General features: G+C 70.0%; 52 protein-coding genes (1 of these 52 running past the window's edge). 36 read left to right on the top strand and 16 right to left on the bottom strand.

Going from position 1 to position 57,671, the window contains the following annotated elements; genetic code table 11:
- The 4 genes in view from aroB to ACFVM3_RS08720 are tightly spaced (at most 60 nt apart) and all read left to right on the top strand, a layout consistent with a single transcriptional unit that may run on beyond the window.
- A protein-coding gene (gene aroB / locus ACFVM3_RS08735) for a 3-dehydroquinate synthase (protein WP_378436928.1) crosses the window boundary here: on the top strand, positions 1-1,063 show its 3' portion. 47 nt of this gene lie to the left of the window's left edge; 1,063 of the gene's 1,110 nt are visible here — the last part of the coding sequence; its start codon lies off the left edge, out of view; the stop codon is at positions 1,061-1,063.
- Positions 1,060-1,491, top strand: a complete 432-nt coding sequence (gene aroQ / locus ACFVM3_RS08730; RefSeq protein ID WP_219153084.1) for a type II 3-dehydroquinate dehydratase — start codon at positions 1,060-1,062, stop codon at positions 1,489-1,491. Before aroB ends, aroQ begins: the two co-directional genes overlap by 4 nt.
- Positions 1,488-2,414 (top strand): GNAT family N-acetyltransferase, encoded by a 927-nt coding sequence (locus ACFVM3_RS08725; RefSeq protein ID WP_378436926.1) that lies wholly within the window; start codon positions 1,488-1,490, stop codon positions 2,412-2,414. The genes aroQ and ACFVM3_RS08725 overlap by 4 nt, the downstream gene beginning before the upstream one ends.
- 60 nt (positions 2,415-2,474) lie before the next feature.
- Positions 2,475-3,959 carry a beta-xylosidase gene (locus ACFVM3_RS08720; RefSeq protein ID WP_378437061.1) on the top strand — a complete coding sequence of 495 codons (1,485 nt, stop codon included), beginning with the start codon at positions 2,475-2,477 and terminating at the stop codon, positions 3,957-3,959.
- Here the strand turns inward: ACFVM3_RS08720 and ACFVM3_RS08715 are convergent.
- On the bottom strand, positions 3,914-4,351 hold the full coding sequence (locus ACFVM3_RS08715) for a B-4DMT family transporter (protein ID WP_378436924.1): 438 nt from the start codon (positions 4,349-4,351) through the stop codon (positions 3,914-3,916). The genes ACFVM3_RS08720 and ACFVM3_RS08715 overlap by 46 nt on opposite strands.
- Before the next feature lie 266 nt (positions 4,352-4,617).
- On the opposite strand from ACFVM3_RS08715, the gene ACFVM3_RS08710 reads away from it, so the two are divergent.
- The 3 genes from ACFVM3_RS08710 to nusB are packed head-to-tail and all read left to right on the top strand — an operon-like array spanning position 4,618 to position 6,775.
- Positions 4,618-5,709, top strand: a complete 1,092-nt coding sequence (locus ACFVM3_RS08710) for a Xaa-Pro peptidase family protein (protein WP_125675041.1) — start codon at positions 4,618-4,620, stop codon at positions 5,707-5,709.
- Between the two features lie 38 nt (positions 5,710-5,747).
- Positions 5,748-6,311, top strand: coding sequence for an elongation factor P (gene efp, locus ACFVM3_RS08705; protein ID WP_034311660.1), 564 nt, complete (start codon positions 5,748-5,750; stop codon positions 6,309-6,311).
- Positions 6,311-6,775: a transcription antitermination factor NusB gene (gene nusB / locus ACFVM3_RS08700; protein ID WP_378436922.1), complete on the top strand. Its 465-nt coding sequence runs from the start codon at positions 6,311-6,313 to the stop codon at positions 6,773-6,775. The genes efp and nusB overlap by 1 nt, the downstream gene beginning before the upstream one ends.
- A 109-nt stretch (positions 6,776-6,884) precedes the next feature.
- Here nusB and ACFVM3_RS08695 read toward each other — a convergent pair whose 3' ends face one another.
- A complete protein-coding gene (locus ACFVM3_RS08695) occupies positions 6,885-7,373 on the bottom strand; it encodes a transcriptional regulator (RefSeq protein WP_003096372.1) in 489 nt (162 codons plus the stop codon).
- A 262-nt stretch (positions 7,374-7,635) separates the two neighbouring features.
- Between ACFVM3_RS08695 and pyrR the strand changes: the two genes are divergently transcribed.
- The 13 genes from pyrR to ACFVM3_RS08630 all read left to right on the top strand — a co-directional run bounded on the left by pyrR (position 7,636) and on the right by ACFVM3_RS08630 (position 22,683).
- Positions 7,636-8,232 carry a bifunctional pyr operon transcriptional regulator/uracil phosphoribosyltransferase PyrR gene (gene pyrR, locus ACFVM3_RS08690; RefSeq protein WP_034311664.1) on the top strand — a complete coding sequence of 199 codons (597 nt, stop codon included), beginning with the start codon at positions 7,636-7,638 and terminating at the stop codon, positions 8,230-8,232.
- The gene (locus tag ACFVM3_RS08685; RefSeq protein ID WP_378436920.1) at positions 8,229-9,161 is read left to right on the top strand and encodes an aspartate carbamoyltransferase catalytic subunit; all 933 of its coding nucleotides are present in this window, start codon (positions 8,229-8,231) and stop codon (positions 9,159-9,161) included. Before pyrR ends, ACFVM3_RS08685 begins: the two co-directional genes overlap by 4 nt.
- Positions 9,158-10,450 (top strand): dihydroorotase, encoded by a 1,293-nt coding sequence (locus ACFVM3_RS08680; RefSeq protein WP_378436918.1) that lies wholly within the window; start codon positions 9,158-9,160, stop codon positions 10,448-10,450. The genes ACFVM3_RS08685 and ACFVM3_RS08680 overlap by 4 nt, the downstream gene beginning before the upstream one ends.
- Positions 10,447-10,956, top strand: coding sequence for a transporter (locus ACFVM3_RS08675; RefSeq protein ID WP_378436916.1), 510 nt, complete (start codon positions 10,447-10,449; stop codon positions 10,954-10,956). The genes ACFVM3_RS08680 and ACFVM3_RS08675 overlap by 4 nt, the downstream gene beginning before the upstream one ends.
- A complete protein-coding gene (carA, locus tag ACFVM3_RS08670; RefSeq protein ID WP_378436914.1) occupies positions 10,956-12,104 on the top strand; it encodes a glutamine-hydrolyzing carbamoyl-phosphate synthase small subunit in 1,149 nt (382 codons plus the stop codon). Before ACFVM3_RS08675 ends, carA begins: the two co-directional genes overlap by 1 nt.
- Positions 12,105-12,260: 156 nt before the next feature.
- The gene (carB, locus tag ACFVM3_RS08665; protein ID WP_378436912.1) at positions 12,261-15,575 is read left to right on the top strand and encodes a carbamoyl-phosphate synthase large subunit; all 3,315 of its coding nucleotides are present in this window, start codon (positions 12,261-12,263) and stop codon (positions 15,573-15,575) included.
- Positions 15,572-16,411, top strand: coding sequence for an orotidine-5'-phosphate decarboxylase (gene pyrF / locus ACFVM3_RS08660; protein ID WP_378436910.1), 840 nt, complete (start codon positions 15,572-15,574; stop codon positions 16,409-16,411). The genes carB and pyrF overlap by 4 nt, the downstream gene beginning before the upstream one ends.
- 107 nt (positions 16,412-16,518) lie before the next feature.
- On the top strand, positions 16,519-16,836 hold the full coding sequence (gene mihF, locus ACFVM3_RS08655) for an integration host factor, actinobacterial type (RefSeq protein ID WP_003096398.1): 318 nt from the start codon (positions 16,519-16,521) through the stop codon (positions 16,834-16,836).
- Positions 16,833-17,462, top strand: a complete 630-nt coding sequence (gene gmk, locus ACFVM3_RS08650; protein ID WP_378436908.1) for a guanylate kinase — start codon at positions 16,833-16,835, stop codon at positions 17,460-17,462. The genes mihF and gmk overlap by 4 nt, the downstream gene beginning before the upstream one ends.
- A gap of 23 nt (positions 17,463-17,485) precedes the next feature.
- Complete coding sequence (gene rpoZ / locus ACFVM3_RS08645; protein ID WP_005152353.1) at positions 17,486-17,755, top strand: DNA-directed RNA polymerase subunit omega; 270 nt, start codon at positions 17,486-17,488, stop codon at positions 17,753-17,755.
- On the top strand, positions 17,748-18,968 hold the full coding sequence (coaBC, locus tag ACFVM3_RS08640; protein WP_378436906.1) for a bifunctional phosphopantothenoylcysteine decarboxylase/phosphopantothenate--cysteine ligase CoaBC: 1,221 nt from the start codon (positions 17,748-17,750) through the stop codon (positions 18,966-18,968). Before rpoZ ends, coaBC begins: the two co-directional genes overlap by 8 nt.
- A gap of 96 nt (positions 18,969-19,064) precedes the next feature.
- A complete protein-coding gene (metK, locus tag ACFVM3_RS08635; RefSeq protein WP_378437059.1) occupies positions 19,065-20,267 on the top strand; it encodes a methionine adenosyltransferase in 1,203 nt (400 codons plus the stop codon).
- A 325-nt stretch (positions 20,268-20,592) separates the two neighbouring features.
- Positions 20,593-22,683, top strand: coding sequence for a primosomal protein N' (locus ACFVM3_RS08630; protein WP_378436904.1), 2,091 nt, complete (start codon positions 20,593-20,595; stop codon positions 22,681-22,683).
- Between the two features lie 63 nt (positions 22,684-22,746).
- Here the strand turns inward: ACFVM3_RS08630 and ACFVM3_RS08625 are convergent, their stop codons facing one another.
- Positions 22,747-24,126 carry a hypothetical protein gene (locus ACFVM3_RS08625; protein ID WP_378436902.1) on the bottom strand — a complete coding sequence of 460 codons (1,380 nt, stop codon included), beginning with the start codon at positions 24,124-24,126 and terminating at the stop codon, positions 22,747-22,749.
- A 97-nt stretch (positions 24,127-24,223) separates the two neighbouring features.
- Here ACFVM3_RS08625 and ggt point away from each other — a divergent pair, with 97 nt between their 5' ends.
- From ggt to ACFVM3_RS08605, 4 genes are all read left to right on the top strand, one after another.
- On the top strand, positions 24,224-26,035 hold the full coding sequence (ggt, locus tag ACFVM3_RS08620; RefSeq protein ID WP_378436900.1) for a gamma-glutamyltransferase: 1,812 nt from the start codon (positions 24,224-24,226) through the stop codon (positions 26,033-26,035).
- Between the two features lie 167 nt (positions 26,036-26,202).
- Positions 26,203-27,129 carry a methionyl-tRNA formyltransferase gene (fmt, locus tag ACFVM3_RS08615; RefSeq protein ID WP_378436898.1) on the top strand — a complete coding sequence of 309 codons (927 nt, stop codon included), beginning with the start codon at positions 26,203-26,205 and terminating at the stop codon, positions 27,127-27,129.
- On the top strand, positions 27,126-28,562 hold the full coding sequence (locus tag ACFVM3_RS08610; protein WP_378436896.1) for an RsmB/NOP family class I SAM-dependent RNA methyltransferase: 1,437 nt from the start codon (positions 27,126-27,128) through the stop codon (positions 28,560-28,562). Before fmt ends, ACFVM3_RS08610 begins: the two co-directional genes overlap by 4 nt.
- Entirely contained in the window at positions 28,559-29,065 is a 507-nt protein-coding gene (locus ACFVM3_RS08605) for a flavoprotein (protein WP_378436895.1), read from the top strand. Before ACFVM3_RS08610 ends, ACFVM3_RS08605 begins: the two co-directional genes overlap by 4 nt.
- On the opposite strand, the gene ACFVM3_RS08600 is transcribed toward ACFVM3_RS08605, so the two are convergent.
- The 3 genes from ACFVM3_RS08600 to ACFVM3_RS08590 all read right to left on the bottom strand — a co-directional run bounded on the left by ACFVM3_RS08600 (position 29,062) and on the right by ACFVM3_RS08590 (position 32,166).
- The gene (locus tag ACFVM3_RS08600) at positions 29,062-30,186 is read right to left on the bottom strand and encodes a serine hydrolase domain-containing protein (protein WP_378436893.1); all 1,125 of its coding nucleotides are present in this window, start codon (positions 30,184-30,186) and stop codon (positions 29,062-29,064) included. The genes ACFVM3_RS08605 and ACFVM3_RS08600 overlap by 4 nt on opposite strands.
- A gap of 88 nt (positions 30,187-30,274) precedes the next feature.
- Positions 30,275-30,934: a response regulator gene (locus tag ACFVM3_RS08595; RefSeq protein ID WP_378436891.1), complete on the bottom strand. Its 660-nt coding sequence runs from the start codon at positions 30,932-30,934 to the stop codon at positions 30,275-30,277.
- Entirely contained in the window at positions 30,931-32,166 is a 1,236-nt protein-coding gene (locus ACFVM3_RS08590) for a sensor histidine kinase (RefSeq protein WP_378436890.1), read from the bottom strand. The genes ACFVM3_RS08595 and ACFVM3_RS08590 overlap by 4 nt, the downstream gene beginning before the upstream one ends.
- A gap of 145 nt (positions 32,167-32,311) precedes the next feature.
- Here ACFVM3_RS08590 and rpe point away from each other — a divergent pair, with 145 nt between their 5' ends.
- The 5 genes from rpe to ACFVM3_RS08565 all read left to right on the top strand — a co-directional run bounded on the left by rpe (position 32,312) and on the right by ACFVM3_RS08565 (position 36,008).
- On the top strand, positions 32,312-32,980 hold the full coding sequence (gene rpe, locus ACFVM3_RS08585) for a ribulose-phosphate 3-epimerase (protein ID WP_378437057.1): 669 nt from the start codon (positions 32,312-32,314) through the stop codon (positions 32,978-32,980).
- Between the two features lie 112 nt (positions 32,981-33,092).
- A complete protein-coding gene (locus ACFVM3_RS08580; RefSeq protein ID WP_378436888.1) occupies positions 33,093-33,716 on the top strand; it encodes a riboflavin synthase in 624 nt (207 codons plus the stop codon).
- A 53-nt stretch (positions 33,717-33,769) separates the two neighbouring features.
- Positions 33,770-35,044 carry a bifunctional 3,4-dihydroxy-2-butanone-4-phosphate synthase/GTP cyclohydrolase II gene (locus ACFVM3_RS08575; protein WP_378437055.1) on the top strand — a complete coding sequence of 425 codons (1,275 nt, stop codon included), beginning with the start codon at positions 33,770-33,772 and terminating at the stop codon, positions 35,042-35,044.
- Positions 35,041-35,547: a 6,7-dimethyl-8-ribityllumazine synthase gene (gene ribH / locus ACFVM3_RS08570; RefSeq protein ID WP_378436886.1), complete on the top strand. Its 507-nt coding sequence runs from the start codon at positions 35,041-35,043 to the stop codon at positions 35,545-35,547. The genes ACFVM3_RS08575 and ribH overlap by 4 nt, the downstream gene beginning before the upstream one ends.
- A 17-nt stretch (positions 35,548-35,564) precedes the next feature.
- Complete coding sequence (locus ACFVM3_RS08565; protein WP_378436884.1) at positions 35,565-36,008, top strand: PH domain-containing protein; 444 nt, start codon at positions 35,565-35,567, stop codon at positions 36,006-36,008.
- 588 nt (positions 36,009-36,596) lie between these two features.
- Here ACFVM3_RS08565 and ACFVM3_RS08560 read toward each other — a convergent pair.
- Both ACFVM3_RS08560 and ACFVM3_RS08555 read right to left on the bottom strand, forming a co-directional pair.
- Positions 36,597-37,376 (bottom strand): exodeoxyribonuclease III, encoded by a 780-nt coding sequence (locus tag ACFVM3_RS08560; RefSeq protein ID WP_378436882.1) that lies wholly within the window; start codon positions 37,374-37,376, stop codon positions 36,597-36,599.
- Between the two features lie 96 nt (positions 37,377-37,472).
- A complete protein-coding gene (locus ACFVM3_RS08555; RefSeq protein ID WP_378436880.1) occupies positions 37,473-38,207 on the bottom strand; it encodes a S1 family peptidase in 735 nt (244 codons plus the stop codon).
- A 249-nt stretch (positions 38,208-38,456) separates the two neighbouring features.
- On the opposite strand from ACFVM3_RS08555, the gene uvrC reads away from it, so the two are divergent.
- The 4 genes from uvrC to whiA are packed head-to-tail and all read left to right on the top strand — an operon-like array spanning position 38,457 to position 43,291.
- Entirely contained in the window at positions 38,457-40,415 is a 1,959-nt protein-coding gene (uvrC, locus tag ACFVM3_RS08550) for an excinuclease ABC subunit UvrC (protein WP_378436879.1), read from the top strand.
- Between the two features lie 50 nt (positions 40,416-40,465).
- Entirely contained in the window at positions 40,466-41,323 is an 858-nt protein-coding gene (rapZ, locus tag ACFVM3_RS08545; protein WP_126731933.1) for an RNase adapter RapZ, read from the top strand.
- Positions 41,310-42,311, top strand: coding sequence for a uridine diphosphate-N-acetylglucosamine-binding protein YvcK (gene yvcK / locus ACFVM3_RS08540; RefSeq protein ID WP_378436877.1), 1,002 nt, complete (start codon positions 41,310-41,312; stop codon positions 42,309-42,311). Before rapZ ends, yvcK begins: the two co-directional genes overlap by 14 nt.
- On the top strand, positions 42,302-43,291 hold the full coding sequence (gene whiA / locus ACFVM3_RS08535; RefSeq protein WP_072027837.1) for a DNA-binding protein WhiA: 990 nt from the start codon (positions 42,302-42,304) through the stop codon (positions 43,289-43,291). The genes yvcK and whiA overlap by 10 nt, the downstream gene beginning before the upstream one ends.
- 61 nt (positions 43,292-43,352) lie before the next feature.
- Here whiA and ACFVM3_RS08530 read toward each other — a convergent pair whose 3' ends face one another.
- The 4 genes from ACFVM3_RS08530 to ACFVM3_RS08515 are packed head-to-tail and all read right to left on the bottom strand — an operon-like array spanning position 43,353 to position 49,143.
- The gene (locus ACFVM3_RS08530; RefSeq protein ID WP_378436875.1) at positions 43,353-44,306 is read right to left on the bottom strand and encodes a prenyltransferase/squalene oxidase repeat-containing protein; all 954 of its coding nucleotides are present in this window, start codon (positions 44,304-44,306) and stop codon (positions 43,353-43,355) included.
- Complete coding sequence (locus ACFVM3_RS08525) at positions 44,303-45,010, bottom strand: class I SAM-dependent methyltransferase (RefSeq protein ID WP_378436874.1); 708 nt, start codon at positions 45,008-45,010, stop codon at positions 44,303-44,305. The genes ACFVM3_RS08530 and ACFVM3_RS08525 overlap by 4 nt, the downstream gene beginning before the upstream one ends.
- Positions 45,004-46,218: a glycosyltransferase family 4 protein gene (locus tag ACFVM3_RS08520; RefSeq protein ID WP_378436872.1), complete on the bottom strand. Its 1,215-nt coding sequence runs from the start codon at positions 46,216-46,218 to the stop codon at positions 45,004-45,006. Before ACFVM3_RS08520 ends, ACFVM3_RS08525 begins: the two co-directional genes overlap by 7 nt.
- Positions 46,219-46,221: 3 nt before the next feature.
- The gene (locus ACFVM3_RS08515) at positions 46,222-49,143 is read right to left on the bottom strand and encodes an FHA domain-containing protein (RefSeq protein ID WP_378436870.1); all 2,922 of its coding nucleotides are present in this window, start codon (positions 49,141-49,143) and stop codon (positions 46,222-46,224) included.
- A 59-nt stretch (positions 49,144-49,202) separates the two neighbouring features.
- On the opposite strand from ACFVM3_RS08515, the gene ACFVM3_RS08510 reads away from it, so the two are divergent.
- Both ACFVM3_RS08510 and ACFVM3_RS08505 read left to right on the top strand, forming a co-directional pair.
- Positions 49,203-50,126 carry a hypothetical protein gene (locus ACFVM3_RS08510; RefSeq protein WP_378436868.1) on the top strand — a complete coding sequence of 308 codons (924 nt, stop codon included), beginning with the start codon at positions 49,203-49,205 and terminating at the stop codon, positions 50,124-50,126.
- Between the two features lie 85 nt (positions 50,127-50,211).
- A complete protein-coding gene (locus ACFVM3_RS08505) occupies positions 50,212-51,216 on the top strand; it encodes a glucosyl-3-phosphoglycerate synthase (RefSeq protein WP_378436866.1) in 1,005 nt (334 codons plus the stop codon).
- On the opposite strand, the gene ACFVM3_RS08500 is transcribed toward ACFVM3_RS08505, so the two are convergent.
- Positions 51,190-52,068 carry a sterol desaturase family protein gene (locus ACFVM3_RS08500; RefSeq protein WP_378436864.1) on the bottom strand — a complete coding sequence of 293 codons (879 nt, stop codon included), beginning with the start codon at positions 52,066-52,068 and terminating at the stop codon, positions 51,190-51,192. The genes ACFVM3_RS08505 and ACFVM3_RS08500 overlap by 27 nt on opposite strands.
- An 83-nt stretch (positions 52,069-52,151) precedes the next feature.
- Here ACFVM3_RS08500 and ACFVM3_RS08495 point away from each other — a divergent pair, with 83 nt between their 5' ends.
- Positions 52,152-52,763 carry a TetR/AcrR family transcriptional regulator gene (locus ACFVM3_RS08495; RefSeq protein WP_378436863.1) on the top strand — a complete coding sequence of 204 codons (612 nt, stop codon included), beginning with the start codon at positions 52,152-52,154 and terminating at the stop codon, positions 52,761-52,763.
- Between the two features lie 64 nt (positions 52,764-52,827).
- Here ACFVM3_RS08495 and ACFVM3_RS08490 read toward each other — a convergent pair whose 3' ends face one another.
- The 3 genes from ACFVM3_RS08490 to ACFVM3_RS08480 form a co-directional block, all read right to left on the bottom strand.
- On the bottom strand, positions 52,828-53,835 hold the full coding sequence (locus tag ACFVM3_RS08490) for a hypothetical protein (protein ID WP_378436861.1): 1,008 nt from the start codon (positions 53,833-53,835) through the stop codon (positions 52,828-52,830).
- Positions 53,826-54,404: an RICIN domain-containing protein gene (locus tag ACFVM3_RS08485; RefSeq protein WP_378436860.1), complete on the bottom strand. Its 579-nt coding sequence runs from the start codon at positions 54,402-54,404 to the stop codon at positions 53,826-53,828. Before ACFVM3_RS08485 ends, ACFVM3_RS08490 begins: the two co-directional genes overlap by 10 nt.
- A 237-nt stretch (positions 54,405-54,641) precedes the next feature.
- On the bottom strand, positions 54,642-57,146 hold the full coding sequence (locus tag ACFVM3_RS08480; RefSeq protein ID WP_378437053.1) for a PQQ-dependent sugar dehydrogenase: 2,505 nt from the start codon (positions 57,144-57,146) through the stop codon (positions 54,642-54,644).
- Positions 57,147-57,671: the final 525 nt, after the last annotated feature.

Genomic DNA, 57,671 nt, shown 5'->3' with positions numbered 1-57,671 from the left:
CGTCGTCATCGGCCGCGGCCTGCTCGGCGAGCTCACCGAGCAGCTCGCCGACGCCTCCAAGGTCGCGCTGATCCACCCGCCGACGCTGACGACCACCGCCGAGGCCATCCGCGACGAGCTGGCCCAGGCCGGGATCGACGCGCACCGGGTCGAGATCCCCGACGCCGAGGACGGCAAGGCGCTCACCGTCGCCAGCTTCTGCTGGGAGGTACTCGGCCGCATGGGCCTCGACCGCCAGGGCGTGGTCGTCGGGCTCGGCGGCGGGGCCGTCACCGACCTGGCCGGGTTCGTCGCCGCCACCTGGATGCGCGGCGTCCGCCTGGTCAACGTGCCCACCACGCTGCTGGGCATGGTCGACGCCTCCCTCGGCGGGAAGACCGGCATCAACACCGAGGCAGGCAAGAACCTCGTCGGCGTCTTCCACGAGCCGAGCGCGGTCCTCGTCGACCTCGCGACGCTGGAAACGTTGCCCCCCAACGAACTCGTCGCCGGAATGGCCGAAGTGGTCAAGGCTGGGTTCATCGCCGACCCGCGGATCGTCGAACTCGTCGAACAGGATCCCGCCGCTGCGCTGGACACCACCGGCGAGGTCCTCGGCGAGCTGGTCCGCCGCTCGATCCAGGTCAAGGCCGACGTCGTCGCCGCCGACCTGCGCGAGTCGGACCTGCGCGAGATCCTCAACTACGGCCACACGCTCGCCCACGCCATCGAGCGCCGCGAGCGCTACCGGTGGCGCCACGGCGCGGCGGTCAGCGTCGGCCTGGTGTTCGCCGCCGAACTCGCGCGTCTGGCGGGCCGTCTCGACGACGCGACCGCCGAGCGGCACTCGAAGGTGCTCAAGCTGCTGGGTCTGCCGACCACCTACGACCCGGACGCGCTCCCGCAGCTGCTGGAGACGATGAAGGGCGACAAGAAGACCCGTTCGGGCGTGCTGCGCTTCGTCGTCCTCGACGGGCTCGCCAAACCCGGCAGGCTGGAGGGCCCGGACCCGTCGCTGCTCGCCGCCGCGTACTCGGTGGTGGCCGGTGAGGCTCCGAAGCCCGGCGGGAGTGTGCTGCTGTGAAGGTGCTCGTCCTCAACGGCCCCAATCTCGGCAGGCTCGGCCTGCGCGAGCCAGGGATCTACGGTTCGGCCACGCACGCGGATCTGGTCTCCACCTGCGTCGAAACCGGCAAGGAACTGGGGATCGACGTCGAGGTCCGGCAGACCGATCACGAGGGCGAGATGGTCGGCTGGCTGCACGAGGCCGCCGACGCGGGGTGGCCGGTGGTGCTCAACGCCGCCGCGTGGACGCACTACTCGATCGCGGTCCGCGACGCCGCCGCCCAGCTCAAGGCGCCGCTGATCGAGCTGCACATCTCCAACGTGCACAAACGTGAGCAGTTCCGGCACCACAGCGTGCTGTCGGATATCGCCACCGCCGTGATCGCCGGGCTCGGGGTCGACGGGTACCCGCTCGCCCTGCGCTGGATGGCCGCGAACGCGGCATGAACAACCCTCCCACGCTCGAGACCGCGAGACTGCGGTTGCGCGCGCTGACGGAGGCCGACACCGAGGCGATCGTCAAGCTCTTCGCCGATCCGGAGATGAGCGCGCATTTCGCGGTGCCGCTCACCGAGCCGGACCGCGTCCGCGAAATGGTCGGCCGGAGGCTGTCCTACGACGGCCCGGCGGGCATGGGGCACTGGGCGATCGAACGCGACGGCGAGGTGATCGGCCTCGCGTATCTGCGGCCCTCGCAGGAGCTGCCCGGTGACGTGCCGGAGATCGGCTATTACCTTTCGCGCGCGCACGGCGGGCAGGGCCTGGCGACCGAGGCCGCGAAGGCCCTGCTGGAGCACGGGCTCGTCGGGCTCGGCCTGTCGTCGGTGTGGGCGCTGGTCGGCGAGTCCAATGTGGCCAGTCAGAACCTGGTGCGGCGCTTGGGTTTCCTCGACGTCGGCGGTGGCGACCACTACGGCAGCGGGCCGCATCGGGTGTTCGTCGCGCTGCCTTCGGACCACGGCCGTGCGCATCACATCGAGCTGTGGGTCCCCGATCTCGGCCGCGCGGAGGAGAGCTGGGGCTGGCTGCTCGGCGAACTCGGCTGGCGGGAGTTCCAGCGCTGGCCCGCCGGGGTCAGCTGGAAACACGGAGCGACCTATCTCGTCGTCGAGCGTTCTCCCGCGCTCAGCGGCGAAAAGCACGAGCGCACCGCCCCGGGCCTGAACCATCTCGCCCTGCACGTCGGGTCCCGCGAACGGGTGAACGAGCTGGCCGCGAAGGCCCTCGAACACGGCTGGTCGCCGATGTTCGCGGACAAGTATCCGTATGCGGGCGGTGATCACCACTACGCCGCCTACCTCGAAAACGCCGACGGCTTCGAAGTGGAATTGGTCGCCCTCCCGGGTACTGACGTCACTCGACAGGGTTAAGCCTCGCTACACTCGGCCATCATGCGCCTTTTTCGTGGGGGTCGGCGACCCGCCCGTGCCGTGGTGGCCCTCTTCGCGGCCGGCGCGGTCCTCGTGGCGTGCAGCGACGGCACGGTGCAGTCCCAGGCCGACGGCAAGGGCGGCGGGATCGGCGGAGCCCAGCAGGCGCCCAAGGAAAAGCCGCGCCCGATGAACGTCGAGCTCGTGACGAGCGATCCGCGGGCCAGTGGCGGTGTGGTGGCCGCGGGCGATCAGGACGCGGTCTACAACTACAGCCCGACCGTGATGCGGGACGGCGGCAAACTCAAGATGTGGTGGTGCAGCCAGTACGGCAGCGCCCAGCCGCCCGGCGACGACGTCCTCTACGCGCAGTCGCCCTCGCTCGACGGTCCCTTCACCGGACCGTCCGGCGGCGGCCCGGCGGCGGTGTTCTCGGGCGCGCCCGGCGGTTTCGACGGCATGCACACCTGCGATCCGTCGGTGATCAAGGTCGGCTCGACCTACTACATGTATTACACCGGCGCGGCGGGCGATCACGCGCTCGGGAACTCGATCGGCCTCGCGACCAGCCCCGACGGGCTCAGCTGGACGCGGGCGGCCGGCGGGAAACCGATCATCGGGCCGTCGCACGACGTGCACCGCGACAACGTCTACGGCGCTGGCCAGCCCTCGGCGGTGTACCTCGACGGCTGGTTCTACGTGCTCTTCACCGACACCACCGCGAAGGGTGCCGGATGGAACGGCGCCGGGCAGTTCCTGCTCCGCGCCAGAGACGCGGCGTTCACCCGGAACGTGGAAACGCTGGGGGAGCGGGGCTTCCTCGCCAAACCCAGCACGAACTCGCCGCGCACCCGTTCGCTGGTCGACGGATTCAGCACCGACCTGATGTGGGTCGGTTCGCTCGACGCCTTCGTGATCGCGCACGAGACCGACAAGGGCACCACGCTCACGTTCTGGACCAGGGACTTCACGGCGCAGCCGTACCGGCCGGCGCTCATCCCCGGCGCGTGGAAGGAAGGCCCGGGGCTGGTCCGGCGGCCTGACGGCCACGCGCCGCTGTCCTCGGGCGACGTCTGCGACCGGGTCCCGTTCGACGTCGTCCGCGCCACGATCATCGGCGGCGCGGCGGCGCCGACCGACCTCAAGCACTTCGGCCTGGACGTCCGCGGTTCGCGGGCGTGCGAGAACGAGGCCCGGATCAGGACCTCGTTCGAGGGCGTCGCGATGCCGTCGCCGCAGCGGACCATCGACCTGGTTGCCGACGGCGCCCTGGTGCGGATCGACCGGCGCTCGGTGGCGGCGGCGCTCGCGGGCGAGGTGCTGAACCAGCGGCTCAAGGCCGTCGACAACCTGCCGACGGCGGCGCGGTTGAGCGCCGGGGCGAGGGTGGTGCACGCGCCGGGCCGAGGGTTCGGCGTGGTGCTCGACGGCAAGCTCTTCGCGCTGCCGGACGGCGGGGCGGCGGCCCTGAACGACTCGGCCGTCGAGAAGATCGCCGATCAGGCCTGGGACGGCTTCCCGGTGGGTTTCTCGCTCGCGGGCTGATCGGCCTTGGTGATGCGGCCGCCGACGAACAGGCCGAGCCCGGCCGGGATGAGCACCAGCAGGGCCGAGAAGGCGGCGCCGCCGGTGAGCGCGCCGCCGAGCTCCGAAACGCCGGTCTGATCGACGAACACCGCGCGGCCGATCACGTACAGCACGCCCGAGACCGGACCGGCGATCAGCGCCGCGATGAACCAGTTCTTGCCGCGTTCGGGTTTGCCCTGCCAGGCGTCCGCGGCGCCCCAGCCCGCGGCCGCGCCGACCAGGACGGCGAGGGTGAGGGCGGTGACGAGGGTCTTGTCGGTGGGGTTGAAGACCTCGTACTTGGCCAGCACGGTGACGGCCGCGCCGTGCAGCAGCGCCATCACGAGTCCACGAGTCAGCCACGGTGCCATTGGGGGAGTTTAACTCGCCAGTAGCGACTGTCACGTCGCACGCCGATGGTGATGCTTCGGCCACCTGCCAACGGGACCGACGAGGGACCGGCGAACTGTCTTCCCGGAAGCGCGCCAGCGCGACGAGAAGACTTCACCGTCGCGCGCTTCTTTCGGGCCGAAGGCCCACGGAAACGGATTGCGGGGCGCCCTTCACGACCACGTGAGCCGCAAGCGGGTCCAGCGCCCTGCGAGACGTTTCCGTCAGCGCGCGACATAATAAACCAGTGCGTGAATACTTCTCTCGCCGCCGCGCGGCGCTGCGTTCCCTGCTGGCCGACTCCGGCGTGGACGCGCTGCTGGTCACGGACCTGCTCAACATCAGGTACCTGACCGGCTTCACCGGGTCCAACGCCGCTCTCCTCGTCCACGGGAGCGGCGACGACAAGACGATCTTCTGCACCGACGGGCGCTACACGGTCCAGTCGGCCACGGAGGTGCCCGACCTCGAACGAGTGCTGGACCGCGCGAGCGCGGCGAAGCTCGCCGACCTGGCGGCCGAGAAGCACTTCGGCAAGACCGGGTTCGAGAGCCAGCACGTCAGCGTCGAGCAGCACGAAGACCTCAAGGTCCGCTTCGACCGGGTCGAGCTGGTCCGGACGCCAGGCCTCGTCGAGCAGCTGCGGCTGGTCAAGGACGAGCAGGAGATCGAGGCGCTGCGCCAGGCGTGCGCGGCGGCCGACCGGGCGCTGGAGGACCTGGTGTCCGCCGGCGGGCTCCGGCCGGGCCGCACCGAGCTGGACGTCGCCCGCGACCTCGAGAACCGCATGCTCGGCCACGGATCGACCGGGCCGTCCTTCGACACGATCGTCGCGGCGGGCGCCAACTCCGCGATCCCGCACCACCGGCCCACCTCGGCCGTGCTCGCGACCGGCGACTTCGTCAAGATCGACTTCGGCGCCACGGTCGACGGCTACCACTCCGACATGACCCGCACGTTCGTCCTCGGCAAGCCCGCGGCCTGGCAGGAGGAGATCTACGAGCTGGTCCAGCGCGCGCAGGCGGCGGGCTGTGACGCCGTCCTCCCCGGCGCCGAAGTGTCCGAAGTGGACAAGGCGGCCCGTGGCGTGATCGTCGGCGCGGGGCGCGGCGAGGAGTTCGGCCACGGTCTCGGCCACGGCGTCGGGCTGCAGGTGCACGAGGCGCCCAGCCTGGCCGCGACCGGCGTCGGTACACTGTCCGCCGGTATGGCCGTCACCGTCGAACCTGGTGTGTATCTGCCCGGACGCGGAGGCGTGCGCATCGAGGACACGCTGGTCGTGCGGGAAGGTACGCCCGAACTCCTCACGCTGAGCACCAAGGAACTCGTGGTCGTCTGACGGCGGCCCGGAAGATCGACACAGGAGACTGCACACTCGTGGCCACCACCAACGACCTGAAGAACGGGCTCGTCCTCAACCTCGACGGCCAGCTCTGGACCGTCACCGCGTTCCAGCACGTCAAGCCGGGCAAGGGCGGCGCGTTCGTCCGCACGACGCTCAAGCACGTGCTGACCGGCAAGGTCGTCGACAAGACCTTCAACGCGGGCACGAAGGTCGATACGGCCACCGTCGACCGCCGCAACATGACCTACCTGTACAAGGAGGGTCAGGACTTCGTGTTCATGGACGCGGAGACCTACGACCAGATCACCGTGCTGAACGAGACCGTCGGCGACAACGCGAACTACCTCCTCGAGAACACCGAGGTCCAGGTCGCCGTGCACGAGGGTGTCCCGCTGTACATCGAGCTGCCGACCTCGGTCGAGCTCGTCGTCCAGCACACCGACCCCGGCCTGCAGGGCGACCGCTCCACCGGTGGCACGAAACCCGCCACCCTGGAGACCGGCGCCGAGATCCAGGTGCCGCTGTTCCTCACCACCGGCGAGAAGATCAAGGTCGACACCCGTGACGGCCGCTACCTGGGCCGCGTCTCCAGCTGATGGCAGGCTCAGACAAGTCCGGCAAGTCCCCGAACCGCGGCGGGCCGATCAGCCGTCGCCAGGCCCGTAAGCGGGCCGTCGAGATGATGTACGAAGCCGCCCAGCGCGGTGCCGACGCGGTGACGCTGCTGGCGGACCGGGTCGGTTCGGTCGAGGTCGACCCGATCGCGGACTACACGATCTCGCTGGTCGAGGGTGTCACCGGCCGCAAGACCCAGATCGACGAGCTGCTCTCCGAGCACGCTCAGGGCTGGACGCTGGACCGGATGCCGCCGGTGGACCTGGCGGTGCTCCGGATCGGCGTCTACGAACTGCTGTGGGCCGAGGACGTGCCGGACCCGGTCGCCATCGACGAGGCCGTCGGGCTGGCGAAGGAGCTGTCGACCGACGACTCGCCGCGCTTCGTGAACGGCGTGCTCGGCCGCATCGGCACCATCGCCGACCGCCTGCGCGCGGTCCTCTAGAAGACGTACTGCGACGGGCCGTGTCCTCTTCCGAGGGCACGGCCCGTTCTCGTGCTCGGTGGTGCCGGTTGGCGTTTCCGGTCCCCCCGGACCGAAAACGTCGCCATCTCTAGTCCTCTTTGGACGGTCGAGCCTCTGGCGGCAGCACACCCCAGTCGATCAGCTGCTCGGTGAGCTCGCCGGGGGTCATGTCGTAGATGATCGCCAGCGAACGCAGGTCCTCGGTGCGGATGGAGAGCACCTTGCCGTTGTAGTCGCCGCGCTGGCTCTGGATGGTGGCGGCGTAGCGGGCGAGCGGCCCGACCTTCTCCGCCGGGAGCTGCTGGAGACGCTCCAGGTTGATGACGATCTTCGTGGCGGGTTCCGCGCCCGACGGCACCCGGCCCTCCGGCAGCAGCTCGACCACCGGGACCCCGTAGAAATCGGCCAGCTCGGCGAGCTTCTGCACGGTGACGGCGCGGTCCCCGCGCTCGTACGAACCGACGACGACGGCCTTCCAGCGGCCTCCGGACTTCTGCTCGACCCCGTGCAGGGACAGGCCCTGCTGCTGGCGGATCCCGCGGAGCTTGGCCCCGAGCGCCTTGGCGTAATCGCCCATCTGGTGGTTCTCCGTTTCCTCACCCCCAACCGGTCGAGGGTGACCGATCCAGGGGACTCCTAGAGTCGAATACTCAGAGTAATGGTTACGCATAGTTGTCACCAGGTCAAGCGGGTGCTTTCGAGAGGCCTTCGTCACCTGGGGCGCGCCACTCGTAAGAATGAGCCCCCGCTCCTGCTAGTGTCGGTTCGATTTCCTCGCCAAGCAGGAAGTCGACGTCCTTTAAGGACCCGTCCAGAGAGGCGGGGAAGGAGGTCCGCCTTTGTCGTCACGCCCGCGTGGCGCGGCGGAACCGGCGGGAGAGCGCGAGCTGCTCTCGTCCGGCGATGTCGCGCGCACGATCGCCCGAATGGCCCACCAGGTCATCGAGAAGACCGCTCTCGGTGCCGGTGGCTCGACTCCGCCCGTGTTGCTGGGCATCCCCACCCGGGGGACTCCGCTCGCCCTGCGGCTCGCGGACAAGATCGCCGAGTTCTCCGGCATCCGTCCGCCGACCGGCGCGCTGGACATCACGCTCTACCGTGATGATCTCCGCCGCCGCCCGCCCCGCGCGCTCGAACATTCGCAGCTGCCGCCGACCGGTATCGACGACGCGGTGGTGATCCTGGTCGACGACGTGCTGTTCTCCGGCCGCACCATCCGCGCCGCCCTCGACGCCCTGCGCGACCACGGCCGCCCGCGCGCGGTCCAGCTGGCCGTGCTGGTCGACCGCGGCCACCGCGAACTGCCGATCCGCGCCGACTACGTGGGCAAGAACGTGCCCACCTCGCGCGCCGAGGGGATCGAGGTCCTCCTGTCCGAAGTGGACGGACGGGACTCGGTTCTGCTTCGCGCGCAACCAGAAGGAGACCGATCGTGAAGCACCTGCTCGCCACCGACGGGCTCGACCCGGCGCTCGCGACAGCCGTGCTGGACACCGCCGAAGAGCTCAAGCACACCTTGCTGGGCCGCGAGGTCCGCAAACTGCCGACCTTGCGCGGCCGCACCGTCATCACGCTGTTCTACGAGAACTCGACCCGCACGCGCGTCTCGTTCGAGATCGCGGGGAAATGGATGAGCGCCGACGTGATCAACGTCTCCGCGTCCAGTTCCTCGGTCAACAAGGGCGAATCCCTGCGGGACACCGCGCTGACGCTGGCCGCGGCCGGCGCCGACTGCGTGATCATCCGGCATCCCGCCTCCGGTGCGGCGCAGCGGCTTTCGGGCTGGCTCGCCGATGCGGGGACGGCGGTCGTCAACGCCGGGGACGGCACCCACGAGCATCCGACGCAGGCGCTGCTCGACGCGGCAACGCTGCGGGAGCGTCTCGGTTCCTTCGAGGGCCGCCGCATCGGGATCGTCGGCGACGTCCTGCACAGCCGGGTCGCGCGGTCGAACATCCACCTGCTCTCCTCGCTGGGCGCGGAGGTGGTGCTCGTCGCGCCGCCGACGCTGCTGCCGGCGGGTGTGGAGAGCCTGCCGGTCACCGTGTCGCACGAACTCGACGCCGAACTGCCCGCGCTCGACGCGGTCATGCTGCTGCGAGTCCAGGCGGAGCGGATGCACGGGGGCTTTTTCCCTTCGGCACGCGAGTACTCGATCGCGTACGGCCTCAACGAACGGCGGATGAAGCTCCTGCCCGAGCACGCCGTCGTCCTGCACCCCGGCCCGATGCTGCGCGGGATGGAGATCGCCTCGGCGGTCGCCGACTCCCCGGCCTCGGCCATCACCGAACAGGTCCGCAACGGCGTCCACGTGCGCATGGCGGTCCTTTACCACCTGCTCGCCAGCGAAGGAGCCGCCGCGTGACCACCGTCCTGATCAAGGGCGCCCGACCCTACGGCGAGGGCGACCCGGTCGACGTACTCGTCGAGGACGGCGTGATCACCGACATCGGTGCCCTTGACGTCCCCGACGAGGCCGAGGTGATCGAGGCGGGCGGCCAGGTGCTGCTCCCCGGTTTCGTCGACCTCCACACCCACCTGCGCGAACCCGGCCGCGAGGACACCGAGACCATCGCCACCGGTTCGGCCGCGGCCGCGCTCGGCGGCTACACGGCGGTGTTCGCCATGGCCAACACCGACCCGGTGGCCGACAACGCGGTGATCGTCGACCACGTGTGGCGGCGCGGCCAGGAGGCCGGGCTGGTCGACGTGCACCCCGTCGGCGCGGTCACCGTGGGGCTCAAGGGCGAGAAGCTCGCCGAACTGGGCACCATGGCGAAGTCCGAAGCCCGGGTGAAGGTGTTCTCCGACGACGGCCTCTGCGTCGCGGACCCGCTGCTCATGCGCCGCGCGCTGGAGTACTCGACGGCGCTCGGCGTGGTCATCGCCCAGCACGCCGAGGAGCCGCGGCTGACCGTCGGCGCGCAGGCGCACGAAGGCGAGCAGGCAGCGCGCCTGGGTTACACCGGCTGGCCCGCCTCTGCGGAGGAGTCGATCGTGGCCCGTGACTGCCTGCTGGCGCAGCACGCGAACGCGCGGCTGCACGTCTGCCACGTTTCGACCTCGGGCACCGCGGACATCCTCAAATGGGCCAAGGACCGCGGTACCAAGGTCTCGGCCGAGGTCACCCCGCACCATCTGCTGCTGACCGACGAGCGGCTCGCGACCTACGACCCGGTCAACAAGGTCAACCCGCCGCTGCGCACGGAGTCCGACGCCGCAAAGCTGCGTGCCGCGCTCGCCGAGGGCGTCATCGACTGCGTCGCCACGGATCACGCGCCGCACGCGGTCCAGGACAAGGACTGCGAGTGGAGCTCGGCCCGGCCGGGCATGCTCGGCCTGCAGACCGCGCTGTCGATCGTGGTCGAGACCATGGTCCGCACCGGCCTGCTGGACTGGCGCGGCGTCGCGCGGGTGATGAGTGAGCGGCCCGCCGAGATCGGCAATCTGACCGACCACGGCCGTCCGATCGAGGTCGGCGAACCGGCCAACCTGACGCTGGTGGACCCGGACACCGAATGGACCGTGCGGGGGGCCGAGTTCGCGAGTATCGCGGCGAACACCCCGTACGAAGGAATGCGGCTCCCCGGCGTGGTGACGGCGACGTTGCTGCGCGGGCGGATCACCGCACGGGAAGGGAAGATCACGCAATGAGCGACCGGATCCTGCTGACCCTGGCGGTCTTCGCCTTCTTCCTGTTCTGCGTCTACCTGATGTGGCGCGGCTGGCGGCGCAAGTCCCGCGCGCAGAGCGTCCAGGTGCCGCCGTTCCCGGAGATCCCCGCGGAGCCCGGCGGCATTGAACTGGAGTCAAGCGGGGTTTACATCAGCACCACCACGGCGGGGCACTGGCAGGACCGCGTCGTGACCCGCGGCGCCGGCCTGCGCACCGGCGCGGTGTGGCGCCTGCACGAAGACGGCATCGCCATCGAGCGCGGCGGCGCCCCGGACTTCTGGATCCCGCGCGCGTCCGTCACCGGCGTCCGCAAGGACAAGGGGATGGCCGGGAAGGTGATGGGCATCGACGCGCTGCTCGTCGTCACCTGGCTGGCCGGCGACGTCGAGCTGGACACCGGATTCCGCGGCGACGACGTCGACGACTATCCACAGTGGATCGAAGCTTTGCAAGACACCCGCAACGACATCAAGGGAGGTGCCTGATGAGCACCGCGAATGGTTCCAGGACCCCCGCAGCGCTGGTCCTTGAGGACGGCCGGGTTTTCCGCGGCTCCGCGTACGGCGCCCGTGGCCGCAGCCTGGGTGAGGCGGTGTTCTGCACCGGGATGACCGGCTACCAGGAGACGCTGACCGACCCCTCCTACCACCGGCAGATCGTGGTCCAGACCGCGCCGCAGATCGGCAACACCGGCTGGAACGACGAGGACGACGAGTCCTCGCGCATCTGGGTCTCGGGCTACGTCGTCCGCGACCCCGCGCGCACCCCGTCCAACTGGCGCTCCAAGCGCACGCTGGACGAGGAACTGGAGCGCCAGGGCGTCGTCGGGATCTCCGAGGTGGACACCCGCACGCTGACCCGGCACCTGCGCGAGCAGGGCGCCATGCGGTCCGGTGTCTTCTCGGGCGACGCGCTGGGCACCGACGAGGAGATGCTCGCCGAGGTGAAGGCCAGCCCGCAGATGAAGGGCGCCGACCTCGCCGGCGAGGTCACCACGAAGCAGGCGTACGTCGTCGAGGCGCGGGGCGAGCGGAAGTTCCGCGTGGCCGCGCTGGACCTGGGCATCAAGTCCAACACCCCGCGCATGATGGCCGCCCGCGGCATCGAGGTGCACGTGCTGCCGTCGTCGTCCACTGTGGACGAACTGCTCGCCGTCGAGCCGGACGGGGTGTTCCTGTCCAACGGCCCCGGCGACCCGGCGACCACCGCGCACGCCACGGAGCTGACGAAAGCGGTGCTGCAGCGGGAGATCCCGCTGTTCGGCATCTGCTTCGGCAACCAGATCCTCGGCCGCGCGCTGGGACTGGGCACCTACAAGATGCGCTACGGCCACCGGGGCATCAACATCCCGGTGATCGACGTGGCCACCAAACGTGTCGCGATCACCGCGCAGAACCACGGTTTCGCCCTCGAAGGCGAGCCGGGCCAGCGGTTCGAGACGCCGTTCGGCGCCGCGCAGATCTCGCACTACTGCCCGAACGACGACACCGTCGAAGGTGTCCGCGCGTTCGACGTCCCCGCGTTCTCGGTGCAGTACCACCCCGAGGCCGCCGCCGGCCCGCACGACGCGGCCCCCCTGTTCGATGAGTTCGTCGGCTTGATGGACAAGAGCGCGGGGCGGGGAAATGGCTGACCAGGTGAGCGGCCACGACGGCGCGCACTGGCCGAAGGCCTCGCGAACGTGGAGGCGGGCCGCCTTCGGCGCGGACCGCAACGGAATTCAAGAACTCACGGCCCGGCTACGCGTTCGTCGACCGCGCGCCATGATCAACACGGAGAAGGCCAAGTAATGCCGAAGAGGACAGACATCCAGCACGTGCTGGTGATCGGCTCCGGACCGATCGTGATCGGCCAGGCGGCGGAGTTCGACTACTCCGGCACCCAGGCCTGCCGCGTACTCCGCGAAGAGGGACTACGCGTCTCGCTGGTGAACTCGAACCCGGCGACCATCATGACCGACCCCGAGTTCGCCGACGCCACCTACATCGAGCCGGTCACCCCGGAATTCGTCGAGAAGGTCATCGCCGAGGAACGTCCCGACGCGATCCTCGCGACCCTCGGTGGGCAGACCGCGCTGAACTGCGCGGTGGCCCTGCACGAGCGCGGCGTGCTCGAGAAGTACGGCGTCGAGCTGATCGGCGCCGACGTCGAGGCCATCCAGCGCGGTGAGGACCGGCAGAAGTTCAAGGACATCGTCCGCACGATCGGCGGCGAGGTGCCGCGGTCGCGGGTCTGCCACGACATGGACGAGGTCCGCGCGACCGTCGCCGAGGTCGGCCTCCCGGTGGTCATCCGGCCGTCGTTCACCATGGGCGGGCTCGGCTCGGGGATGGCGCACACCGACGAGGAGCTGGAGCGGCTCGCCTCCACCGGGCTCACCGAGTCGCCGGTCACCGAGGTGCTCATCGAGGAGAGCGTCCTCGGCTGGAAGGAGTTCGAACTCGAGCTCATGCGCGACCGGCACGACAACGTGGTGGTCGTCTGCTCGATCGAGAACATCGACGCGATGGGCGTGCACACCGGCGACTCGGTCACCGTCGCGCCCGCGATGACCCTGACCGACCGCGAGTACCAGCACATGCGCGACGTCGGCATCGCCGTGCTGCGCGAGGTCGGCGTCGACACCGGCGGTTGCAACATCCAGTTCGCGATCAACCCCGAGGACGGCCGCATGGTCGTCATCGAGATGAACCCCCGCGTGTCGCGGTCGAGCGCGCTGGCGTCGAAGGCGACCGGCTTCCCGATCGCCAAGATCGCCGCGAAGCTCGCCATCGGCTACACCCTCGACGAGATCCGCAACGACATCACCGGCGAGACCCCGGCGGCCTTCGAGCCGACGCTGGACTACGTCGTGGTGAAGGTGCCGCGGTTCGCCTTCGAGAAGTTCCCCGGTGCGGACCCGACGCTCACCACGACGATGAAGAGCGTCGGCGAGGCGATGTCGTTCGGCCGCAGCTTCCCCGAGGCGCTCGGCAAGGCCCTGCGGTCCATCGACACCAAGGCCACCGGCTTCTGGACCCGCCCCGACCCCGAGGGGGTGACGCTGAACTCGATTTTAGAGACGCTGCGCACGCCGCACGACGGCCGGCTCTACGAGGTCGAGCGGGCGCTGCGGTTCGGCGCCACGGTCCAGCAGGTGCACGAGGCGTCGGGGATCGATCCCTGGTTCATCGACCAGATCGCCCTCATCGGCGAGGTCGGCGCCGAGGTCCGCGACGCCCAGGTGCTCGACGAGCCGCTGCTGCGGCGCGCCAAGCGGATCGGCCTCTCCGACCGCCAGATCGCCTCGCTGCGGCCGGAACTGGCCGGGGAGGACGGCGTCCGCGCGCTGCGCCGCCGTCTCGGGGTGCGGCCGGTGTACAAGACCGTCGACACCTGCGCGGCCGAGTTCGCGGCCAAGACGCCGTACCACTACTCGGCCTACGAGACCGACCCCGCGGCGCAATCGGAGATCACCGCGCAGACCGACAAGCCGAAGGTGCTGATCCTCGGCTCCGGTCCGAACCGCATCGGGCAGGGCATCGAGTTCGACTACTCGTGCGTGCACGCCGCGATCGCCCTGCGCGACGCCGGTTTCGAGGCCGTCATGGTCAACTGCAACCCCGAGACCGTCTCCACCGACTACGACACCTCGGACCGGCTCTACTTCGAGCCGCTGTCGTTCGAGGACGTCCTCGAAGTGGTCAACGCCGAGCAGGAGTCGGGCACCGTCGCCGGGGTCATCGTGCAGCTGGGCGGTCAGACCCCGCTCTCGCTCGCGAAGCGCCTCGCCGACGCCGGTGTCCCCGTCATCGGCACCTCCCCGGACGCGATCCACCTCGCCGAGGACCGCGGCGCGTTCGGCGAGGTCCTCACCGACGCCGGGCTGCCCGCGCCGAAGTACGGCACGGCGACCTCGTTCGAGGGCGCGAAGCGGATCGCCGACCAGATCGGCTACCCGGTCCTCGTGCGGCCGTCCTACGTGCTCGGCGGGCGCGGCATGGAGATCGTCTACGACGAGGAATCCCTCGCCGGCTACATCCACCGCGCCACCGAGGTCACCCCCGAGCACCCGGTACTGGTGGACCGGTTCCTCGACGACGCCATCGAAATCGACGTCGACGCCCTGTTCGACGGCGAAGAGCTCTTCCTCGGCGGCGTCATGGAGCACATCGAGGAGGCCGGGATCCACTCCGGCGACTCCTCGTGCGCGCTGCCGCCGATCACGCTGGGCCGGACCGACATCGAGACCGTGCGCCGTTCGACCGAGGCCATCGCGCGCGGCGTCGGCGTCCGCGGGCTCCTGAACGTCCAGTACGCGCTCAAGGACGACGTCCTGTACGTCCTGGAGGCCAACCCGCGCGCGTCGCGGACGGTGCCGTTCGTGTCGAAGGCGACGGCGGTGCCGCTGGCCAAGGCCGCCGCGCTGATCATGACCGGCTCGTCGATCAAGGATCTGCGCGAGTCCGGCGTCCTGCCCGCCGAGGGTGACGGCGGCCACATGCCCGCCGATTCGCCGGTCGCGGTCAAGGAGGCGGTCCTGCCGTTCCACCGCTTCCGCACCCCCGAGGGCCACGGCGTCGACTCGCTGCTCGGCCCGGAGATGAAGTCCACCGGCGAGGTCATGGGCGTGGACGTCTCCTTCGGCAAGGCGTTCGCCAAGTCGCAGGCCGGCGCCTACGGTTCGCTGCCGACGTCGGGCAAGGTGTTCGTCTCCGTCGCCAACCGCGACAAGCGTTCGCTGGTGTTCCCGGTGAAGCGGCTGGCGGACCTCGGATTCGAGATCCTCGCCACGTCCGGCACCGCGGAAGTGTTGCGGCGCAACGGGATCGCCTGCACCGTCGTGCGCAAGCACTACGAGGGTTCCGCCGAGGGCGAACAGAACGTCGTGGACGTCATCCTCAGCGGTGAGGTCCAGATGGTGATCAACACCCCGTACGGCAACAGCGGTCCGCGGATCGACGGCTACGAGATCCGCACCGCCGCGGTGTCGCGAGACATCCCCTGCATCACCACGGTGCAGGGCGCGGCGGCGGCCGTGCACGGGATAGAGGCCGTCATCAAGGGCGACATCGGCGTGCGGTCGCTGCAGAGCCTCCAGGCGGCGCTGAAGGCCAAGGCATGAGCGAGCGGTTCGGGGCGAGGCTGGCGCGGGCGGTCGCGGAGAAGGGACCGCTCTGCGCCGGGATCGACCCCCATCCCGGGCTGCTCCAGGCGTGGGGTCTCCCCGCGGACGCGAGCGGTTTGGAGAAGTTCGCCCTCACGGCCGCTGAGACGCTCGCGCCCGAGGTCGCGGTGATCAAGCCCCAGTCGGCCTTTTTCGAGGCCTACGGGCCTCCTGGGGTCGCCGTTCTGGCCAAGACGATGAAGGTGTGCCGGGAGGCGGGCGCGCTCGTCCTGCTGGACGTCAAACGCGGCGACATCGGTTCGACGATGGCGGCGTACACGGCGGCGTTCCTGCCCGCGGGCGCGGAACTCGAGGCGGACGCCATCACGGTGTCGCCGTACCTCGGGTTCGGTTCGCTGGCTCCCGCGATCGACGTAGCGCAGGCACAGGGCAAGGGGCTGATCGTGCTCGCGCGCACCTCCAACCCGGAGGCGCAGGGATTGCAGAACGCCTTGCTGCCCAACGGAAAGACCGTCGCGCAGGACATCGTCGACACGGCGGCCGCGTACAACGCGGGCGCCGGGCCCTTGGGTGACATCGGTGTCGTCGTCGGCGCCACCATCGCGCCGGGAGAGCTCGATCTGAGCAAGCTGAACGGTCCGATCCTGGCGCCCGGTTTCGGGGCCCAGGGGGCCACCGTGGCCGATCTCCGGGGCCTTTTCGGCCCAGGACTCCCTGGTGTGCTCCCGGCGTCCTCTCGTGACGTCCTCAAGCACGGACCGGACCCCGAAGCGTTGCGTGCGGCCGTTCGGCGGACACGGGATTCCCTCGGTCCCCTGGAAAAAGGCCAATAGCAGGCCCGGGAATCCGTCATGACCAGCCACCCCCGCATTGTGGGCCGAGGTAACGGGTGGGTACCGTCGCCACACCCACCCAGATTTGAGAACTACCGGAGGAAAACGTGGCACTTCCCCAGCTGACAGAGGAACAGCGCGCTGCGGCGCTGGAGAAGGCCGCCGCCGCCCGCCGCATCCGTGCTGAGCTGAAGGAGCGGCTGAAGCGGGGCGGTACCACTCTGGTCGACGTGTTGAAGCAGGCCGAGGAGAACGAAGTTCTCGGCAAGATGAAGGTCTCGGCTCTGCTCGAGGCTCTTCCGGGCGTCGGCAAGGTCCGTGCCCAGCAGACCATGGAACGACTGGAGATCGCACCCAGCCGTCGTCTTCGCGGCCTCGGCGACCGGCAGCGCAAGGCGCTGCTGGCCGAATTCAGCGGCGAGTGAGCGGCATCGGTCAGGACCACCCGGTGAACCCGGGCGCTGACCGCGGCGGTGAGCCGGTGGCGGGAGTCGAATCCCGGCACCGGCTCACGGTCGTCTCAGGGCCTTCGGGGGTCGGGAAGTCGAGCGTGGCCAAGGAGCTGCGCAAGCTGGATCCGGAGATCTATTTCAGCGTCTCGGTGACCACCAGGAAGCCGAGGCCGGGTGAGGTGGACGGCGAGCACTACCACTTCATCGACCGGGCCGAGTTCGACCGCATGGTCGCCGGCGGCGAACTGCTCGAACACGCCGAGTTCGCGGGCAACTGCTACGGCACCCCGCGCGGGCCCGTCGAGCGGGCCTTGAAATCGGGACTCAACGCGGTCTTGGAGATCGAACTCCAGGGCGCGCGGCAGGTCCGCAGGGCGATGCCGGAGGCCCGGCTGGTGATGCTGATGCCGCCGTCGTGGGAAGAACTGGTCGGCAGGCTGACCGGTCGCGGCACCGAGAACCAAGCCGCGGTGAAGGCCAGGCTGGCCGAGGCGGAACGCGAACTCGCCGCCGCCGGGGAGTTCGACGAGCGCGTCGTCAACGCCGACGTGCGAGAGGCCGCTGAGCAGTTGCTAAACTTGATAACCGGCGACAAATAACCCGTAGATTCGGAGCACCACGAGTGACGACTCAGGCCACGCTGCACGAAGAGCTCGAAGGCATCACCAACCCGCCCATCGACGACCTTCTCGAGAAGGTCAGCTCGAAGTACGCGCTGGTGATCTACTCGGCCAAGCGCGCTCGCCAGATCAACGACTACTACGCCCAGCTGGGCGAGGGCCTGCTGGAGTACGTCGGCCCTCTGGTCGAGCCGGGCCCGCGGGAGAAGCCGCTGTCCATCGCCCTGCGCGAGATCCACGGCGGCCTGCTCGAGCACACCGAGGGTGAGTAAACCCCGCGTTGTTCTGGGCGTAGGCGGCGGGATCGCCGCCTACAAGGCCTGTGAGGTCCTGCGCGGGCTGACCGAATCCGGTCACGACGTCCGCGTGGTCCCCACCGAAGCCGCGCTGAACTTCGTCGGCGCGGCCACCTTCGAGGCGCTGTCCGGGAACCCGGTGCACACCGGCGTGTTCACCGAAGTGCCCGAGGTGCAGCACGTCCGCGTCGGCAAGGAAGCCGATCTGGTGATCGTCGTGCCCGCCACGGCGAACCTGCTCGCCAAGGCCGCGCACGGCATCGCGGACGACCTGCTGACCAACACCCTGCTCACCGCCCGGTGCCCGGTCGCCTTCTTCCCGGCGATGCACACCGAGATGTGGGAGCACCCGGCCACCCGCGACAACGTGGCGCTGCTGCGCTCGCGCGGCCTGGTCGTCGCCGAACCCGCCGCGGGCAGGCTGACCGGCAAGGACACCGGCAAGGGACGGCTCGCCGACCCCGCCGAGATCGTCGACCTCGCCCGGCTCCTGCTCGCCGTGCCGAAGGCGCTCCCGCGCGACCTCGAAGGCGTGCGCGTGGCCATCTCGGCCGGCGGCACCCGTGAACCGCTGGACCCGGTCCGGTATCTGGGCAACCGTTCGTCGGGCAAGCAGGGCTACGCGCTGGCCAGGGTCGCCGCCCAGCGCGGCGCCGACGTCACGCTGGTCGCCGCGCACACCATCGCGCTGCCGGAGCCCGCGGGTGCGAAGGTCGTCCACGTGTCGACCGCCGAGGAGCTGCGCCAGGCGATGCACGCCGAGGCCGCCACCGCCGACGTCGTGGTGATGGCCGCGGCCGTCGCCGATTTCCGGCCGTCGAACCGGGCGGACCACAAGATCAAGAAGTCCGACGACTCGCCGGACCCGGTGGTCGAGCTCGCGCGCAACGCGGACATCCTGGCCGAACTGGTGCGAAACCGGACAAACGGCCAGGTGGTCGTGGGTTTCGCCGCCGAGACCGGGGACGACAAGGGCGGCGTCCTCGATCACGCCAGGGTCAAACTGAAGCGCAAGGGCGCGGACCTGCTGGTGGTGAACGCCGTCGGTGAGGGGAAGGCCTTCGGGACCGAGGACAACTCCGGCTGGCTGCTGGGGGCGGACGGCACCGAAATCCCGATCCCTCTCGGCGCCAAGGCTGAACTGGCGTCCACATTGTGGGATGCTGTTGTGACCTTGATGAAGCGTTGAGAGCCCCCCAAGCGATTGTCAGTAGGCTTGATTGCAAGCTGAGGGGTGCCTAACTTACTGGGCATCAGACGTCTAGGTGAGGGAGTGACGGCCACCGTGAGCGCGTCCACGAGCAGACTGTTCACGTCGGAATCGGTGACCGAAGGTCATCCCGACAAAATTTGCGATGCCATCAGCGACTCGATCCTGGACGGTCTGCTGGCTAAAGACCCGCGAAGCCGGGTCGCGGTCGAAACCCTCATCACCACCGGGCAGGTGCACGTCGCCGGCGAGGTGACCACCGAGGCCTACGCGGACATCCCGACCATCGTCCGCGACGTGATCCTGAAGATCGGCTACGACTCTTCGGCCAAGGGCTTCGACGGCAACTCCTGCGGCGTCAACGTCGCGATCGGCTCCCAGTCGCCCGACATCGCGCAGGGTGTCGACACGGCGTACGAGTCCCGCGTCGAGTCCGACGACGACGAGATCAATCGTCAGGGCGCGGGCGACCAGGGCCTGATGTTCGGTTACGCCTGCTCGGACACCCCCGAGCTGATGCCGCTGCCGATCGCGCTGGCGCACCGGCTCTCGCAGCGGCTGACCAGGGTCCGCAAGGACGGCGTGCTGCCGTACCTGCGCCCCGACGGCAAGACCCAGGTCACCATCGAGTACGCCGGCGACCAGCCGGTGCGGCTCGACACGGTGGTCGTGTCCACCCAGCACGCCGACGGCATCGACCTCGAGCAGATGCTCGGCGTCGACGTCCGCGAGCACGTGGTCGCCCCGGAGATCGCCGAGCTCGGGCTCGACACCTCCAACGTGCGGCTGCTGGTCAACCCGACCGGCCGCTTCGTCATCGGCGGCCCGATGGGTGACGCCGGCCTGACCGGCCGCAAGATCATCGTCGACACCTACGGCGGCATGGCCCGTCACGGTGGCGGCGCGTTCTCCGGCAAGGACCCCTCCAAGGTGGACCGCTCGGCCGCGTACGCGATGCGCTGGGTGGCGAAGAACGTCATCGCCGCCGGGCTCGCCTCGCGTGCCGAGGTGCAGGTGGCGTACGCGATCGGCAAGGCGGCCCCGGTGGGTCTCTTCGTCGAGACCTTCGGCACCGAGACGGTCGACCCGTCGAAGATCCAGGCCGCCATCCAGGAGGTCTTCGACCTGCGTCCGGCCGCGATCATCCGCGACCTCGACCTGCTTCGCCCGATCTACGCGCCGACGGCCGCGTACGGCCACTTCGGCCGTCCCGAGCTGGATCTCCCGTGGGAGAGCACGGCGCGGGCCGCGGACCTGAAGTCGGCCGCGGGCGCCTAGCCGCCTGGTTCCGTCCGTGAAGGCCTCCTTGAGGGCCCCAGAGCCAGAGTCCCTCAAGGAGGCCTTCTCTACGTCTGCGGCAGTACATGAAGGGGTCCTTCACAGCGCTAGGCGCAAGGAAGGGGGCCTTCATGTACTTGGGAAGGTGTGAAGGTCGAGTTTCTCCGGCTGAGCCGTGTGAAGGGGTCCTTCACGGAACTCCGCGGCGAGACGTGCCCAACTCGCGTGCAATGAAAGGTCCTTTCCTTGCGAAATTTGCTAGGAAAGGACCTTTCATTGCACGCGGTGACGGGCGGTGGCGACCGAGTCTGGTAGAGATCACCGGGTGAGCAGCAGTCCCGAACCGACCCCGCTGTGGGACCTTCCGGCGCCGAAAGCCGAGCCGTCGCGGAAGGCCAAACCGGCGCGCGCGAAGATGGCCAGCCGCCGCGGCGCGCAGAACCCCGCGCCCGAGAACCCGGTCGCGCGGATCGTCGTGGACATCCCGCTCACGCACCTCGACCGGACCTTCGACTACCGGATCCCCGAGAAGCTGCACGAAGCCGCCGTACCCGGCTGCCGGGTCCGTGTCCGGTTCGCGGGACAGCTCGTCGACGGGTACCTCGTCGAACGCGCCGACACCACGGAGTTCACCGGGAAGCTCGCGTACATCGACCGGGTGACCTCCAGCGAGCCGGTGCTGCCTCCGGCGCTGCTGACACTCTGCCGGTCCGTCGCGGACCGGTACGGCGGCACGCTCAGCGACGTCCTGCGGCTCGCGATCCCGTCCCGGCACGCGAAGGTCGAGGCCGAACCGCCCGCCGAACCCGCGCCGGTGCCGGAGCCGCCCGAAACCACCGCCTGGGAGAAGTACCAGAGCGGTCCGGCGTTCCTGGAGGCCGTCGCGGAACGGCGTCCGGCCAACGCCGTCTGGCAGGCGCTGCCGGGCGAGGACTGGCCTCGCCGCCTCGCCGAAGCGGCCGCCGTCGCGGCCGCGGCCGGACGCGGGGTCGTCATGGTCGTTCCCGACCACCGCGACCTGACGCGACTCCACGACGCGTGTGTTTCCTTGCTGGGCGCCGATTCCGTGGTCGCGCTGATCGCGGGGCTGGGGCCGGCCGAGCGCTATCGCCGGTGGCTCGCGGTGCTGCGCGGCGCGGTGCGCGTCGTCGTCGGCACGCGCGCGGCGATGTTCGCGCCGGTCGCCGATCCTGGCCTGTTCGTGGTGTGGGACGACGGCGACGACGTCCACCTCGACCAGCACGCGCCGTACCCTCACGTCCGCGACGTGCTGATGGATCGCGCGCACGCCGCGAAGGGCTCCATGCTCGTCGCCGGGTTCGCCCGGACCGCCGAGGCGCAGTTCCTGGTGGAATCGGGCTGGGCGCAGCCCCTCGTGGCGGCACGCCCCGAACTGCGGGCGGCCGCGCCGCGGGTCACGCCGGTCGGTGAGGACTTCGACGTCGCCCGGGACGAAGCGGCCAAGGCCGCGCGGCTCCCGTCGGTCGCCTTCGAGGCGGCGCGGCAGTCGTTGGCCGGCGGATTCCCGGTCCTGGTGCAGGTTCCGCGTCGCGGTTACGTCCCGGGGCTCGCTTGTGGCAACTGCCGGACGTCGGCGCATTGCCGTCGTTGCGCCGGCCCGTTGTCCTTGCCCGGCGGGCTGATCGACGGCTCGCCGAGGCCGCCCGCGTGCCGGTGGTGCGGTGTCCCCGAGACGAACTTCCATTGCGCCGCTTGCGGTTCCGTCCGGCTGCGGGCGGTCGTCGTCGGCTCGAAGCGGACCGCGGAGGAACTGGGCCGCGCGTTCTCCGGGTTCCCCGTGCGGACATCGGGTGCGTCGGAGGTTTTGGCGTCCGTGCCCGGAAAACCGGCGCTGGTGGTGTGCACGCCGGGAGCCGAGCCGGTCGCGGAAGGGGGCTACGGCGCGGCGCTGCTGCTCGACGGTTGGGCGCTGCTCGGACGGCAGGACCTGCGAGCGGGGGAGGAGACCCTGCGCCGCTGGATGGCGGCCGCGGCGCTGGTGCGGCCGGGGACCGAGGGCGGCCGGGTGTTCGTCGGCGCGGAAGCGGGCTTGTCGGTCGTGCAGGCTCTGGTGCGCTGGGATCCGGGCTGGCACGCGAGCATGGAACTGGCCGAGCGGCGCGAACTCGGGTTTCCGCCCGCGATGCGGATGGCGAGTATCGAGGGCACGCCGGACGCGGTCGCCGGACTGCTCGACGACCTCGCCCTCCCGGAGACCGGTGAGGTGCTGGGCCCGGTGCCGCTCGGCGAGGTCGACGAGGACGGCAACGCCGAACGCGAACGGGCACTGGTGCGCGTCGCGCGTCCGGACGGGAAGGCGCTCGCCGCCGCGATCCACGCGGCCGCCGCCCGCCGGGACGCGCGCAAGGCCTCGGAGCCCATCCGGATCCAGCTGGACCCCCTGGAGCTCATCTGACCCCCGCATTTCGTCCTCTGGATGCGGTGCAAGGACCGCATTCAGAGGACGAAATGCCTGGTGTCAGAGTGTCGTGCCGGGGGTGGCGAGGACGTCGGCGCGGGCCGAAGAGCCCGGAGCGGGCGTAGCGGGCTTCGTGGCCGAGCCGCCCAGAGCGGCGGTCAGCAGGGTGACGATCTGCGACGAGATCGCCGCCCGCCGCGCTTCGAAGTCGGCGTCGGTCAGCGCCGAAGGATCGGCGGGCGTGCCGAGGACGGGCGTGTGCAGATGCCCACCCGCGATCCCGTCCAGGCCGAGGCCGGTCCGAAGCCGGTTACTTCTGAACATGGACTCGTTGCTCAAATAGTTGCCGCCGCCACCGGAAGCGGCGATCTCACCGGGCTTGGGCGCGTCCGTCCGGCACACGGCGGTGCCCATCCCCGGCTTCGTGCTGTCCGGCCAGACGCAGAACGCCTGGTTGTACAGCACCTGGTACGCCCCGGCGGGCGCGGCGAGCATCCTTTCGTACGGCAGCGTGGTTTCGATGAACTGGACGTCCGGCTGCGGCCAGCCGTCGGCGGGCGGGACCGGGCCGCGGACCGGCTCGTCGAGGTTGTCCGGCGAGCCACCGCGCCACGCGCCGGCCCAGCGTTCGATGTCGAAGCGGCCGGGGCGGCCCTGGCTGATCGTCATGATCAGCTCCGGTCGGCGGAAGCGGTCCGTGAACGCCTGGCCGTAGGCCGCCTCGACGATGCCGGCGTCGAAGTAGCTCCACACCACCGGGAACGAAACGGCCTGCACCCGCGCGGGCCCGGCCGGGGTCTGGATCACCTTGCCGTCGAGGTGCAGCGCGGCCGCGCCCGACGGGTTCGCGATGCGGACGCCTGCGCCGTTGAGGGTGAAAGGGTCGAAGCCGCTCACCAGTACGCGTCGCAGCTTCTGGCCGGACGGGAAACGGGCGTCGTCGAGTCCACGGGCGCCGAAGTCGAACGTCTTCAGCAGCTCCGCGCGGGCGGGCGCGGACAGCGGGAAGCGCGGCGTCCACTGCCGCAGCGCCTTGCTCATCTGCAGACGCGCCCAGTACAGCGGCCGGTCGTCGGCCTTGTCGATGCTGCCGAGATCGGGACGGCGGCCCTGCGCGCGGTCGACGGCGGTCCGCCAGAGCCCGTCACCGGCGGTCTCGGCGAGCTTCCCGGCGCGCAAAGCGGTCTTCGTCGCGCACAGGCGGTCCGTGAAGTCGGAGACGAGCTTGTCGAATCCGGCGAGCCGGACGAGCTCCGGACCGACCGCCGGCCCACCCGAAGGCAGGGTCGCGGTGAGCCGCTTCTCCTCGACGGTGATCGCGGCGGAGGCGTCGAAGCAGGCACGCGCCTCTTCGGCCTGCGCGAGGCCGGGGACAGCGAGGACGGGGAGTGCGATGAGCAGCGGGAGGAGCGCGCTCCACCGCCTGCCGGGTGTCTTCATGGGCCGCATTCTTCTCACCGATGCCCGCCGGCACTACCGACGTTCGCAGGTCCGGCCGGGTCTTGTCCGAGGTGGACAGGCGGGGCAGACTCGCGCCATGGCCGCGCACAGAAGCACTCTGGGACGCATCACCGCAGTCACCGCGATCGCCGCACTGGTCGGCACCGCCGCGCCGGGCACCGCGGCCGCGGCACCACCGACACCCAAGTCGCCGACCGCCGTCGGCTATCTGGGCGCGGTGTCGAGTATCGACGCGGACGCGACCGCGATCGGCACGAAGATCCTGCGTGAGGGCGGCAACGCCGTCGACGCCGCCGTCGCGACGGCCGCCGCGCTCGGCGTCACCGACCCGTTCTCCGCCGGGTTCGGCGGTGGCGGCTTCTTCGTCTACTACGACGCGCGCACCGGCAAGGTGCACACCCTCGACGGCCGCGAGACCGCGCCGTCGACGGCGAACGAGAACCTCTTCGTCGAGAACGGGAAGGCGATCCCGTTCCCCGAAGCGGTGACCAGCGGGTTGGGCGTCGGCGTGCCCGGCACACCCGCCACCTGGGACGAAGCCCTCCGCAAATGGGGGACCAGGTCGCTGGCGAAGGCGGTCAAGCCCGCCGAAGAGCTCGCCCGCAAGGGCTTCACCGTCGACCAGACCTTCACCACCCAGATCGCGAACAACGCCGCCCGCTTCTCGGCGTTCCCGTCGACCAGATCGCTGTATCTGCCCGGCGGCGCGCCGCCCGCGGTCGGCTCGACGTTCAAGAACCCGGACCTCGCGGGCACGTACGCGCAGCTTGCGGCGAAGGGCACCGACGTGCTCTACCGCGGCCCGATCGGCGCGGACGTCGTCGACACCGTCCGGAAGCCGCCGGTGGACCCCGCCTCGACGCTTAAGGTGCGCCCCGGTGACATGACGGCGGCCGACCTCGCGAAGTACCGCGTCGTCGAGCGGAAGCCGACCAAGACGAAGTACCGCGGCCTCGACGTCTACGGCATGCCCGCGCCGTCGTCCGGTGGGCTGACCGTCGGCGAAGCGCTGAACATCCTCGAGAACACGAAGCTCTCCAAGCTGGAGAAGGCCGACTACCTGCACTACTTCCTGGAGTCGACGCGGTACGCCTTCGCCGACCGCAACCGGTGGATCGGTGACCCGGCCTTCGTCGACGTCCCGGCGAAGGAACTGATCAGCCAGAAGTTCGCCGACAGCCGCGCGTGCCTGATCGACCCCGCGAAGGCCGGGACGAGCCCGGTCGCGCCCGCCGACCCGCGCAAGCCCACGCCGTGCGTGGCGGGGACGAACCCCGCGCCGACGCCGTACGAGGGCGAGAACACCACGCACCTCACGGTCGCCGACCGGTGGGGCAACGTCGTCGCGTACACGCTGACCATCGAGCAGGAGGGCGGCAGCGGCATCGTCGTGCCGGGCCGCGGATTCCTGCTCAACAACGAACTGACCGACTTCTCCTTCACCCCGGTGACGCCGGGCGTGCCCGACCCGAACCTGCCGGGCCCGGCCAAGCGGCCGCGTTCGTCGATGGCGCCGACCATCGTGCTCGACCACGGCAAGCCGTTCCTCGCGGTCGGCTCGCCCGGTGGCGCGTCGATCATCACCACGGTGCTGCAGATCCTCACCGGCCGAATCGACCGCGGCCTGAAGCTCGTCGACGCGATCGCCGAACCGCGCGCCTCGCAGCGGAACTCGGCGGCCGCGCAGGTCGAGCAGGCGTTCCTGGACCAGACCGAGGTGCTCAAGGCGCTGAAGGCCAAGGGGCAGGGCTTCTCGACGGCGCCCGCGGAGATCGGGGCGGCGACCGGGGTCGAACGGCTGCGGGACGGCCGGTGGCTCGCCGCCGCCGAACCCACGCGCCGGGGTGGCGGCTCGGCGGCCGTCGTGCTGCCCTGGCCACCTCGGTAGCCCCGCATCTCAAGCGGTGAAGGGCGCTTTCCCCACATGACATGCGGGGAAAGCGTCCTTCAGCCCCCACGAGTGGAGCGAGCGCGCCGGGGTGGTGAGCTCCTTCTAGACTGAGCGGCGATGTTCGCCCAGTCAGAGGTACCCGTCCCCCCGGTGGAGGTGCGTTGATGCGCCTCGTCTTCGCCGGCACCCCCGAACCCGCCGTCCCGTCGCTGCGCGCGCTCCTCGCGTCCGAGCGGCACGAGGTCGTCGCCGTCGTGACCCGCCCGGACGCGCAGGCAGGCCGCGGCCGCCGCCTCGTCCGGTCCCCGATCGGCGCGCTGGCCGACGAGCACGGGATCGAGGTGCTGACCCCGCCGAAGGCGAGTGACCCCGCGTTCCTCGCCCGGCTCGCGGAGATCGCGCCCGACGCGTGCCCGGTGGTCGCGTACGGGGCGTTGCTGCCCCAGGCCGCGCTGGACATCCCGGCGCACGGCTGGGTCAACCTGCACTTCTCGCTGCTGCCCGCGTGGCGTGGCGCCGCGCCGGTCCAGGCCGCGATCCGCGCCGGGGACGAGATCACCGGCGCCTCGACCTTCCGCATCGTCAAGGAACTCGACGCGGGACCGGTCTTCGGCGTGGTCACCGAGCAGATCACCGGCACCGACACCGCCGGGGAGCTGCTCGCCAGGCTGGCGGAGTCCGGGGCGAAGCTGCTCGTGTCCACGATGGACGGAATCGCCGACGGAACGTTGCGCGCGGTGGAGCAGACCGGCGACGGAGTGACCTACGCGCCCAAGGTGACCGTCGAGGACGCGCGCGTGTCGTTCGCCGACCCGGCCACCGCGGTCGACCGGCAGATCCGCGCGGTCACGCCGGAACCCGGCGCGTGGGCGGAGTTCCGGGGCGAGCGGCTGAAGCTCGGCCCGGTGACGGTCGTCGACGAGCCGGGGCCCCCGCCCGGCGAACTGGTCGTGGAGCGCAAGCGGGTCCTGGTCGGCACGGCGTCGAAGCCGGTGCGGCTGGGCGAGGTGCAGGCGCAGGGGAAGAAGCGGATGGCGGCCACCGACTGGGCGCGCGGTACGAGGATCGAACAAGGAGAGCGCCTGCAGTGAACGAGCGTAGGGAACGCCGGCCGTCGAGGCCGGATCGCGGCCGTCCCGGCCAGCGTAAAGAGGGGCCGAGCCGCCCGCCGCAGATCGACCCGGCTCGTCAGGTCGCCTTCGACGTCCTGCGCGCGGTCCGTGAGGACGACGCGTACGCGAACCTGGTGCTGCCGCAACTGCTGCGCACCCGCCGGATCTCCGGTCGTGACGCGGCGCTGGCCACCGAACTGACCTACGGCACCTGCCGCGCGGTCGGCATGCTGGACGCCGTCATCGAGGCCTGCCTCGACCGGCCGCTGGCCAAGGTGGACGCCATCGTGCTGGACGGGCTGCGGCTCGGCGCGTACCAGCTGCTGCGCACCCGCATCCCCCAGCACGCCGCCGTCGGGTCCACTGTGGACCTCGTCCGCGCCGAAGTCGGTTCCTGGATCGCGGGTTTCGTGAACGCCGTGCTGCGCTCGGTGTCCGAAAAGGACGAAGAGACCTGGCTGAACGAGCTGGCGCCCGACGAGGCCGTCGATCCGATCGGGGCTTACGCCCTGCGGACGGCGCATCCGCGCTGGGTAGCCCGGTCGTTCGCGGAAGCCTTGGGGGACAAGGGGCCCGAGCTGAAGGCGGCCCTGGAGGCCGACGACGACCGCCCCGACGTCCACCTGGTCGCCCGGCCCGGCGAGATCAGCGCCGACGAACTGGCCGCGATCACCGGCGGCGACGTCGCGCCCTACTCGCCCTACGGTGTCCGGATGCCCGCGGGCTCCGGTGACCCCGGCGATATCGAGCCGATCAAGGAAAAGCTGGCCGCCGTGCAGGACGAGGGCAGCCAGCTGTGCGCCGTCGCCGTCACGAAGGTCCCGCTCACCGGCACTGACGAGCGCTGGCTGGACCTGTGCGCCGGCCCCGGCGGCAAGGCCGCGCTGCTCGGCGCGCTGGCGGCGATCAGCGGCGCGACCGTCGACGCCGTCGAGAAGGCGCCGCACCGCGCGAAGCTGATCGAGAACGCCGTCCAGGGCCTGCCGGTGACGGTCCACGTCGCCGACGGCCGTGAGACCGGCCTCACGCCGGGCTACGACCGCGTCCTGGTCGACGCGCCGTGCAGCGGTCTCGGCTCGCTGCGGCGCCGCCCGGAGGCGCGCTGGCGCCGTCAGCCCAGCGACATCTCGGACCTGACGAAACTGCAGGGCCAGCTGATCACCGCGGCGCTGGACCTCGTCCGGCCCGGCGGCGTCGTCACCTATGTCGTCTGTTCGCCGCACCTGGCCGAGACCGAAGGCGTCGTGGGGGAGACCGCGCGCCGCGCCGGTGCCGAGATCGTCGACGCGCGGGAGTTCTTTCCGGACGTCCCGCAGCTCGGCAACGGTCCGTACGTCCAGTTGTGGCCGCATCGCCACGGCACGGACGCGATGTTCTGCGCCGTCCTGCGGAAGCCGGACTCCGCCGGGTGAGCAGGGTCCTCGGCCTGGTCGCGAGCTCGTGCGGCGGACTGGACACCCGGTTCGCCGCGCAGCTCGCGAAACCGGCCGCGGACCGCGGCTGGGAACTCGCGATCACGCTGACCCCCACCGCGGCCCGCTGGCTCGAGGAGACCGGCGGGCTCGGTGACCTGGAGAAGTGCACCGAGCTGCCGGTCCGCAGTACCTCCCGGCTGCCGGGCGAACCCCGGCCGCATCCGGATCCCGAGGTGTTCCTCTTCGCCCCCGCGTCCGCGAACTCCGTGGCGAAACTGGCGCTGGGCATCGCCGACAACCAGGCGCTGACCCTGCTCGGCGACGTCCTCGGCACGCCGGGGATCACGATCGTGCTGGGCTACCAGATCCAGGACACGCGGATCCACCATCCGGCGTGGCGGCGCCATCTCGACACGCTCGCGTCGGCCGGGGTCACCACCGCGAGGCTCAGCCCGGAGGCCTCGTGGACCTCCGTGCTGGACCTGCTTCCGGCGGTCTAGCGGGCGCAGAACCCGGTGTCCAGCGCCTTGGTGAGGTCGTCCGCGACCTTGGGCGGCGCGGGGTTCAGGTTCACCACGACGTTCACCCGCCTGCCGTGCGGGACGGCGCCCGACAGGTTCGCGTAGCCGACGATGTTCCCGCCGTGCCCCCAGAACGTGCCGCCGCACGACAGCGGGACGGACGCGATGCCGAGACCGTACTCCGCGCCGGGGAGCCCGACGGGCGCCGGAACGGTGCGCTGCATCTCCGCCAGTTCCGCGCGCCGCAGGAGGCGGCCGTCGACGAGCGCGCCATAGAACCGGTTCAGGTCCGCGCCGGTCGAGATCAGCCCGCCGGAGGCCCCGGCGGCCGACGGATCGAATTCGGTGTAGTCGGTGAGGCCGGCGGGACCCGGCGCGTAGCCCCTGGCGTGCGGGTACGGCAGGCCTTCGTCGCCACGCGACGGCAGGGAGGTGTCGCGCAGGCCGAGCGGCTGGGAGATCCTGCTGCGGATTTCGGTGGCGACGGACCGACCGGTGAGCGTCTCGATCAGCATCCCGGCGATGATGTAGTTCGTGTTGGAGTACGACCAGTTCGTACCGGGCGCGAACAACGGCGGATGCGCGAGGCCGATCGCCACCAGCTCTTCGGGTTCGGCGCCGCGGTGCCGCCATTCCTCGAGGTCGAGGTCCCGGAGGTAGTTGTAGATCCCGCTGGTGTGCTGGAGCAGCTGCCGCACGGTGATCTTCGTGCCGTCGTTGCCGTTCCCCTTGACGAGCCCGGGCAGGTATCGGTCGATCGGCGTGTCCAGCCGGACCTTTCCTTCGGCGACCAGTTGCAGCACCACGACGGCGACGAACGTCTTGGTGATACTGGCCGCCCGGAACTTCGAGCCGTGCGGGAACGGCGCCCCGGTCTCGACGTTCCCGACGCCTTCGCGCTCCGACCACGTCCGCCCGGACGGGGTCGTCACCGTCGCCTGCGCGCCGGGGACTCCGTCCTGTACCAGCGTCTTCAGCGCTTTGTCGACGTCGTGCCGGTCTCCGGTCGCGGCGAGCGCCGGGGTGGCCGTCGTCGCGGCGAGCAGCGCGACCAGGGAACCGGCGGCGATGATCTTCTTGCCTGGCAAGGATTTTCGCATGGATGCCACGCTAGGGACGCCCGGCCGCGGTGGCCATGGGGCAGTCCCCATACCGGACCGGGGGTCTGCCCTACCTGCCCGTGAAGGCTCAGCGCAGGCTGTGCCCCGGTGCGACGATGCCGGTCTCGTAGGCGAACACCACCGCCTGGCTGCGGTTGGCCGCTCCCAGCTTCCCGAAGATGTTGCCCACATGGGTCTTGACGGTTTCGAGGCTGATCACCAGCTCGGCCGCTATGTCCACATTGGACATGCCGGTGGCGATGAGCCGCAGCACCTCGGTCTCCCGTTTCGTCAGCGAGGACGGCCGGGGAGCGAGGCCGGACGGCGCCGGTCGCGCGGTGACCATCCGGCGGATCGCGTCGGGGAAGAGCAGTGTCTCCCCGGCGGCGATGGTCCGGATGGCGTGCGCGAACTCTTCCTTGCGGGCCCGCTTCAGCAGGAATCCGCTCGCGCCGGCGAGCAGCGCGTCGTAGACGTAGTCGTCGTTGTCGAACGTCGTGATCACGAGGACCTTCGGCGGTTCGGGGATTTCGGCCAGTACCCGCCGGGTCGCCTCGATCCCGTCCACTCCTGGCATCCGCACGTCCATCAGGACCACGTCGGGACGCGTCCGCCGCACCAGATCGACCACTTCGCCGCCGTCACCGGCCTCTCCGGCAACGGTCAGATCGGGCTGGTTGTCCAGCAGCGAGCGCAAACCGGCGCGCAGCAAGGGTTCGTCGTCGACGATCAGGACCCGCAGTGTCATGAGCGCGACCGTAGCGGGATCGTGGTCACCAGCCGCCACAGCGGTTCCCCGTCGACGGCGGGCCCCGCGACGAGTTCGCCGCGCAGCGCTTCGACACGTTCGGTGAGCCCCGGCAGTCCGTTGCCGCCGCGGCCGGACGGGACCGCGTGCTCCACGAGCGGGTTCACGATCTCGATCCGCACCGCGTCGGCGAGTACCGCGACCCGCACGGTCACCGGGCCGGGGTGGGCGTGCCTCAGCGCGTTCGTCAGTCCTTCTTGGACGATCCGGTACGCCTCCCGCGACAGGGTCGCGGGAAGTTCCGCGGCGGGCCCGGTCAGCTCGTAGTCGATCACCGCGCCACCCGCGCGAGCCCGTTCGGCCAGTGTGCCGGCCTCGATCAGCCGTCGTTCGGGTTCGCGGGAGGAGCGGTCGTCCCGCAGCAGGCCCAGTACGTGGTCGAGGTCTTCGAGCGCCGCACGGGACGACTCCTCGATGGTGCCCAGTGCCCGGCGTACCAGGTTCGGTTCGGAATCGACCAGTTCGGCGGCCGCGGCGGCCTGGATGGTCGACGTCGTCAGCGTGTGGCCGATGGAGTCGTGCAGTTCGCGGGCCAGCCGGTTGCGCTGTTCGAAGTGGTTCGCCCGGACTTCGGCCGCGGCTACGCGTTCGGCGGCCGAGGGGCCCAGCAGCGTGACGGCGCTGTACTGGAACAGTTTGGTAAAGCCGGCGAGGACGTACGCGATCACGACGAGTGTGAAGAACCCGATCGGCAGGGTCCACGCTCCGGCGACGCCGGGTTGGATCGTCACCTCTTGACCGAAGATCGCGATGGGACTGCCGCCACCTCCCGCCCACACCAGGGTCAGGACGAACCCCAGGAACAGGAAGCAGCCGAGGCCGAACAGCACCCAGCCGAGCGCGGTGTGCGCGAGCAGCCAGGCGGCCGAGCGCCGGCGTTCCGCCCAGGCAACCTTCGTGTTCGGCGGGGGCTGCGCGATCCGGGTGCCCAGCATCTGGTTGGAGAACCAGATACCGACCCGCCGCATCGGCCCAGGCAAGCCGGCCAGCGCGACCAGCACGCCCATGGCGAGTACGCCGTAGACCGCCTTCGCCCGCACGTCGCCCGGGATGAGGACGGCGGGGACGAGCGCGATCGGGAACGGGATCGCGGTGATCGCCATGCCGAGGAAACCGAACGGCAGGCTGCGGTAACTGCCGATCCGGACCAGGGGCTTGAGTGGGTTGACCATGACCGGAACGCTATTCGGCGGCGCGTGCGCGCACCTCCCACTGCGGTGCCATTTCGCGTCATACTCCAGACCGGGTCGCCGGTCACAGCCGGTTAGCGGGCGTTAGCGGCGCCCTCTTACACTCGGGCGCGTGGCTCACCGACCTTTGATCGCACCCAGCATCCTCTCCGCGGACTTCGCCCGGCTCGGCGACGAGATCCGCGCCGTCGCGGGGGAGGGGGAGACCCGCGCGGACTGGGTCCACGTCGACGTCATGGACGCGCATTTCGTGCCGAACCTGACTCTGGGCCTGCCTGTGGTGAAGTCGCTGCTCAAGGCCACCGACGTGCCGATCGACTGCCACCTGATGATCGAGAACCCCGACAAGTGGGCCATCGGGTACGCCGAGGCGGGCGCCTACAACGTCACCGTGCACGTCGAGGCCGCGCACGACCCGATCGCGCTGGCGAAGAACCTGCGCGCCGCCGGGGCGAAGGCCGGTCTGTCGATCAAGCCGAACACGCCGATCGAGGACCACCTCGAGACCCTCAAGCACTACGACACGCTTCTGGTGATGTCGGTCGAGCCCGGGTTCGGCGGTCAGTCGTTCATCGAGGGCGTCCTCGACAAGGTGCGCACCGCGCGGCGCCTGGTCGACACCGGCCACCTCAAGCTCGTCGTCGAGATCGACGGCGGGATCAACGCCGACACCATCGAGCGGGCCGCCGAAGCCGGTGTGGACTGCTTCGTCGCCGGTTCCGCCGTCTACGGCGCCGAAGACCCTGGTAAGGCGGTCGCGGCGCTGCGCGAGCAGGCGGCCCGCGTCCGCAGCTGAGCCCGCCTCTTGATCCGCCGTCGGGTCAGGAGAAGGAATCGGTCCCGATGGGTGTTGGATGTGGGGAGCACCGTTTCCATCGACGGTGCGAGCCAGGAGGAGGGCAGCAGGAGTGTTCACCGGCATTGTCGAGGAACTCGGCGAGGTCACCGCGGTCGAGCAGGTCCCGAACGCCGCGAGACTGACCGTTCGGGGGCCGCTGGTGACCAGCGACGCCGGGCACGGCGACTCCATCGCGGTGAGTGGCGTGTGCCTCACCGTGGTCGCGGTGACGGGCGGTGAGTTTACCGTCGATGTCGTGCACGAGACCCTGCAACGCTCCAGCCTCGCGAAGGTGCACGTCGGTGACGTGGTCAACCTCGAACGCGCGACGCCGGCGGGCGGCAGGCTCGGCGGGCACATCATGCAGGGCCATGTCGACGGCACCGGCGTCTTCCTCAAACGCGACGAGCAGGGACTCACCACGTTCGCGCTGCCGAAGAAGCTGTCCCGGTATGTGGTCGAGAAGGGTTCGATCGCGGTCGACGGCGTCTCTCTCACGGTCGCTTCGGTGACCGACGAGGAGTTCTCCGTCGCCCTGATCCCGACCACTCTCGACCTCACCACGCTCGGCCGGAACACCCCGGGCGACCTGGTGAACCTCGAGGTCGACGTGGTCGCCAAATACGTCGAAAAGCTGGCCATGCCGCACCTGCGCGCGCAGGGGGACAATGGCGGTACGGAGGAGCGGGCGTGAGCGAGACGAGTGCGATTCCGGGGTCGGCCGAACTGACCCCCTGTGGAAGCGGGGTGGCCGTGAACGCCGATGCCATCGAGGCGGCCATCGCCGACATCAAGGCGGGCCGTCCGGTCGTCGTGGTGGACGACGAGGACCGCGAGAACGAGGGCGACCTGATCTTCGCGGCGGAGAAGGCCACGCCCGAACTGATGGCCTTCATGGTGCGCTATACCTCGGGTTACGTCTGCGTGGCGCTGACCGAGGCCGAGGCGGACCGCCTCGATCTGCCGCCGATGTACCACACGAACCAGGACCAGCGCGGCACCGCGTACAGCGTCACGGTCGACGCCGCCGAGGGCATCACCACCGGTATCTCCGCGGCCGACCGGTCGCATACCGTCCGGCTGCTCGCCGACCCCGTGTCCAAGGCGTCGGATTTCCGGCGGCCCGGCCACGTGGTCCCGCTGCGCGCCAAGCAGGGCGGCGTCCTGCGGCGCCCAGGGCACACCGAAGCCGCCGTCGACCTGGCCCGGCTCGCCGGGCTCTCGCCGTCCGGCGTGCTCTGCGAGATCGTTTCGCAGAAGGACGAGGGCGACATGGCCCGCCGCGACGAGCTAGAGGTCTTCGCCGCGGACCACGACCTCAAGATGATCACCATCGCCGACCTGATCGCGTACCGGCGGCGCACCGAGAAGCAGGTCGAGCGGGTGGCCGAGGCGCGTATCCCGCTGTCCGCCGGCACGTTCCGGGCGGTCGGCTACGACAGCCTGCTCGACGGGATCGAGCACATCGCGTTCGTCTACGGCGAGATCGGCGACGGCGAGGACATCCTGGTCCGCGTGCACTCCGAGTGCCTGACCGGTGACGTCTTCGGCTCGCTGCGCTGCGACTGCGGCCCGCAGCTGGAGGCCGCGCTGGAAGCGGTCGCCAAGGAAGGGCGGGGGATCGTGCTCTACATCCGCGGTCACGAAGGCCGCGGCATCGGGCTGCTGCACAAACTGCAGGCCTACCAGCTACAGGACGCCGGCGCGGACACCGTCGACGCGAACCTGCAGCTCGGCGTCCCCGCCGACGCGCGGGACTACGGCACCGGCGCGCAGATCCTGTGCGACCTCGGCGTCCGCTCGATGCGGCTGCTGACGAACAACCCGGCCAAACGCGTCGGGTTGGAGGGCTACGGCCTGCGGGTGAGCGGGCGGGTGTCGCTGCCGATCTCGCCGAACCCGGAGAACCTGCGCTACCTCAAGACCAAACGGGACCGGATGGGGCACGACCTGTCCCAGCTGGAGCATTTCGACCAGGTCGGCGCCGAGGTCGACCAGGGCAACGGAGGTGGCACGCGGTGAGCGGCGAGGGCCGTCCGGAGGTCGAACTCGACCTGTCCGACTGTAAGAACATCCGGCTCGGGATCGTGGCCACGCGTTGGCACACGAAGATCACGAGCGCGCTGCTGGAACGCGCCATCGAGGCGGCCAAGGCGGCCGACCTGGAGGAAGAGCCGACGGTCGTGCGCGTCGCGGGCGCCGTCGAGCTGCCCGTCGCGGCGCAGGCGCTGGCCCGCACGCACGACGCGGTCGTCGCGCTGGGCGTGGTCATCCGGGGCGGGACGCCGCATTTCGAGTACGTCTGCGACGCGGTCACCGCGGGCCTGACCAGGGTCGCGCTCGACGAGAGCACCCCGGTCGGCAACGGCGTCCTCACCTGCGACACCGAGCAGCAAGCCCTCGACCGGTCGGGGCTGCCCGGCTCCGTCGAGGACAAAGGCTACGAAGCGACGGTCGCCGCGCTGGACGCCGCGCACGCGCTGCGGAACCTGCGCCAGCCGTGGACCGAGCGGGGATTCGTGTGAGCGTCGAGGCGGATGTGATGACGGAGTCCGAGGTCGTGGTGGTGCGGCCCCGCCGTGCTCTGGTGATGTGCTCGGTGCTGGCGGTGATCATGCTGGCGACGTTCGTGGTCGTCGCGGTCCTGCTGCGCGGCTCGGACACCGGCGTGATCTTCCAGCCGTCCGACCAGGCGGCGATGATCGGCATCGGGGTCCTGCTCGCCGCGGGCACGATGCTGTTCGCGACCGCGCGCGTGAAGGCCGACGCCGACGGCATCGAGGTCCGGAACGTGCTGATGACCAAGAAGTTCGCGTGGAACGAGGTGCTCTCGGTGAGCTTCCCGGACGGGGCCTCGTGGGCGCGGCTGGAGCTGCCGGACGACGAGTACTACTCGGTCATGGCGGTGCAGGCGGTGGACAGGGAACGCGCGGTGGCCGCGGTACGGGCGTTGCGGAAGCTGCACAAGGCGGCCTGGGAAGGCTGACCGCGCTCTCTTGACTGCAATGAAGGGGCCTCTTTCATCGCGTTCGGGGCCCTCGCATACCGCGGGCGGCCAGGGACGCCGGAACGTGGTGGGTCGGGGTGGTCGTGAGTGGCGATTCTGGTTAGAGCCAGCCGTGTCTCAGCTACCTGCTGCCGATGTGCCGGTGGCGTTTTCGCGTGACTGGATGGACGACACACGTGTTGGGATGGACGACTCGCGTGTTCAGGCGGACGACTCGCGGTGGGACCGGGCCGCGCGTCGTGTCGTCCATCCAGTCACGCGTGTCGTCCGCCGGATCACGCGTGTCGTCCGGTCGATCACGGGAAATCGGCGGTGCTGGACCTCGTGAGTGGTGAGGACGGTTAGAACCCGAATCGCCACTCACGACCACCCCGACCCCAGGACCAGAGGCCGCCGTCAAGGTCACTAGTCCGTGAAGGCCTCCTTGAGGGACTCTGGGGCCCTCAACGAGCCTTCACGGACGTGGGTGACCGCAACGTCGCGGGCGGCTGCCATGAACGGTCCTTTCCTTGCGAAATTTGCCAGGAAAGGACCGTTCATGGCGTTCGGGGCGCACCCGCCCGCCGCTCAAAGCGAAAGGTCCACCACGATCGGCGCGTGGTCCGAGGGCCCCTTCCCCTTCCGTGCCTCACGGTCCACATAGGAATCCGTCACCGCGCCGGCCACGGCGGCGTCGGCGTACACGAGGTCGATCCGCATTCCCTTGTTGTTCGGGAAGTTCCCCGCCCGGTAGTCCCAGTACGTGAACGGGTGGTCGTACTTCAGCGGCCGCGGGAACACGTCCGACAGCCCGAGGTCGCGCAGTGCGGCGAGCGCCTTCCGCTCCGGCTCGGTCACGTGCGTCGATTCGGCGAACACGCCGATGTCCCACACGTCCGCGTCGGTCGGCGCGATGTTGAAGTCGCCGAGCACCGCGAACGGCAGCCCGCGCGCCTGCTCCTCCCGCACGGTCGCCTCCAGCGCCGAAAGCCAGGCGAGTTTGTAGCCGTAGTGCGGGTTCTCCAGGTCACGCCCATTCGGCACGTACACCGACCACAGCCGTAGCCCGCCGCAGGTGGCGCCGATGGCCCGCGCGTCGGCCTTGTCCTCGAAGGTCGGCTCGCCGGTCAAGCCCCGTGTCACGTCTTCCAGACCGACGCGCGACACGATCGCGACGCCGTTCCAGCGTCCGATGCCGTACGCGGCCGTCTCATAGCCCAGTTCCTTCACGGCGTCGAAGGGGAAGGCGTCGGTACCGCATTTGAGTTCCTGCAGGCACAGCACGTCCGGCTGTACCGAGCCGAGCCAGTCCAGCACCCTCGGCAGCCGGGGCCCGATCGAGTTCACGTTCCAGGTCGCGATCCGCATGCCCGCGAGCGTCCCACACCCCACCGACACGATGACGTGAAAGGGCCCCTGCCGCGGCGGGTCACGTCGCGACAGGGGCCCCGGCCGGGGTGGAGGTCAGACCCCGGTGGTCGAGCGGATCCAGGAGCGGGCCGAAGCGACGCTGCCGTAGTTGTTGGTGCCGCGGATGTTCGAGCCGCTCTGGTTCTGCACGGTCGATGCGACGCCGACCTGGACGCCGTTGTAGACCTGGGGGCCGCCCGAGTCGCCCTTCCACGCCGAACCGTTGATGCCGACGCTCTGGATGGCCGGGCCGCCGTAGGCGTCGCGCGAGCTGCCGGTGACGCGGACGTCGGCCACCTTCAGCGCCGAGGCGGGCGGGCCGGTCGGGGTCTCGCGGCCCCAGCCGTAGAGCTGGTTGGTGCTGCCGACGGGCGGATTCGAGCTGGTCAGGCTGATCGGCGTGACACCGGCGTCGGAGGCCAGGTGCAGCAACGAGATGTCGGCGCCGTTCGGCGAGGACACCTTGCGGTCGACGGCGATCTCGCGGCCGCCCTGGAGCTGGTTGCTGCCGACGCGGACCCGCATGCCGCTGCCGTCGGAGTCGAGGCAGTGCTTGGCGGTCAGGACCCAGCGCTGGGCGATGACGCTGCCGGAGCAGTTGAACCCGTCCCACTGGCGGCCAGGGGTGTTGACGTAGATCTGGGCGCCCCAGCTCACGGTGGGGGCGGTGCCGCCGCCCACGATGTTGGGCTGGACACCGGTGGGGGTGGCCGCCGAGGCGACGCCGGCGGTCATGGTGAGGGCTGCGGCGGCGAGGGTGGCGGCGCCCAGCGTACGAAGACGGCTCACGGTGCAGGAGTCCTTTCGAGCGTCATCTGACGAAGAACCGAGTGAAGTGGAACTGGGACGGAAAGTAATCAACCGATTCACTCGCCAGGAACCAACGAACGTCGGTTCCGGCGGAAGACCCGACTTAGGTCGGTATACGTAGTGAAATACGGACCGGATCGTGGGAACGGCCACTCGAAGGGTTGACGGGAGCGCGGCTAAGGACGGGGCCTCGTCGGACTGTCGGTGGTGCCCCATAGGCTTGGCGGCGTGGCTGACCCGACCACCTACCGTCCCTCGCCGGGGAGCATCCCGGACGCCCCTGGCGTGTACAAATTTCGTGACGCCACGAAGAGGGTCATCTACGTCGGCAAGGCGAAAAGCCTTCGCAGCAGGCTGAACTCGTACTTCGCGGACATCACGGGCCTGCATCCGCGCACCCGCCAGATGGTGACGACGGCGGCGAGCGTCGAGTGGACCGTGGTGAGCACCGAGGTCGAGGCGCTCCAGCTGGAGTACAACTGGATCAAGGAGTTCGACCCGCGGTTCAACGTCCGTTACCGTGACGACAAGAGCTATCCGGTCCTCGCCGTCACCATGAACGAGGAGTTCCCGCGCCTGCACGTCTATCGCGGCGCGCGCAAGAAGGGCGTGCGGTATTTCGGTCCGTACGCGCACGCCTGGGCCATCCGCGAAACGCTCGACCTGCTGCTCCGGGTCTTCCCAGCGCGCACCTGCTCGGCGGGCGTCTTCAAACGGCACGGCCAGATCGGCAGGCCCTGCCTTCTCGGCTACATCGGCAAATGTTCCGCGCCGTGCGTCGGCAAGGTCTCCGCCGACGAACACCGTGCGATCGTCGAAGACTTCTGTGACTTCCTCGCCGGCCGCACCGACGCGCTGATCCGCCGCCTGGAACAGGAAATGGCGGCCGCGTCCGAAGAGCTGGAGTTCGAGCGCGCGGCCCGGCTGCGCGACGACCTCGGCGCGTTGCGGCGCGCGATGGAGAAGCAGGCCGTGGTGCTCGGCGACGGCACGGACGCGGACGTCGTGGCCTTCGCCCACGACGATCTCGAAGCCGCCGTCCAGGTCTTCCACGTGCGCGGCGGCCGGGTCCGTGGCCAGCGCGGATGGGTGATCGACAAGGCCGAGGAGATGGGCGTCCAGGAACTCGTCGACCACTTCATCACCCAGTTCTACGGTGAACAGGCCGAACGCGCGGACGATCCCGACGGCGGCCCGCCGGTGCCGCGCGAGGTCCTCGTCCCCGAACTGCCCGCCGACGCGGAGGCGCTCGGGGAGTGGCTTTCCGGGCTGCGCGGGTCGAGGGTGAGCCTGCGGGTCCCGCAGCGCGGCGACAAACGCGCCCTCGCGGAGACCGTGACGCGCAACGCCGGAGAGGCGTTCACCCAGCACAAACTGCGCCGCGCGGGAGATCTCACCGCGCGCTCGGCCGCGCTGGCGGAACTGCAGGACTACCTGGCGCTGGAAACCGCGCCGCTGCGCATCGAATGCGTCGACATCAGCCATATCCAGGGCAGTGACGTGGTGGCGTCGCTCGTGGTGTTCGAGGACGGGATCCCGCGCAAGTCCGAGTACCGGCGCTTCGCGCTGCGCGAAGCCGCGGAGGAAGGGGACGTCGCGTCGATCGCCGAGGTCGTCCGCCGCCGTTTTTCCCGCTACCTCAAGGAAAATGCCGAGGGTGCCGAGGTCGATCCGGACCGTCCGGGCATCGACCCGGAGACCGGTAAACCGCGCAAGTTCGCCTACGCGCCGAACCTGCTCGTCGTCGACGGCGCGGGCCCGCAGGCCACCGCGGCCGCGGACGTCCTTTCCGAACTGGGCGTCACCGACGTCGCCGTGGTCGGCCTGGCGAAGCGGCTGGAGGAGGTGTGGCTCCCGGGCGATCCGGATCCGGTGATCCTGCCGCGCACCTCCGACGCGCTGTATCTGTTGCAGCGGTTGCGTGACGAGGCGCACCGCTTCGCCATCCGGTACCACCGGGAGAAGCGGTCCAAACGGATGCAGGTGTCCGCATTGGACGGTGTGCCCGGGCTGGGGCAGGCTCGCCGTACCGCGCTGATCAAGCATTTCGGCTCGGTGAAGAAACTCCGCGAAGCGCGGATAGAGGAGATCGAGGCGGTGCCCGGCTTCGGCAGGCGCACCGCCGAAGCGGTCGTCGCGGCACTCGCAGGGGAGCAGCCGCAGGCGGCGGGGGAGTCCAGTACGTGACCGGTGAAGGGACCATCGTGAGTGCGCAAGAAGAAGGCCGCGGTTCGGGGATGGAGGTCGCGGTCGTTTCCGGTCTGTCCGGAGCCGGCCGCAGCACGGCCGCGAAATGCCTGGAGGATCTGGGCTGGTTCGTGGTGGACAACCTGCCGCCCGAGCTGATCGCCACCATGGTCGAGCTCGGCGCGCAGGCGCGGGGCGCGATCACCAAGGTCGCCGTGGTGATGGACGTGCGCTCGCGCGCGTTCACCGACGACCTGGCGTCGGTGATCAAGGACCTCGACGCCCGCGGCTACAAGCCGCGCGTCCTGTTCCTGGAGGCCACGGACGCGGTGCTGGTGCGCCGGTTCGAGGCCGTCCGGCGCGGTCACCCGATGCAGGGCGACGGCAGGCTCGCCGACGGCATCACCGCCGAGCGCACGCTCCTGGAGCCGCTGCGGGAAGAGGCCGACCTCGTGCTCGACACGTCGTCGCTTTCGGTGCACGACCTGCGCGCCAAGATCGAGGACGCCTTCGGTTCCGAGTCGAGCACGCAGACCAGGGTCACCGTGCTGTCGTTCGGCTACAAGTACGGCCTGCCGATGGACGCCGACCTGGTGATGGACGTCCGGTTCCTGCCGAACCCGTTCTGGATCCCGGAACTGCGCGACCACACCGGCCTCGAAGGCGAGGTCCGCAACTACGTGCTCAGCCAGGAGGGCGCGGACGAGTTCCTCGACCGCTACCACCAGCTGCTGCGCCTGATCGGCGCGGGCTACAAGCGCGAGGGCAAGCGGTACCTGACGCTGGCCGTCGGCTGCACGGGCGGGAAGCACCGCAGTGTCGCCATTTCCGAGGAGCTCGCCCAGCGTCTGTCCAATGAGGACGGTATGGCCGTGAAGGTGGTGCACCGCGACCTTGGCCGCGAGTGAACCGCGCGCGGTCGCACTGGGGGGCGGGCACGGCCTGCACGCCACCCTCACCGCGTTGCGCCGGGTGACCTCGCAGGTCACCGCCGTGGTCACCGTCGCGGACGACGGGGGCTCGTCCGGCAGGCTGCGCCGGGAGCTCGGGCTGCTGCCACCGGGCGACCTGCGGCAGGCCTTCGCCGCGTTCGCCGCCGAAGACGGCGGGACGCTGTGGGCGGAGGTGTTCCAGCATCGCTTCGGCGGTGACGGCGCGCTCGCCGGGCACGCGGTCGGAAACCTGTTGCTGGCCGGGTTGTTCGAGGTGCTCGGGGATCCCGTCGCCGCGCTCGACGAGGCGAGCAGGCTCATGGGCATCTCCGGCCGTGTCCTGCCGATGTCACCCGAACCACTGGAGATCCAGGGTGAGGTTTCGGGGCTGGACGCCGAGAATCCCGAGGCGGTCCGGCGGATCCGCGGTCAGGTGGCGGTGGCGACGACCCCTGGGCAGGTGCACAGGATCAGCCTGCACCCGTCCGGTCAGGCCGATCGGCCGCCGCGTGGCTGCGCCGAGGCGATCGAGGCGGTGCTCGGCGCGGACGTGGTGTTCCTCGGTCCGGGGTCCTGGTTCACCAGTGTGCTGCCCCATCTGCTGGTGCCGGATCTGCACGACGCGTTGCTCCGAACGGACGCCACGAAGGTCGTGATCCTCAACCTGATCCCCCAACCGGGGGAGACGGCGGGGTTCTCGCCGGAAAAGCATTTGGACGTACTCTTCGAACACGCCCCGGAATTGCGGGTGGACGCGGTCATCGCGGACCGGGACTCGGTGCCCTCACCAGCCCGGTTGCGAGACGCGGCCGGGAGACTGGGCGCGCGGGCGTTGCTGGGGGCGGTGGCTGACCCGGTCGTGACGGGGCGGCATGATCCTGATGCGCTCGCGGGCTGTATGCGGGACGCTCTCGGTCTCACCGGGGGAGGAGCTGAAGGTATGGAGGGGCAGCGATGGCGATGACCGCCGCCGTGAAGGACGAGCTGAGCCGGCTGGAGATCACCAAGATCGGCCCGCGCCGCGCGGAGGTCGCGTCGATGCTGCGATTCGCGGGCGGGCTGCACATCGTGGCCGGCCGCGTCGTGGTGGAGGCCGAACTCGACACCGGTTCGGTGGCGAGGCGGCTGCGCAAGGAGATCCACGAACTGTACGGACACCAGTCCGACGTCCACGTCATCTCCTCCAGCGGACTGCGCAAGGGCACGCGGTACGTCGTCAGGGTGGTCAAGGACGGCGAGGGACTGGCCAGGCAGACCGGCCTGATCGACCAGCGCGGCCGTCCGGTGCGCGGGCTGCCCGCCGCCGTCGTGTCCGGCGGTGTCGCCGACGCGGAAGCCGCCTGGCGCGGCGCGTTCCTGGCGCACGGTTCGCTCACCGAGCCCGGGCGTTCGTCGTCGCTGGAGGTGACCTGCCCGGGCCCCGAGGCCGCGCTGGCGCTCGTCGGCGCCGCCCGTCGGATGGGTATCCAGGCCAAGTCGCGCGAGGTCCGCGGCGCGGACCGGGTCGTCGTGCGGGACGGTGACGCCATCGGCGCGCTGCTGACCCGGCTCGGTGCGCACACGAGCGTGCTCGCGTGGGAAGAGCGGCGTATGCGCCGTGAGGTGCGCGCCACCGCGAACCGGCTGGCGAACTTCGACGACGCGAACCTGCGGCGTTCGGCCCGCGCGGCCGTCGCGGCGGCGGCCAGGGTGGAGCGCGCGCTGGACATTCTCGGCGACTCCGCTCCGGAGCACCTGCTCGCCGCGGGCAAGCTGCGCCTGTCGAACCGGCAGGCCTCGCTCGAAGAGCTGGGCCAGCTGTCCGATCCGCAGATGACCAAGGACGCCGTCGCCGGCCGGATCCGCCGCCTGCTGGCGATGGCCGACAAGAAGGCGAAGGAACAAGGCATTCCGGACACCGAATCCGCTGTCACCCCGGACATGCTCGAAGAAGACGAGGCCTGACCGGCCCGCGTTTAGTCCTCTGAATGCGGTACTTGCGTGTGCAAGGACCGCATCCAGAGGACTAAACGCGGTGTTCGCCGAAGACGTCGCACGTCGCCGGCTCGCCCTCGAGGGCGGCGGTCGCCAGGAGGACGGCGCCCGAGGTCCACGTGGTGCGCTCGTCCGGCCAGAATTCCTCGTCCGCGTACTGATACCCGGTCCAGTACGAGCCGTCGTCGTGCCGGAGCCGCGCCACGCACGCGAGGAGTTCTTCCGCGCGGACCCGGTCTCCACGGGCGGCGAGAGTCAGTGCCAGCTCGGCGGTCTCCCCGCCGGTGACCCACGGTTCGTGATGCACACAGCGCACACCCAGCCCGGGTGCGACGAACCGATCCCAGCCCGCCGCCAGCCGCGCCGAGGCGTCGGCACCGGTCACTACGGAGGCCAGAACCGGGTAGTACCAGTCCATCGCGTGCGGTTTCGCCACAAAGAGCCGTGGGCCGCCGACCAGGGCAGCGCGCAGCCGGTGCGCCGCGTTCCGCCATTGTGGACGGTCCAGCCCCATCGTGGACGCGAGCGCCAGCGCCTGCGTCAGCGCGTGGTGGATGCTGCTGCATCCCGTGACCAGCCGGACTTCGGGGTCGTCGCGCCACGACAGGGCACCCGACGGTTGCTGCCGCCGCAGGACGGCGTCGACGGCCTTGTCCACGACGGGCCACATCCGCTCCAGCCAGGCGCCGTCCCCGGTCAGCAGGAAATGGTGCCGCGTCCCGACCGCGATGTAGGCGGTGAAGTTCGTGTCCATAGTGGACAAGTCGATTCCGCCGCCGCGGTACCGGGCAGCCCAGGATCCGTCGGGACGCTGGTTCCGGACGAGCCAGTCGTACGCCGCTTCGGCCTCGGTGCTGAACCCGGCGACGTCCAGTCCCATGGCTGCTTCGAGATGGTTCCACGGATCAAGGTGCCCGCCGGTTTCCCAAGGGATCCCGCCGTCGGGCCGCTGCACGGCCGCGATACCGGCGGCGGTGGCCTTCACGGTTTGCGCGCGTAGACGACGAGGCTCTTGCCGAGCACGGGATTCAGCGCCCACTCGGCGAACCGCACCGGCCGGGGGCTCCGCATGATGTCCCAGACCAGGAACCGGTGGTACAGCGCGCAGAGCCGGTGCTCCTCGTCGGGGCCGACCGCGCATTTCAGCCACCAGTACGGCGAATGCAGGGCGTGCGCGTGATGGCTGACTTCCGTCCGCAGCCCGGCTTCCCGGAGCTTGCCGAGCAGTTCGCGGCGGCGGTAGATCCGGATGTGCCCGCCTTCGACCTCGTGGTACGCGTCCGAGAGCAGCCAGCAGATCCGCTCCGGCCACCAGCGCGGCACGGTCGCCACCAGTCTGCCGCCAGGCGCCAGCACGCGGCTCGCCTCCGCGAGCACCGTCCGGTCGGCGTGGATGTGCTCCAGCGTCTCGGCCACGATCACCCGGGTGAACGAACCGCTGGGGAACGGAAGCTTGAGGGCGTCCGCACGGACGGCCAGCGCCGAAGCCGTGGCGGGTGCCTCGCCCGCCTCCGCCAGGTTGGCGAACATGTCCCGCACGTGTTTGAGCGCGATGTCGTCGAGGTCGGCGGCGATCACGTCAGCGCCGCGTTTGTACGCCTCGAAGGCGTGCCGACCGTCCCCGCAGCCGAGATCCAGCACCCGGTCCCCGGGGCCGACGGGGAACCGGTCGAAGTCGACGGTCAGCACCCCGCACGCTCCCGGCCGAGAACGCGCCGGTAGTACGCCGCGGTCTCCTCGGCGGTGCGTCGCCAGCTCAGCGCCCCGGCCGTTTCCAGGCCGCGGGCCGCGAGGTCGGCGCGCAGGTGTTCGTCGCCGAGGACCTTGGTGAGCGCCTCCGCGAGCGCCGGTCCGTCACCCGGCGGCACCAGGATCCCCGCTTCGCCGACGACCTCGGGAAGCGCCCCGCCCGTCGTCGCGACGACCGGCGTCCCACAGGCCATCGCCTCGGCGGCCGGGAGGGAGAACCCTTCGAACAGCGAAGGGATACAAGCGATTTCGGCGGAACAGAGCAGCCGCGCGAGTTCGTCGTCGGTCAGTCCGCCGACGAACCGGACACGGGCGTCGGGGCCGAGCTTCGCGAGTGCCCGCGCCGCCGGGCCGTCCGGTTTCGGTTTGCCGACGATCACCAGTTCGCCCTCGATCCGTTCCCACGCCGACAGGAGGTGTTCGAGTCCCTTCAACGGTTCGTCCGCGCTGGCGGTGGCCACGACGCGTCCGGGGACCCGCGCGATTTCGGGCCGCGGCCGGAAGACCCTGGTGTCGGCGGACAGCGGGACGACGTGGATCCGGTCCTCCGGGAGACCCATTTCCCGGCCGATGGCCGTGCGGGAAGCCTGGGACACCGTCAGCGCAGGTAGTCGCCGTGCGACGCGGTGCTGCATTTCCACGAACCCGTACCACCGCTCGACCTGTGCCGCTGCGCGCCCGGTGACGGTGGCGAGCTTCAACGCCCGGTCCACGGCGATCGGATGGTGGATGGTGGCGATCGTCGGCAGTCCACAGTGGAGCATGCCGTAGCCGAGCCCCTGGTTGTCGTGGACGATGTCGAATTCACCCCGGCGTTTCGCGAGAGCGCGGGTGGCACGCAGGGAGAACGCGAGTGGTTCGGGGAAGCCGCCGCGCCGCATGCCGAGGAACTCCACCCACGACGGCAGATCGCGGAGTTCCCGCGGCCGCGGTGTCCGGAAGGGATTCGGCTCGGCGAACAGATCGAGCCCCGGGATCTTCGTCAACCGCACGCCGTCATCGACCTCCGGGTACGGAGGCCCGGACAGCACCTCGACGTGATGCCCCAGCGCGGCGAGTTCGCGGCTCAGATGCCGGACGTACACGCCCTGACCGCCGCTGCGCGGGTTCCCGCGGTAGGTCAGGAGCGCGATCCGCAGGGCGCTCACCGCTCACTCCCGCGTACCCCAGTACTCGAGCTGCTCGCGGATCTTCCGCGTTTCGCCGTGTCGTTCGCCGCGGACCTCGACGGAATCGTCCAGCAGCAGGGTCCAGGTCGAGAGCGCCTCGGTGACCTGGCCCGCCTTGGCGAGGGCGAGCGCGAGGCCGAACCGGAGGTCGAGGACGTCGGGATGCCGGTCATTCAGCCGTCCCCTCGCTTCGCCGAGGAGCCGTCGATACTCCGAAACGACGGGGGGGGGCTCGATTTCGGCGCTCCAGAACGCGATGTTGTGCCGGACGTGGCTGACGATCTCGTCTTCGCCCAGCGCCTGTTTCGCGTGCGGCAGCAGTTCCCTGGAAAGACGGAGGGATTCCTCCCCACCGCCGGTCTTGCCCGTCGCCACCGCGAGTAGGTGCCGGGCGTGCAGCGTCTCGCGATGATCGGCTCCGAGAGCGTGGGTGGCGTCGCGGACGAGCGCTTCGAACGCGGCCCGCGACTCTTCGAAGCGGCCGAGTTCCATGAGGAGGTATCCGATGTTGTGGCGAATGCTCAAGACCTCTTCGTCGCCGTCGGACAGGGTGGTCGCGGCGATCGGCAGCAGTTCTTCGAACCGGGCGAGCGCCGCGGCCGCGTCCCCCGCCTTGCCGGTCCACGTCGCGTGCCGAGCCTTGCAGCGCAGCGTGATCCGGTCGGTCCCGCCGAGTTCCCGTTCCGCGCGGCTCGCCCAAGCCGCCCAGCGTTCCCGGTTTTCTACGGGGATGTGGGACGCCCTCCGCTCCAACGCGGCGAGGGCGTCCTCGCGGAGTCCGGCGAGCCAGAAGTGCTCGGCTTCGTTGGCCGCCGCGTAGCCCTGTTCCAGCGTCGGCTCGTCGTCTCCGGTCACCAGTGCCACCTCCGAGGTCGCCGCCGCCAGCCGGGCGTGGAGCCGGGTCGCCGTATCGGGGGAAAGTGCGGGCGCGTCGGAGATCAGCAGGACGGTTTCGTCGGCGAGGCCCGCTCGCGTCCGGCTGACCGAGTCACCGAGCCCGGCCAGGAAGTCGCGGACGTGCACCCGGCGAGCCGGGCCACCCGCCGCCGCGCTCGCCGCGGTGAGGATCGAGATCGGGATGGGTCCGCGAGTCGCGGCGAGGCCCAGCAACTCCAGTAGGACGGTGTGCCCTGGCTGCGGCGAGGCCACCGCGCCGGTGCCCTGCTCGACGTCGGCCTCCTCTTGCGCCACGCTGATGAAGGTGACCGTCGAATCGCCGAGCCGGAGCACATCACCATGCTTCAGCACGGCGTTCGGCATCCGCTGTCCGTCGACGAAGGTGCCGTTGGCGGAATCCAGGTCCGTCAGCCACGCGTTCGTGCCGTCCCAGCGGATCTTGCAGTGCAGCCGGGAGACCCGCGAGTCCCCGAGCCGGACCGCGGCGTTCCTGCTGCGGCCGAGCGTCGTGAGCCCGAAGGACAGGTCGTGGTGCGCGGGCGGCTGACCGGGGACGTCGATGATCAACGTGGCCGGGGTGATCCTCGGTGAAGTGGGTGAGCCGGTGTCATGGCCCCCCGGAACGAGGTCACCCGCGTGGACTTCCTCCGGTTCGCGGCTCAGGCCCGGTACGCCGTCCTGCCGATCGAGCCGGATCTCGAACGCCGACCGCAGGAGGCCCGGTTTCCTGGTCGCCACCACCGTTTTGACCCACTCCAGCGCCGGTTCCCGCGACAGGTCGAGGAGAACCGCGCGCAGCCGCCGCTGGGGTTCGTGGTCCAGGTCGTCGAGCCCGTCGATCGCGATCCGCACCGGTGCTCCGGTCCACTGTGGAGCGAGCGTCCGAAGTGGACCGAGCAGCGCCAGGTCGAAGGCGCTCGCACCGCTGCGGGCGGCGTCGTCGAGCCCGGCGCGGTGCGCCCGCTCGGCTTCGGCGAAACCGGGCACGGTGCGCCGCAGCTGGCGGGCGAGTTCCCGCGCGAGCCGCTCGGCCGTGTCGCCGCGGCTCGCGAACAGGACGCCGTGCAGGAAGTCGGGCGGTACATAGGAGCCGGCCACCGACGGCCGGGCGAGCGCGGCGAGTATGGTCGACTTCCCCGCGCCGGCTTCACCCGTGATAGCGACCAGCCGGGCGCCGGTGAGCAGGCGCCCGACGGTCTCGCCGAGTTTCGGATTCTGGCGGTAGTTCGTGGTCAGGCGTTCGATCCGGGGCGCGGCCGGGTTGCCCGCCAGCGGGGAACGCCGCCAAGCGGGGGAGGAGTTCAGCGCGAGCCACAGCCCTTGATCGGCCTCGGCCACCTCACGGGTGCCGTCGAAACCGAGGTGGATGGCGGTCTGCATCGGGCACAGGCCGGTGATCACCCGTTTGAGATCCGCGCAGCGGACGCGTTCGCCGAACTCCGCGTGCCCCGACCGCAGCACCGAGACCAGCGACCGGCTGAAACACCCGTCGGCGGCGACGCGGTCGTCCGAGGCGGTGAGCAGGTCGAAACGTTTGCCCGCTTCGCCGACGATCCTCAGCCAGCGTTGGCCCGCCTGCCGTGCCCCGATGCCGGCGTGGCAGGTGTCGAGCAGGATCACCAGACCGTCCAGCATCGAATAGCGGCCGAGCAGCTCTTTGATGCGCTGGGCGAACAGGAACGACCTGCGGCTGTCCACCGGCAGACCGGTGTCCTTGGTGAGGAAGTAGAAATCGTCGTCGGCGTATTCGCCGTGGCCGACGAGCGAGAGGAAGAGCGTCGCCTCGTCGTCCGACGCGCGCTCGAAGGCCTCCACGAGCGCGTCGTCCAGCTCGACCATGGTCGGGTCGACGAGCAGGCCGCGGCCGTCTTCGAGCGCGGGCACGCAGCCGCCGATCTCGGGGTCGAGCAGGGCCGTCGACACCTGATGTCCCGCGTCGGGGAGGAACGAGAGAAGGTTCAGTGAGTCGCATTGCGACGCGACCACCAACGACCTCCGCTCTCCCACGGAGATCACTTTGGCTCATCGGACGGTCACCGGCAAGGGCGGCCGCGATACTGTGCGCCATGGCTCGGATCGTTCTGGTGCACGGCATCGCCCAGGAACAGAAGTCCGCGGACACCCTCGAGGCCGAATGGCTGCCGAGTCTGGCCGGCGGTATCCGGCTCGCCGGTGACACCGCGCTGGCCGACGCCGTGTGGCGCGACGCCCGGCCCGGCGACGCGAGAATGGCCTTCTACGGTGACCTTTTCCGCAAGGAGGGCCAGCAAGGCGGTGCGGACGAACTCACCGCGGACGAGTGGGCGCTTGCCGAGACCCTGGCGGCGGAATGGCTCCGGAACGCGGCGTCGTCGGCGTCCCGCGAGACGGACCGTGACCGGGCGCGGGCCGAGCTGGCCCAGCTCGGCGGTCCGTCCGGGGAGCCCCAAGGGGTGCGTGCGGCCGCCCGCCCGGTGCTCAACGCGCTGGTGCGGCTGAAGCCGTTCGCGAGGCTTGGGGTCGCGTTCGCCGAACGCGTGGTGGTCAAGGCACTCAAACAGGTGACGTTGTACCTCACCGACGAGACGATCCGGGAACGCGTGCAGGAGCGTGTCGCCGAGCTCATCGGGCCGGAGACCGAGGTGATCGTCGGGCATTCGCTCGGTTCGGTCGTCGCCTACGAGGCCGCCCATCTGCACGGCCGTCCGCTGCCGCTGCTGCTCACCCTCGGCTCGCCACTGGGCTTGCGCACGGTGGTCTACGAACGGACCCGTCCGCAGCCGCCGTCCGTCCCGCCCGGCGTCGCGCGCTGGGTGAACCTGGCCGACCGCGACGATCTCGTCGCCGCCCGGCCGGATCTCAGCGGGATGTTCCCCGGCGCCGACGGGGTCCTGGACAGTGGCTACACCGTCGACAACGGGGCGAAACCGCACGAGGCGGCGTTCTACCTCGCCAAGCGACGGACCGGGGAGGCCCTCTCCCGGGCGTTAACCTGCGGCGGGCAGGCGTAACGCGGCGGTTTCCGTGGTGACGACCGATGGAAACAGCTTCCCTCGAACATCGCCGGTGAGGTGATCTTCGAGGGAAGGGGAAGCCATGCGGGTATCGGCGGAGGTCGACAGGTGGCTCGCGCGGCGTAGCAGCCGGGCGGGTGACTGGTGGGCGGCGGAGCTGGTCGCCGCCAAACGCGGGACCCGGGTTTCGGTGGTGATCCCGGCCCGCGACGAGGAGGCGACGGTGGGCGCGATCGTCGGCACCATCCGGCGCGAACTCGTCGAACGGTTCCCCCTGGTGGACGAGATCCTGGTGGTGGACAGCCATTCCACCGACGCCACCGCCGAGGTCGCCCGTGCGGCAGGAGCGGACGTCGTCGCGCAGGACGCGGTGTTCCCGGAGCTGGAAAGCCTGGCGGGCAAGGGAGAAGCGCTCTGGAAGGGCGTCGCCGAAACGACCGGCGACCTTGTCGTCTTCGTCGACGGCGATCTCCGCGACTTCACGTCCGGATACGTGACCGGTCTGCTGGGACTGCTGTTGACCGACCCGGGGATCGCCTACGTCAAAGGCTTCTACCACCGTCCGCTCGCCGGGACGGCGGGCGTCGAACCCGACGGCGGCGGCCGCGTCACCGAACTCGTCGCCCGTCCGCTGCTCAATATGTACTGGCCGGAACTGGCCGGTTTCGTCCAGCCGCTCGCCGGTGAGTACGCGGGACGGCGCGAAGTACTCGAAGGGATCCCGTTCGTCACGCACTACGGCGTCGAGGTCGGCCATCTGATCGACCTGCTCGAAGCGCACGGGCTCGACGCGCTCGCGCAGGTCGACCTCGGCCACCGGACCCACCGCCACCAGGGCACGCAGGCACTCGGCCGGATGTCCGCGCAGATCATGCTGACCCTGATGGACCGGCTGGAACGCGGCGGCCGGGTGATCTCCGCGGCGCCCCCGTCGACGTCGCTGGCCCAGTTCCGGCGCGGTGCGGGGGAGTCCGTCGAGCGGGAACTCGTGCTCACCGACGTGGCCCTCACGCAGCGGCCGCCGCTGGAGAGCCTCCCGCCGGAGATCCGGTCGGAGAACTCACCCTGCTTGCGAAGGAGCGCTTAGCGCCTCTTTGGGTTGCCAGCCCGGCGGGCCGAACACATAGCCGAGCTTGTCCCGCCACGACCCGGCCGCGCGGACGTCGCGCAGGATCGAGCCGTATTCGTGGAAGCCGACCTTGAGCAGGTTGTAGGAGTCGACGTTCTTGGTCAGCCCGTAGGTCGGGCGTTTGCCCTCCGGCACGAAACTGCCGAACATCCGGTCCCAGATGATCAGGATGCCGCCGTAGTTGGCGTCCAGATACTCCTGATCGCTGCCGTGGTGCACACGATGGTGTGATGGCGTGTTGAACACGTATTCGAACCAGCGCGGCAGCTTCCGGATCTTCTCGGTGTGCACGAAGAACTGGTACACGAGGTCGATCGAAAGGCCGGTGAGGATCATCCACGGCGGGATGCCCGCCAGTGCGAGGATCGACCAGAACGGCAGCTGGAAGTACGGGGTCCATTTCTGCCGCAACGCCGTCGAGAAGTTGTAGTGCTCGCTCGAATGGTGCACCTGGTGGCCCGCCCACATGATCCGGACGCGGTGGCTCGCCCGGTGGTAGGCGTAGAAGACGATCTCCTGGCCCAGCAGCATCAGGACCCACGTCCACCAGTCGTGCGGGCTGAACTTCACCGGCGCCAGTTCGTAGAGCGCGGCGAACACGAACAGCATGGCGATGCGGAAGACACCATTGATCACCACCGCCACCGCGCCCATGGACATGCTCGTGCGGGTGTCCTTGACGCTGTAGCCGATGACGTTGTCGTCGTGGCCCAGCACGTGCAGCGCGAGGATCTCGATCGCGACGAACAGCAGGAACACCGGTGTCGCCAGCAGCACCGGGTCACTCAGATGGGCAAGAAAATCCGCCACGGCACCTCTCCTCGTCCGCCCCCGTTATCTGACCATCAGGTAACTTACCCAAGGGTCACTTACCTCAGGGTAAGATAACCGCCGTGACAGAAGCAAGGGCCGTCGGCACGAAGGGGGTGCCCCGCGAAGAGCGGGAGACCCAGATCGTGCGCGCCGGGACGGAGGAGTTCGGCAAGAACGGGTACGCCGGGGCGTCGATGGTGGAGATCGCCCGCCGGGTCGGGGTCACGAAACCCTTGCTGTACCAGTACTTCGGTTCGAAGGACGGGCTGTACCTCGCCTGCCTGCACCGCGCGGGGGACAGGCTGACCGAAGGCGTCGCCGAGACGATGGCGGCGGAGGCCGAGCCGCCGGAACGGATGCCGGTCGCGGTGCTCTCGGCCATTTTCGAGACATTCGACAACGACCGGTACGCGTGGAAGCTGCTCCGCGACCCGACGGTGCCCTCGACGGGGGAGATCGCCGGCGTCGCGATCGACTACCGCTACCGGCTCGACGGATTCGCGCTGGTCGGCGCCGCCCAGCTGATGCGCTCACGGGGCCTGGACGACGATCGCGACATCGAGGCGATCGCGCAGGTGTGGACCGGCGTGGTCGATTCGCTGATCAGCTGGTGGATCGACCAGCCGGACCAGGACGCCGCGGCGATGACCGAGCGGTGCGGGCGGATCATGCGCAACCTGTTCGGCTGGTGAGCCGGGCAGGGCAAGGGGAACCGTGTCGGGTGTCGTGAACGGCCCGCATGGCGAGGGCCGAGCATCAGTACGGCACGCACCGCCAGTACGAAGGCCGGGGCAAGCCCATCGGAGTGGCGACGATCGCGCCGTCCGCCGTCACGTCCGCGTTCATGCCGAAGGGCTGGGGATCGGTAGTGAACTGCGGCCTGGTCCCGGCGAGCGTGACCTCGTGCACACCGTTCCGCCAGACCTCCGCCGTACTCCCCGTATCCTTGCCCGCGATGCCGATGACCAGCCCTCCCGGGTTGGCGGCTCGTGCGGTCGCGTGGGGAATGGTCGAGACCACGTTGCCGACGGCGTCCCACACCACGGCCACTCGTTCCTCGTTCGCGCCGGTGCCGTAACCGGCCGTCATACCTTCGTTGAACTGTCCCGCGGCGATCCCGGTGAGACCGGCCGGGACCTGAAGCCTGCCACGGGTGCCGTCGGCGTGGTAGATCTCTCCCGTTCCGGAGACCACTCGTCCCGTCCCGTCGATCCCGATCGGGAAACCGTCTCCGAGGATTTCGTATCCCGTTCCGCCCGCACGCCAGTAGACGATCTTCGTGGCGTCGCCGACTTCCACAAAACCGGCGATGTCCCCGCGATCGTTGAGCCAGGTGGCGTAGGTGTCCCCGGTCGCCGGTTTCGGCAGCCAGCGGTAGAACGTCTTGTACACATAGGGTTCCGGTTTCCCGGAAGGGTCTAATCGCACGCCCGTGACGGTGCCGTTCGAGTTGATGTCGCGGGGCCGGTTCTGGCCACCGTTCCGGAACCGCAGCATGATCCGGGGTCGTTCGTCGTGCCAGATGATGCCGAAGTCGGGATCGGGATAGGCGCTGCCGTTCGCGACGATCCACTCGGTGCCGGCGGAACCACCGACATAGGCGAAGTCGATCCCCGGCGGCATCGGCAGGTGGGTCTGCCGCCAGTGGCACGCGGCGGCGCCCTGGACGGGCGCCGCCTGTGCCGTCTGCACGCCCGTCGCCGCCACGACGAGCGTGGCGACGAGGACGATGAACCTCCGGGTGCGGGTCGGTATCAGAACCACCACTGGTTCTTGGCGCCCGCTACGAACTCCCACAGCTGCACGACTCCGCCGTCACGGCCCGCGGTGCCGAGGTCGGCGTCGAGGTAGCGGCCGCTGCGGACGTTCTGCAGTCGCAGGTAGCCCTCGGGGTTCTCGGTGACGGTGAACCACTGGTTCGAACCACCGGCCATGTAGTCCCAGAGCTGGACCTTGGTGCCGTTGCGGTTGATGGTGCCGAGGTCCGCGTCCAGGTACCGGCCGCTGTAAGCGTTCTGGAAGCGGAAGTGGCCCTCGGGGATCTGAGTCACGTACCAGGCCTGGTTGGCCGGGATGGTGTTGTCCGGGTTGACGATGCAGGTCCACAGCTGGACCTTGGTGCCGTTCCCGTTGATGGTGCCCAGATCGGCGTCCAGGCACCGGGTCTCGTCGGAGGCCGGGCCGATCAGGTACGCGTCCTGCTGGGCGGCGATGCCCACGCCGTGGATCTTGGCGGGCCGCAACTTCAGCTGACCGAGATCGACGTGCTCGTCCGCCTGGGCGGCGGGCGCGCCGAACAGCGCCGAGAATCCGGCGATAACGGCCACGGACACGACAAAACGCTTGAGATTACGCATTTTCTCCCCAGTTCGCCGCAGGCGTCTCCACTGGGCCCCGACCCGGACGACCTGCTGACCATGATCCTGCCGGTTCGGCTCGCACTACGTCAACGTGGTTGTTCTCAACAAGAACGCCACCCTGCCGGGAAATCCCGGACGGGTGGCGTTTCTTTCAGCTCACACTGGATACGGTCGGGGCGCCCGGCGCCGCTCCGGACACCCCGACCGTGCTCAGGACGCGGCGCTGGATTTGCCGCGTAGTTTGACGTTGGCCGTCGAGGCGTTCTTGATCGCCGTCTCGATCTGCGCCATCGTCGAGGACGAAGACAAGCCCGGAACCGTCGCCGACTTCAGCGCGTAGAGCGTGAAGGTGTAGGGATGGCTTGAGCCGCCGGGACAGGGGCCGAAGTACTTCTGCGAGTTCGCCCCGCTGCCCATGGCTTTCTGCTTGGCGCCGTTCTGGTTCGGGACGGTGTAGCCCGCTCCGAGGCCTTCGGGCAGTGCGGCCGCGGACGCCGGGATGTCCCAGATCGCCCAGTGCAGTTTGTTGCCGTTGTTGGCCACGTCGGCGAAGACGATCGCGTAGCCCTTGGCACCGGTGGTCCCGGCGCCCCACGCCAGCGGCGGAGAGGTGTCCTGGCCCGCCGTGCCGTCACCGGCGCAGGTGAACTTGTCCGGGATCGACGCGTTGTCGGCGAACGCGGAACTGGTCAGCTTGAACGCTCCCGGCTGCGATGAACCGGGAAACTTCAGCCGGACCACGACGTTGTCGATCCCGCTCGGGGTGCCGCCGTTCTTGTCCGCGTTGGTCGAGGTGACCCACAGGCCGCCGTCCGGTGTCTTGGTGACAGAGCGGAGCCTGCCCCAGCGGCCGGAGAACAGGGACTGCACGGAGCCGACGCCGTTGCCCGCCGCGTTGATCTGGGTGGCGAAGAGTTGCTCGCTGGTCACGGCCGCGACGTAGATCCAGTCGTTGACGATCTCGATCCCGCTCGGCCCGCCGGAACTGGTCGGCCAGGTCTTCTTCGGCGCGACCGTGCCACCGCAGGTGCCACTGGTGCCCTCGCACTGGGGCCAGCCGAAGTTGCCGCCCTTCTGGATCAGGTTGAGCTCGTCGAGTTTGCCGTCGCCGAACTCCGAAGCCCACAGCTGGCCGCGGGAGTCCCACGCCAGGCCCTGCGGGTTGCGGTGCCCGAAGCTCCAGACGTAGCGGGCGTTGCCGCCGGTGGAGAAGAACGGGTTGTCGCTCGGAGCCGATCCGTCGGGGTTGACCCGCAGGATCTTCCCGTTGAGCGATCCCTTGTTCTGCGCGGTGTCCTTGTTCTGCCCGTCGCCGACGGTGGCGTAAAGCTTGCCGTCCGGGCCGAAACGCAGCCTTCCGCCGTTGTGGTAGCGGTTCTTGGCGATCCCGGTGAGCACCGGGGTCGAAGCCGAGGACAGTTTTCCGTTGTCGTAGGTCATCTTCACGATCCGGTTGTCGCCGGATGCCGTGTGGTACAGGTAGATCGCGTGATCGGTGGCGTAGTTCGGCGAGATCGCGATGCCGAGCAGGCCGCCTTCGCCGTTGGTGCCGACCGCACCGGGCACCTTGCCGACCGTGGTCTTCTCACCCGACGGCGTGATCCGCAGGATCTCGAACCGGTCCCGTTCGGTCGCCAGCGCCGTGCCGTCCGGCAGGAAGCCGACCGACCAGGCGAGGTCCGCCTTCGTGATGACCTTGTCGTACTCGGGGATCCCGCCGCCTGCCGCGCCGCTCGTCTTCGCGGTCAATGCGTTGCTCGCGGCCGAGGCGTTGCCGTCGAGGTCACGCGCCTTCACAGTGAACGTGTACGACGTGTTCGCCGTCAGGCCGGTCACCGTGGCTTCGAGCGAAGGCGTCGTCGCGACCTTCGTGGTGCCCTGGTAGACGTCGTAACCGGCGATGGTGCCGCTGTTGTCGGTGGAAGCGTTCCACGCCAAGGAGACGCTGTTCGCGGTCACCGACGTGGAGCGGAGGTTCCCCGGTACCGTCGGCGGGGTGGTGTCCCCGCTGGGTGGCGTCGTGAACTGGACGACATTGCTTTGCTGCGAAGGGTTTCCTGCCGCGTCGAAGGCGCCGACCGAGATGTCGTAGGCTGTGTTCGGCTGCAGGTTGTCGACGGTCGTGGTGAGCGTGTTCCCGTCGACGGTCTTGAGGACGTTGCCGCCGCGCATGACGTCGTAGCGGACCACGCCGACGTTGTCGGTCGCGGCCTCCCAGGTGAAGGTGGCGCTGCTGGCCTTGATGTCCTTGGCGGTCAGGTTCTTCGGCGGGGTCGGCGCTTCGGCGTCGACCACCCCGCTCGCGGTGAGCTTGTCCGCGTTGGGCCCGCCGTTCGCGGTCGTCGCGGTGGTGCGGATCTTGTTGGCCCCGGCGGCCAGCGCGACGTCCTTCGTGACGGTCTTCCAGGTGGTCCACGCCCCGGTGCCGGGGAAGGACAGTGTCCCGGCAGCGGTGCCGTTGACGCTGAGGGAGACGGGCCGGTCGATCGTGGTTCCGTTGGCGTAGCGGAAGGTCAGCGTCTGGGTTCCGGCCTGCGCGGCGTTCACCGTGTACTCGACATAGCTGCCGATGACGTTGTCGAAGTTCACGAACCCGGTGCCGGAATAGCCGGCGTGGTTCTTTTCGACGGCGCCTTGGGAGATCGTCGCGGCTTCGGATTCGTGATCGGTCGGTGCCGCGCCGGCGGGCAGAGCCGGCAGGACGGCGAAGGTCATCGCCGTCGCGGCGGCACACGTGAGCAGCGCGCGCCATGGTGGTCGGGGTGCCACTGGAGCCTCCATGCGTGAAGTCGGGTCGGGAGGAGCAACGGCGGACCGGGCGAGCCCGGAGGGGGGACGTGGAGTTTAGTTAGGAAACTTTCCTATCTATGGTTCAGATCACACACCAGCGGGTGCTTCGTGTCAATACTTGACCAACATCGACACGGAGGGTCACCTCCCTGAACGCGTTTAGTCCTCTGGATGCGGTACTTGCACGCGCAAGGACCGCATCCAGAGGACTAAACACGAGGGGAGGGAAGTGCCGCGGCCAGTGGAGGGCGGGCTTCCCGGCGGTGGACAGGTTGCGAAAGCCACTTTCGCAACGCTGAAGGTTGCGAAAGTGGCTTTCGCAACGTCGAGTTCGGTCGCTCACCCGCGCGCCGACTGCAGGCGTGGGGCGGGGCCCCAAGGGGGGGGAGAGGGGTGGGGTATAGGTTGTTGGGGGGCCGCACACCCCACGCCCCACACCCCCACCCGCCC

The sequence above is a fragment of the Amycolatopsis sp. NPDC057786 genome, from assembly GCF_042797905.1.
Lineage (GTDB): Bacteria > Actinomycetota > Actinomycetes > Mycobacteriales > Pseudonocardiaceae > Amycolatopsis.
This window is presented reverse-complemented; position numbering and strand designations above follow the sequence as displayed.

Bases quoted from the DNA above. Each gene is read 5' to 3' on its own strand.
- ACFVM3_RS08725 (WP_378436926.1), top strand. From the start codon at position 1,488: ATGAACAACCCTCCCACGCTCGAGACCGCGAGACTGCGGTTGCGCGCG.
- ACFVM3_RS08715 (WP_378436924.1), bottom strand. From the start codon at position 4,351: ATGGCACCGTGGCTGACTCGTGGACTCGTGATGGCGCTGCTGCACGGC.
- nusB (WP_378436922.1), top strand. From the start codon at position 6,311: ATGGCAGGCTCAGACAAGTCCGGCAAGTCCCCGAACCGCGGCGGGCCG.
- ACFVM3_RS08695 (WP_003096372.1), bottom strand. From the start codon at position 7,373: ATGGGCGATTACGCCAAGGCGCTCGGGGCCAAGCTCCGCGGGATCCGC.
- ACFVM3_RS08675 (WP_378436916.1), top strand. From the start codon at position 10,447: ATGAGCGACCGGATCCTGCTGACCCTGGCGGTCTTCGCCTTCTTCCTG.
- carA (WP_378436914.1), top strand. From the start codon at position 10,956: ATGAGCACCGCGAATGGTTCCAGGACCCCCGCAGCGCTGGTCCTTGAG.
- carB (WP_378436912.1), top strand. From the start codon at position 12,261: ATGCCGAAGAGGACAGACATCCAGCACGTGCTGGTGATCGGCTCCGGA.
- pyrF (WP_378436910.1), top strand. From the start codon at position 15,572: ATGAGCGAGCGGTTCGGGGCGAGGCTGGCGCGGGCGGTCGCGGAGAAG.
- ACFVM3_RS08625 (WP_378436902.1), bottom strand. From the start codon at position 24,126: ATGAAGACACCCGGCAGGCGGTGGAGCGCGCTCCTCCCGCTGCTCATC.
- ggt (WP_378436900.1), top strand. From the start codon at position 24,224: ATGGCCGCGCACAGAAGCACTCTGGGACGCATCACCGCAGTCACCGCG.
- fmt (WP_378436898.1), top strand. From the start codon at position 26,203: ATGCGCCTCGTCTTCGCCGGCACCCCCGAACCCGCCGTCCCGTCGCTG.
- ACFVM3_RS08600 (WP_378436893.1), bottom strand. From the start codon at position 30,186: ATGCGAAAATCCTTGCCAGGCAAGAAGATCATCGCCGCCGGTTCCCTG.
- ACFVM3_RS08595 (WP_378436891.1), bottom strand. From the start codon at position 30,934: ATGACACTGCGGGTCCTGATCGTCGACGACGAACCCTTGCTGCGCGCC.
- ACFVM3_RS08590 (WP_378436890.1), bottom strand. From the start codon at position 32,166: ATGGTCAACCCACTCAAGCCCCTGGTCCGGATCGGCAGTTACCGCAGC.
- ACFVM3_RS08565 (WP_378436884.1), top strand. From the start codon at position 35,565: ATGACGGAGTCCGAGGTCGTGGTGGTGCGGCCCCGCCGTGCTCTGGTG.
- ACFVM3_RS08560 (WP_378436882.1), bottom strand. From the start codon at position 37,376: ATGCGGATCGCGACCTGGAACGTGAACTCGATCGGGCCCCGGCTGCCG.
- rapZ (WP_126731933.1), top strand. From the start codon at position 40,466: ATGGAGGTCGCGGTCGTTTCCGGTCTGTCCGGAGCCGGCCGCAGCACG.
- whiA (WP_072027837.1), top strand. From the start codon at position 42,302: ATGGCGATGACCGCCGCCGTGAAGGACGAGCTGAGCCGGCTGGAGATC.
- ACFVM3_RS08510 (WP_378436868.1), top strand. From the start codon at position 49,203: ATGGCTCGGATCGTTCTGGTGCACGGCATCGCCCAGGAACAGAAGTCC.
- ACFVM3_RS08505 (WP_378436866.1), top strand. From the start codon at position 50,212: ATGCGGGTATCGGCGGAGGTCGACAGGTGGCTCGCGCGGCGTAGCAGC.
- ACFVM3_RS08480 (WP_378437053.1), bottom strand. From the start codon at position 57,146: ATGACCTTCGCCGTCCTGCCGGCTCTGCCCGCCGGCGCGGCACCGACC.